This is a genomic window from Thioalkalivibrio halophilus, assembly GCF_001995255.1.
Taxonomy (GTDB): Bacteria; Pseudomonadota; Gammaproteobacteria; order Ectothiorhodospirales; family Ectothiorhodospiraceae; genus Thioalkalivibrio; species Thioalkalivibrio halophilus.
In genome coordinates, this window is sequence record NZ_MUZR01000013.1 from 1 (window position 1) to 55027 (window position 55027).

The 55027-nt window shown below is 67.4% G+C and carries 56 protein-coding genes, 3 tRNA genes and 3 pseudogenes (1 of these 62 cut by a window edge); 22 read left to right on the forward strand and 40 right to left on the reverse strand.

Annotated features, from left to right (window positions below):
* Window positions 1-145: 145 nt before the first annotated feature.
* The 10 genes from iscX to B1A74_RS04655 all read right to left on the reverse strand — a co-directional run bounded on the left by iscX (window position 146) and on the right by B1A74_RS04655 (window position 7536).
* Window positions 146-349, reverse strand: a complete 204-nt coding sequence (iscX, locus tag B1A74_RS04610) for a Fe-S cluster assembly protein IscX (RefSeq protein ID WP_018945660.1) — start codon at window positions 347-349, stop codon at window positions 146-148.
* A gap of 19 nt (window positions 350-368) precedes the next feature.
* Entirely contained in the window at window positions 369-707 is a 339-nt protein-coding gene (fdx, locus tag B1A74_RS04615) for an ISC system 2Fe-2S type ferredoxin (RefSeq protein ID WP_024329468.1), read from the reverse strand.
* A gap of 3 nt (window positions 708-710) precedes the next feature.
* A complete protein-coding gene (gene hscA, locus B1A74_RS04620) occupies window positions 711-2600 on the reverse strand; it encodes a Fe-S protein assembly chaperone HscA (RefSeq protein WP_077243909.1) in 1890 nt (629 codons plus the stop codon).
* Window positions 2601-2655: 55 nt separating this feature from the next.
* A complete protein-coding gene (hscB, locus tag B1A74_RS04625) occupies window positions 2656-3177 on the reverse strand; it encodes a Fe-S protein assembly co-chaperone HscB (protein ID WP_018870402.1) in 522 nt (173 codons plus the stop codon).
* 121 nt (window positions 3178-3298) lie between these two features.
* Window positions 3299-3622, reverse strand: a complete 324-nt coding sequence (gene iscA, locus B1A74_RS04630) for an iron-sulfur cluster assembly protein IscA (protein WP_018870403.1) — start codon at window positions 3620-3622, stop codon at window positions 3299-3301.
* Between the two features lie 7 nt (window positions 3623-3629).
* Complete coding sequence (gene iscU, locus B1A74_RS04635; RefSeq protein ID WP_018945656.1) at window positions 3630-4037, reverse strand: Fe-S cluster assembly scaffold IscU; 408 nt, start codon at window positions 4035-4037, stop codon at window positions 3630-3632.
* 48 nt (window positions 4038-4085) lie between these two features.
* Complete coding sequence (locus tag B1A74_RS04640; RefSeq protein WP_077243910.1) at window positions 4086-5309, reverse strand: IscS subfamily cysteine desulfurase; 1224 nt, start codon at window positions 5307-5309, stop codon at window positions 4086-4088.
* Window positions 5309-5827, reverse strand: coding sequence for an Rrf2 family transcriptional regulator (locus B1A74_RS04645; RefSeq protein ID WP_024329470.1), 519 nt, complete (start codon window positions 5825-5827; stop codon window positions 5309-5311). Before B1A74_RS04645 ends, B1A74_RS04640 begins: the two co-directional genes overlap by 1 nt.
* Before the next feature lie 60 nt (window positions 5828-5887).
* Window positions 5888-6694 carry a serine O-acetyltransferase gene (cysE, locus tag B1A74_RS04650; RefSeq protein ID WP_018945653.1) on the reverse strand — a complete coding sequence of 269 codons (807 nt, stop codon included), beginning with the start codon at window positions 6692-6694 and terminating at the stop codon, window positions 5888-5890.
* Between the two features lie 56 nt (window positions 6695-6750).
* Window positions 6751-7536, reverse strand: coding sequence for an RNA methyltransferase (locus tag B1A74_RS04655; protein ID WP_077243911.1), 786 nt, complete (start codon window positions 7534-7536; stop codon window positions 6751-6753).
* A gap of 160 nt (window positions 7537-7696) precedes the next feature.
* Here B1A74_RS04655 and B1A74_RS04660 point away from each other — a divergent pair, with 160 nt between their 5' ends.
* Window positions 7697-8524 carry an inositol monophosphatase family protein gene (locus B1A74_RS04660; RefSeq protein ID WP_077243912.1) on the forward strand — a complete coding sequence of 276 codons (828 nt, stop codon included), beginning with the start codon at window positions 7697-7699 and terminating at the stop codon, window positions 8522-8524.
* Window positions 8525-8634: 110 nt separating this feature from the next.
* Here the strand turns inward: B1A74_RS04660 and secF are convergent, their stop codons facing one another.
* Genes secF through queA form a run of 5 tightly spaced genes read right to left on the reverse strand, consistent with a single transcriptional unit; the run spans window position 8635 to window position 14049 of the window.
* Window positions 8635-9585: a protein translocase subunit SecF gene (gene secF / locus B1A74_RS04665; protein ID WP_077243913.1), complete on the reverse strand. Its 951-nt coding sequence runs from the start codon at window positions 9583-9585 to the stop codon at window positions 8635-8637.
* Window positions 9586-9601: 16 nt separating this feature from the next.
* Window positions 9602-11467: a protein translocase subunit SecD gene (gene secD, locus B1A74_RS04670; protein WP_077243914.1), complete on the reverse strand. Its 1866-nt coding sequence runs from the start codon at window positions 11465-11467 to the stop codon at window positions 9602-9604.
* Between the two features lie 13 nt (window positions 11468-11480).
* Window positions 11481-11810 carry a preprotein translocase subunit YajC gene (yajC, locus tag B1A74_RS04675; RefSeq protein ID WP_018870412.1) on the reverse strand — a complete coding sequence of 110 codons (330 nt, stop codon included), beginning with the start codon at window positions 11808-11810 and terminating at the stop codon, window positions 11481-11483.
* Window positions 11811-11858: 48 nt separating this feature from the next.
* Complete coding sequence (tgt, locus tag B1A74_RS04680) at window positions 11859-12974, reverse strand: tRNA guanosine(34) transglycosylase Tgt (protein ID WP_018870413.1); 1116 nt, start codon at window positions 12972-12974, stop codon at window positions 11859-11861.
* A complete protein-coding gene (queA, locus tag B1A74_RS04685; RefSeq protein WP_077243915.1) occupies window positions 12964-14049 on the reverse strand; it encodes a tRNA preQ1(34) S-adenosylmethionine ribosyltransferase-isomerase QueA in 1086 nt (361 codons plus the stop codon). The genes tgt and queA overlap by 11 nt, the downstream gene beginning before the upstream one ends.
* A gap of 90 nt (window positions 14050-14139) precedes the next feature.
* Here queA and B1A74_RS04690 point away from each other — a divergent pair.
* The 8 genes from B1A74_RS04690 (at window position 14140) to B1A74_RS04725 (ending at window position 19233) form a co-directional block, all read left to right on the forward strand.
* Window positions 14140-14224 (forward strand) — tRNA-Leu (locus B1A74_RS04690).
* Window position 14225: 1 nt separating this feature from the next.
* A tRNA-Thr gene (locus tag B1A74_RS04695) sits at window positions 14226-14301 on the forward strand.
* 174 nt (window positions 14302-14475) lie between these two features.
* Window positions 14476-15690, forward strand: a complete 1215-nt coding sequence (locus B1A74_RS04700; protein WP_077243916.1) for a tyrosine-type recombinase/integrase — start codon at window positions 14476-14478, stop codon at window positions 15688-15690.
* A gap of 375 nt (window positions 15691-16065) precedes the next feature.
* Window positions 16066-16266 (forward strand): helix-turn-helix transcriptional regulator, encoded by a 201-nt coding sequence (locus B1A74_RS04705; protein ID WP_077243917.1) that lies wholly within the window; start codon window positions 16066-16068, stop codon window positions 16264-16266.
* A gap of 11 nt (window positions 16267-16277) precedes the next feature.
* Window positions 16278-16685: a hypothetical protein gene (locus tag B1A74_RS04710; protein ID WP_077243918.1), complete on the forward strand. Its 408-nt coding sequence runs from the start codon at window positions 16278-16280 to the stop codon at window positions 16683-16685.
* Entirely contained in the window at window positions 16678-18186 is a 1509-nt protein-coding gene (locus B1A74_RS04715) for a YfjI family protein (protein ID WP_244269169.1), read from the forward strand. Before B1A74_RS04710 ends, B1A74_RS04715 begins: the two co-directional genes overlap by 8 nt.
* Window positions 18187-18290: 104 nt before the next feature.
* A complete protein-coding gene (locus B1A74_RS04720) occupies window positions 18291-18776 on the forward strand; it encodes a hypothetical protein (protein ID WP_244269170.1) in 486 nt (161 codons plus the stop codon).
* Window positions 18777-18804: 28 nt separating this feature from the next.
* A complete protein-coding gene (locus B1A74_RS04725; RefSeq protein ID WP_077243920.1) occupies window positions 18805-19233 on the forward strand; it encodes a DNA-packaging protein in 429 nt (142 codons plus the stop codon).
* 132 nt (window positions 19234-19365) lie between these two features.
* On the opposite strand, the gene B1A74_RS04730 is transcribed toward B1A74_RS04725, so the two are convergent.
* The 8 genes from B1A74_RS04730 to B1A74_RS04765 all read right to left on the reverse strand — a co-directional run bounded on the left by B1A74_RS04730 (window position 19366) and on the right by B1A74_RS04765 (window position 25155).
* Complete coding sequence (locus B1A74_RS04730; RefSeq protein ID WP_077243921.1) at window positions 19366-19803, reverse strand: hypothetical protein; 438 nt, start codon at window positions 19801-19803, stop codon at window positions 19366-19368.
* A gap of 338 nt (window positions 19804-20141) precedes the next feature.
* Entirely contained in the window at window positions 20142-20513 is a 372-nt protein-coding gene (locus tag B1A74_RS04735) for a hypothetical protein (protein ID WP_018945646.1), read from the reverse strand.
* Complete coding sequence (gene tadA, locus B1A74_RS04740; protein WP_077243922.1) at window positions 20510-21037, reverse strand: tRNA adenosine(34) deaminase TadA; 528 nt, start codon at window positions 21035-21037, stop codon at window positions 20510-20512. The genes B1A74_RS04735 and tadA overlap by 4 nt, the downstream gene beginning before the upstream one ends.
* Window positions 21034-21549, reverse strand: a complete 516-nt coding sequence (locus B1A74_RS04745; protein WP_077243923.1) for a glutathione peroxidase — start codon at window positions 21547-21549, stop codon at window positions 21034-21036. Before B1A74_RS04745 ends, tadA begins: the two co-directional genes overlap by 4 nt.
* Complete coding sequence (locus B1A74_RS04750; protein WP_077243924.1) at window positions 21549-22181, reverse strand: PqiC family protein; 633 nt, start codon at window positions 22179-22181, stop codon at window positions 21549-21551. The genes B1A74_RS04745 and B1A74_RS04750 overlap by 1 nt, the downstream gene beginning before the upstream one ends.
* Window positions 22181-23212 carry an MlaD family protein gene (locus B1A74_RS04755; RefSeq protein ID WP_024329480.1) on the reverse strand — a complete coding sequence of 344 codons (1032 nt, stop codon included), beginning with the start codon at window positions 23210-23212 and terminating at the stop codon, window positions 22181-22183. The genes B1A74_RS04750 and B1A74_RS04755 overlap by 1 nt, the downstream gene beginning before the upstream one ends.
* Window positions 23209-24000 carry an ABC transporter ATP-binding protein gene (locus B1A74_RS04760; protein ID WP_077243925.1) on the reverse strand — a complete coding sequence of 264 codons (792 nt, stop codon included), beginning with the start codon at window positions 23998-24000 and terminating at the stop codon, window positions 23209-23211. The genes B1A74_RS04755 and B1A74_RS04760 overlap by 4 nt, the downstream gene beginning before the upstream one ends.
* A 3-nt stretch (window positions 24001-24003) precedes the next feature.
* Entirely contained in the window at window positions 24004-25155 is a 1152-nt protein-coding gene (locus tag B1A74_RS04765; RefSeq protein WP_077243926.1) for an ABC transporter permease, read from the reverse strand.
* 126 nt (window positions 25156-25281) lie between these two features.
* Here B1A74_RS04765 and B1A74_RS04770 point away from each other — a divergent pair, with 126 nt between their 5' ends.
* From B1A74_RS04770 to B1A74_RS04780, 3 genes are read left to right on the forward strand one after another with little or no spacing between them, the layout of a single operon-like run.
* Window positions 25282-26196, forward strand: a complete 915-nt coding sequence (locus B1A74_RS04770) for an AAA family ATPase (protein WP_018945639.1) — start codon at window positions 25282-25284, stop codon at window positions 26194-26196.
* Window positions 26178-27203, forward strand: coding sequence for a DUF58 domain-containing protein (locus tag B1A74_RS04775; RefSeq protein WP_018945638.1), 1026 nt, complete (start codon window positions 26178-26180; stop codon window positions 27201-27203). The genes B1A74_RS04770 and B1A74_RS04775 overlap by 19 nt, the downstream gene beginning before the upstream one ends.
* Window positions 27200-29263, forward strand: coding sequence for a transglutaminase TgpA family protein (locus tag B1A74_RS04780; RefSeq protein ID WP_077243927.1), 2064 nt, complete (start codon window positions 27200-27202; stop codon window positions 29261-29263). Before B1A74_RS04775 ends, B1A74_RS04780 begins: the two co-directional genes overlap by 4 nt.
* A gap of 36 nt (window positions 29264-29299) precedes the next feature.
* On the opposite strand, the gene B1A74_RS04785 is transcribed toward B1A74_RS04780, so the two are convergent.
* From B1A74_RS04785 to sdhC, 6 genes are read right to left on the reverse strand one after another with little or no spacing between them, the layout of a single operon-like run.
* Window positions 29300-30265: a NifU family protein gene (locus tag B1A74_RS04785; RefSeq protein ID WP_077243928.1), complete on the reverse strand. Its 966-nt coding sequence runs from the start codon at window positions 30263-30265 to the stop codon at window positions 29300-29302.
* Window positions 30219-30473, reverse strand: coding sequence for an FAD assembly factor SdhE (locus B1A74_RS04790; RefSeq protein WP_024329487.1), 255 nt, complete (start codon window positions 30471-30473; stop codon window positions 30219-30221). Before B1A74_RS04790 ends, B1A74_RS04785 begins: the two co-directional genes overlap by 47 nt.
* Window positions 30473-31174 (reverse strand): succinate dehydrogenase iron-sulfur subunit, encoded by a 702-nt coding sequence (locus tag B1A74_RS04795; protein ID WP_018945634.1) that lies wholly within the window; start codon window positions 31172-31174, stop codon window positions 30473-30475. Before B1A74_RS04795 ends, B1A74_RS04790 begins: the two co-directional genes overlap by 1 nt.
* Complete coding sequence (gene sdhA, locus B1A74_RS04800; RefSeq protein WP_077243929.1) at window positions 31174-32949, reverse strand: succinate dehydrogenase flavoprotein subunit; 1776 nt, start codon at window positions 32947-32949, stop codon at window positions 31174-31176. Before sdhA ends, B1A74_RS04795 begins: the two co-directional genes overlap by 1 nt.
* The gene (gene sdhD / locus B1A74_RS04805) at window positions 32946-33284 is read right to left on the reverse strand and encodes a succinate dehydrogenase, hydrophobic membrane anchor protein (protein WP_018945632.1); all 339 of its coding nucleotides are present in this window, start codon (window positions 33282-33284) and stop codon (window positions 32946-32948) included. The genes sdhA and sdhD overlap by 4 nt, the downstream gene beginning before the upstream one ends.
* Window positions 33281-33664 (reverse strand): succinate dehydrogenase, cytochrome b556 subunit, encoded by a 384-nt coding sequence (gene sdhC / locus B1A74_RS04810; protein WP_077243930.1) that lies wholly within the window; start codon window positions 33662-33664, stop codon window positions 33281-33283. The genes sdhD and sdhC overlap by 4 nt, the downstream gene beginning before the upstream one ends.
* A 111-nt stretch (window positions 33665-33775) precedes the next feature.
* Here sdhC and ygfZ point away from each other — a divergent pair, with 111 nt between their 5' ends.
* The 5 genes and pseudogenes from ygfZ (at window position 33776) to B1A74_RS04835 (ending at window position 37064) form a co-directional block, all read left to right on the forward strand.
* Window positions 33776-34822: a CAF17-like 4Fe-4S cluster assembly/insertion protein YgfZ gene (gene ygfZ / locus B1A74_RS04815; protein ID WP_077243931.1), complete on the forward strand. Its 1047-nt coding sequence runs from the start codon at window positions 33776-33778 to the stop codon at window positions 34820-34822.
* Window positions 34823-34825: 3 nt separating this feature from the next.
* Entirely contained in the window at window positions 34826-34990 is a 165-nt protein-coding gene (locus B1A74_RS14305; RefSeq protein WP_018140916.1) for a hypothetical protein, read from the forward strand.
* A 102-nt stretch (window positions 34991-35092) separates the two neighbouring features.
* Window positions 35093-35260: pseudogene (locus B1A74_RS04820) on the forward strand (transposase); the annotation flags it as partial.
* Between the two features lie 307 nt (window positions 35261-35567).
* Window positions 35568-36020 carry a hypothetical protein gene (locus tag B1A74_RS04825; RefSeq protein ID WP_018945629.1) on the forward strand — a complete coding sequence of 151 codons (453 nt, stop codon included), beginning with the start codon at window positions 35568-35570 and terminating at the stop codon, window positions 36018-36020.
* Window positions 36021-36542: 522 nt separating this feature from the next.
* Complete coding sequence (locus tag B1A74_RS04835; protein WP_077243932.1) at window positions 36543-37064, forward strand: hypothetical protein; 522 nt, start codon at window positions 36543-36545, stop codon at window positions 37062-37064.
* 60 nt (window positions 37065-37124) lie between these two features.
* Here B1A74_RS04835 and B1A74_RS04840 read toward each other — a convergent pair whose 3' ends face one another.
* Window positions 37125-38165, reverse strand: coding sequence for a fatty acid desaturase (locus B1A74_RS04840; protein WP_077243933.1), 1041 nt, complete (start codon window positions 38163-38165; stop codon window positions 37125-37127).
* A 244-nt stretch (window positions 38166-38409) separates the two neighbouring features.
* Here B1A74_RS04840 and B1A74_RS04845 point away from each other — a divergent pair.
* Window positions 38410-38631: pseudogene (locus tag B1A74_RS04845) on the forward strand (PLP-dependent aminotransferase family protein); the annotation flags it as partial.
* A gap of 217 nt (window positions 38632-38848) precedes the next feature.
* Here B1A74_RS04845 and B1A74_RS04850 read toward each other — a convergent pair.
* A tRNA-Ala gene (locus B1A74_RS04850) sits at window positions 38849-38924 on the reverse strand.
* A 181-nt stretch (window positions 38925-39105) separates the two neighbouring features.
* On the opposite strand from B1A74_RS04850, the gene B1A74_RS04855 reads away from it, so the two are divergent.
* Both B1A74_RS04855 and B1A74_RS04860 read left to right on the forward strand, forming a co-directional pair.
* Window positions 39106-39939: an MBL fold metallo-hydrolase gene (locus B1A74_RS04855; RefSeq protein WP_077243934.1), complete on the forward strand. Its 834-nt coding sequence runs from the start codon at window positions 39106-39108 to the stop codon at window positions 39937-39939.
* 64 nt (window positions 39940-40003) lie between these two features.
* The gene (locus tag B1A74_RS04860; protein ID WP_018945620.1) at window positions 40004-40429 is read left to right on the forward strand and encodes a glutathione S-transferase N-terminal domain-containing protein; all 426 of its coding nucleotides are present in this window, start codon (window positions 40004-40006) and stop codon (window positions 40427-40429) included.
* 48 nt (window positions 40430-40477) lie between these two features.
* On the opposite strand, the pseudogene B1A74_RS04865 reads toward B1A74_RS04860, so the two are convergent.
* From B1A74_RS04865 to B1A74_RS04890, 6 genes and pseudogenes are all read right to left on the reverse strand, one after another.
* Window positions 40478-42387 (reverse strand): annotated as a pseudogene (locus tag B1A74_RS04865) (methyl-accepting chemotaxis protein).
* A gap of 194 nt (window positions 42388-42581) precedes the next feature.
* Window positions 42582-44492: a methyl-accepting chemotaxis protein gene (locus B1A74_RS04870; RefSeq protein ID WP_077243935.1), complete on the reverse strand. Its 1911-nt coding sequence runs from the start codon at window positions 44490-44492 to the stop codon at window positions 42582-42584.
* A 126-nt stretch (window positions 44493-44618) separates the two neighbouring features.
* Entirely contained in the window at window positions 44619-46169 is a 1551-nt protein-coding gene (locus B1A74_RS04875) for an SLC13 family permease (RefSeq protein WP_077243936.1), read from the reverse strand.
* 3 nt (window positions 46170-46172) lie between these two features.
* Entirely contained in the window at window positions 46173-47087 is a 915-nt protein-coding gene (gene argF / locus B1A74_RS04880) for an ornithine carbamoyltransferase (RefSeq protein ID WP_024329362.1), read from the reverse strand.
* Window positions 47084-48280 (reverse strand): acetylornithine transaminase, encoded by a 1197-nt coding sequence (locus B1A74_RS04885; protein ID WP_024329361.1) that lies wholly within the window; start codon window positions 48278-48280, stop codon window positions 47084-47086. The genes argF and B1A74_RS04885 overlap by 4 nt, the downstream gene beginning before the upstream one ends.
* A 111-nt stretch (window positions 48281-48391) precedes the next feature.
* Window positions 48392-48973 carry a superoxide dismutase gene (locus B1A74_RS04890; protein ID WP_018945614.1) on the reverse strand — a complete coding sequence of 194 codons (582 nt, stop codon included), beginning with the start codon at window positions 48971-48973 and terminating at the stop codon, window positions 48392-48394.
* Between the two features lie 231 nt (window positions 48974-49204).
* On the opposite strand from B1A74_RS04890, the gene ppk1 reads away from it, so the two are divergent.
* On the forward strand, window positions 49205-51277 hold the full coding sequence (ppk1, locus tag B1A74_RS04895) for a polyphosphate kinase 1 (protein WP_077243966.1): 2073 nt from the start codon (window positions 49205-49207) through the stop codon (window positions 51275-51277).
* A gap of 33 nt (window positions 51278-51310) precedes the next feature.
* Here ppk1 and B1A74_RS04900 read toward each other — a convergent pair whose 3' ends face one another.
* From B1A74_RS04900 to egtD, 3 genes are read right to left on the reverse strand one after another with little or no spacing between them, the layout of a single operon-like run.
* Complete coding sequence (locus tag B1A74_RS04900; protein WP_077243937.1) at window positions 51311-52831, reverse strand: Ppx/GppA phosphatase family protein; 1521 nt, start codon at window positions 52829-52831, stop codon at window positions 51311-51313.
* A 2-nt stretch (window positions 52832-52833) separates the two neighbouring features.
* Window positions 52834-53337, reverse strand: a complete 504-nt coding sequence (locus B1A74_RS04905) for a SixA phosphatase family protein (protein ID WP_018945611.1) — start codon at window positions 53335-53337, stop codon at window positions 52834-52836.
* A 4-nt stretch (window positions 53338-53341) separates the two neighbouring features.
* The gene (gene egtD / locus B1A74_RS04910) at window positions 53342-54370 is read right to left on the reverse strand and encodes an L-histidine N(alpha)-methyltransferase (RefSeq protein ID WP_077243938.1); all 1029 of its coding nucleotides are present in this window, start codon (window positions 54368-54370) and stop codon (window positions 53342-53344) included.
* A gap of 115 nt (window positions 54371-54485) precedes the next feature.
* On the opposite strand from egtD, the gene egtC reads away from it, so the two are divergent.
* A protein-coding gene (gene egtC / locus B1A74_RS04915) for an ergothioneine biosynthesis protein EgtC (RefSeq protein ID WP_077243939.1) crosses the window boundary here: on the forward strand, window positions 54486-55027 show its 5' portion. 241 nt of this gene lie beyond the right edge of the window; 542 of the gene's 783 nt are visible here — the first part of the coding sequence; its start codon is at window positions 54486-54488; its stop codon lies beyond the right edge, outside the window.

Genomic DNA, 55027 nt, shown 5'->3' on the forward strand with positions numbered 1-55027 from the left:
TGCCCCCGGTGGGAGGCCAGCCTCTGGCCGATCCGGCACCTGCCGATCCCCCACAATCGGCCGGAGGGCCGGCCTCCCACCGGGGACAGGGTTCAACCTGTGGGAGGCCAGCCCCCTGGCCGATCCGGCGATTCGGCGCCGCCGCTCAGTCGTCGACGTCCGCCTCGTCCATCCAGGCGAGCTGGATCGCCTCCAGGATGCGCTCGCCGGACCGTTCCGGATCGTCATCGAACTCCGGCAGTTCCACCACCCAGTTCCTCAGGTCAACGAAGTTGACGTTGCGCGGATCCACGTCCGGATGCTCATCCGCAAGCTGCATCGCGATTTCGCTGGTATCAGTCCATTTCATGACCGCACTCTCCCGCTGATCAGTGGTGCTCGGACACCTGGTTGATGGTGTACTTGGGCAGCTCCACCACCAGATCCGCATCGCTCACGACCGCCTGACAGGACAGGCGCGAATCGGGCTCGAGCCCCCAGGCCTTGTCGAGCATGTCCTCTTCATCCTCGCTGGGCTCCTCGAGGCTGTCCATCCCTTCGCGCACATACACGTGGCAGGTCGTGCAGGCGCAGGACTTCTCGCAGGCGTGTTCGATCTCGATCCCGTTCTTCAGGGCGAGATCGCAGATGCTGATGCCCGGCTCGGCCTCGATGGAGGCGCCCTCCGGACAGATTTCCTGGTGCGGCAGAAAGATCACCTGTGGCATGGGTCAGTTCCCTGAGTCGTCGTATTCGGAGACGTTGTGCCCCGCCAGTGCGCGGCGAATGCTGTCGTTCATGCGGCGCGCGACGAAGGCCTCGGATGCCTGCTCGACGCGCTTGCGCGCGGCTTCGATGGCGTCCGGATCCTCGCCCCGGCCGCGTTCTTCGGCCAGGGCGTCGCGGGCACTCTCGATGTTCGCGCGTTCCTCGGCGTCCAGATAGCGGTCGCCGTCGGTTTCCAGGGCGGCGTTCAGCGCCTCCAGCACGCGATCGGCCTCCACCTGCTCCTCGCGCAGGCGGCGGGCCTCCATGTCGTCACGTGCCGCCGAGGCGGAATCACGCAACATCTGTTCGATCTCGGCATCGGTCAGGCCGTAGCTGGGCTTGACCTCCACGTGGGCCTCCACGCCCTGCGTCTGCTCCCGCGCGGTCACGCTCAGCAGGCCGTCGGCGTCCACCTGAAAACTCACGCGGATGCGCGCGGCCCCGGCGACCATCGGCGGGATCCCGGACAGGGTGAAGCGTGCCAGCGAACGGTTGGCGTCCACCACGTCGCGCTCGCCCTGCACCACGTGCACCGACATGGCGGTCTGGCCGTCCTTGAAGGTGGTGAATTCCTGCGCCCGACTGACCGGGATGGTGGTGTTGCGCGGGACAATGAACTCGACCAGCCCGCCCATGGTTTCCAGTCCCAGCGACAGCGGGATCACGTCCAGCAGCACCAGCTCGGTGTCCGGCTTGTTGCCGGCGAGGATGTCGGCCTGTTGCGCCGCGCCGATCGCGACCACGCGATCCGGGTCGATACCGGCGCGCGGTTCGCGGCCATAGAACTCCTGCACGGCCTCGCGCACGGCGGGCATGCGGGTCGACCCCCCCACCAGAATCACCTCGTCGATGGCGTCGCGCTCCAGATCGGCGTCCGCCAGAACCTGCCGGCAGGACTCAAGGGTGCGGTCCAGCAGCGGGCGCGCCAGTTCCAGCAGGCCGGCGCGATCCAGCTGCCCCTGCCATTCACTGCCATCGGCGCGCGTCACCCGCACCCTGGTGGTGTCGGCCTCGGTCAGGGCCTCCTTGGCGCGGCGCGCCTCGAGGGTCACGCGGCGCAGGCGCTGCGGATCATTTTCCCCCTGCATCCCGGCCTGCTGCAGCAGCCACTCGGCCACGCTGCGGTCCACGTCGTCGCCCCCCAGCGCGGAGTCGCCGCCGGTGGCCAGCACCTCGAACACGCCGCGACGCAGCTGCAGGATGGAGATGTCGAAGGTTCCGCCGCCGAGGTCGTACACCGCGATGGTGCTTTCCTCACCCTGGTCCAGCCCGTAGGCGACCGCCGCGGCGGTCGGCTCGGAGATCAGGCGCAGGACATTCAGGCCCGCAAGCTGGGCGGCGTCACGAGTCGCCTGGCGCTGGGCGTCGTCAAAATACGCCGGCACGGTGATCACCACGCCTTCCAGCTCATCACCCAGGCTCTCCTCGGCGCGCGCCCGCAGGCTGCCGAGGATATCCGCGGAGACCTCGACGGCGCTCTTGTCCCCGGCGGCGGTCTCGATGCGCGGCACGCTCGAACCGTCTCCGGTCTTCAGCCGGAACGGCAGCTCGCCCGAGAGCGTCGCCACGTCGGATGCCGCGCGGCCGATCAGGCGCTTGACCGATGCGATGGTGTTGTGCGGATCATCGCCGGCATGCTCCGCCGCCTCGTATCCGACCTGCGCACCGTCCGCCGAATAGTGCACCACCGAGGGCAGGATATGGCGACCCTGTTCGTCCGGCAGGGTATCGGCCTCGCCGCTGCGGACCGTCGCCACCAGCGAGTGAGTGGTGCCCAGGTCGATGCCCGCGGCTAGGTGACGCTGGTGCGGGGCGGAATCAACGCCGGGTTCGGTGATCTGCAATAACGCCATCGCGTTCGGCTCCTGATGAAGCTCTCGGTCGGGGGGAATCTTCCGCCGGCGTCGGTTACGACGCCAGCGACTGTCGGGTTCGCTGGAGCTCCTCCAGCAAACGGTCGAAGAATCGCAGCTCGAGCACCCGATCACGGGCATCGTCCGCCGGTTTCTCCGGGTCGGCCAGGGCCGTGGCCACTTTCTCGCGTGCCTCGGCCCGCGCCCCATTCAGCTCGTCGGCCAGGGTATCCAGCGCCGCGGCATCGCCGGCACGTTCCGCATCTTCCAGGCGTTCCCGCCATTCGATCTGGGCCTCGATGAACCCCATGTCCCGGCTGGTGTCGCGTTCGGGATCGAACTCGAACCCCGCCCGCTCCAGGATGTGCAGGGCGCGCCGATAGTCGTTCGCCAGGATATCGTGGGCCTCGTTCACGTCCGCCGCCATCGCCGCGGCCATGCGCCGCGCCTGATCGCCCTGACGCACGAAGCGGTCGGGATGAAGCTCCGCCTGCAGGCGCCGGAAACGTTCCTCCAGGGCATCGCGATCCACCTCGAAGGCGACCGGAAGATCGAACTGTTCAAACGGATCGTTCATCGGCCGACTGTCATCCCTTGTCCGTAGCGAAAACCGGGCCCGCAGGCCCGGCAAAGAAAAGGGGTGAGCGGGACACCCGTATCCGGACGATCCCGCCGCACCCCGCGCTGGCCCGGTACCTTCAGACGTTGAAGCTTTCACCGCAGCCGCAGCGGGCCTTCTCGTTCGGGTTGTTGAAACGAAAACCCTCGTTCAGGCCTTCCTTGCCGAAGTCGAGCTCGGTGCCGTCGAGGTACACCAGGGACTTGGGACTCACCACAAGCTTCACCCCGTCGACCTCGAACACCGTGTCCGTTTCCTCGACCTCGTCGGCGAACTCCACCACGTAGGCCATGCCGGAGCAGCCGGTGGTCCTCACCCCGAGCCGCACGCCGACACCCTTGCCCCGCTGTTCGAGGAAGTGCCGGATGCGGTCGGCCGCGCTGTCGGTCAGTGTGATTGCCATATCGTCTTCAGGCCGTCTTCTGTTCCGGTTCCTCGGCGCCGTGCTTCTCCTGATAGTCGGAGATCGCTGCCTTGATCGCATCTTCGGCCAGCACCGAGCAGTGGATCTTCACCGGCGGCAGCGCCAGTTCTTCCGCGATCTGCGTGTTCTTGATCTGGCTCGCTTCTTCCAGGCTCTTGCCGCGCACCCATTCGGTGAGCAGCGAGCTGGACGCGATCGCCGAACCGCAGCCGTAGGTCTTGAACTTGGCGTCCTCGATCACGCCATCGTCGTTTACCTTGATCTGCAGCTTCATCACGTCACCGCAGGCCGGCGCACCGACCATGCCGGTGCCTACCGATTCATCGCCCTTCTCGAAGCTGCCGACATTGCGCGGATTTTCATAATGATCCATCACCTTGTCACTGTAAGCCATGATGACTCTCCTGTTCGCGTACCCGTGGGTGGATGTTCCGGAACGGCCTCAGTGGGCCGCCCATTCGATGCTCTTGAGATCGATCCCGTCCTGGTACATCTCCCAGAGCGGCGACAGTTCGCGCAGCTTGCCAACTGCCTTGTGCACGATGTCGATGGTGTGGTCGATCTCTTCGACCGTGGTGTAGCGGCCAATGGAGAAGCGGATCGAGCTGTGCGCCAGCTCGTCGTCGCGACCCAGGGCGCGCAGTACGTAAGAGGGCTCCAGGCTGGCCGAGGTACAGGCCGAACCGGAGGAAACCGCGATGTCGCGCAGCGACATGATCAGGCTCTCGCCCTCCACGAAGTTGAACGACACGTTCAGGTTATGGGCCACGCGGCGTTCCTTGTCGCCGTTGAGGTAGACCTCTTCCATGTCATCCAGGCCTTCCCACAGGCGGTCGCGCAGCATGCGGATACGTTCCAGCTCGCTGCCCATCTCTTCGCCGGCGATGCGGAAGGCCTCGCCCATGCCGACGATCTGGTGCGGCGCCAGCGTGCCGGAGCGCATGCCGCGCTCGTGGCCGCCGCCATGGATCTGCGCTTCGATACGCACGCGGGGCTTGCGCCGGACATACAGAGCGCCCACGCCCTTGGGCCCGTAAGTCTTGTGCGCGGAGAAGCTCATCAGGTCCACCGGCAGCTTCGTCAGGTCGACGGCCACCTTGCCGGTCGACTGCGCCGCGTCCACGTGGAACACGATGCCGCGTTCGCGACAGAGATTGCCGATCGCCTCGATGTCCTGAATGACGCCGATCTCGTTGTTTACGTGCATGACCGACACCACGATGGTGTCGTCACGCATGGCGTCTTGCAGTTCCTGCAGGTCGACCAGACCGTTCTCGTCGACCCCCAGATAGGTCACATCGAAGCCTTCGCGCTCCAGCTGGCGCGCCGGGTCCAGCACCGCCTTGTGTTCGGTCTTGACCGTGATGACGTGCTTGCCCTTGCGCTGATAGAAGTGCGCGGCACCCTTGAGGGCCAGGTTGTCGGCCTCGGTGGCCCCGCTGGTCCAGATGATCTCCTTGGGATCCGCACCCACCAGAGCGGCGACCTGTTCCCGCGCGTTCTCGACCGCCTTCTCGGCATCCCAGCCGAAGCTGTGACTCCGGGAGGCCGGGTTACCGAAAAAACCGTCCCGCGTCAGGAACTTCTTCATTTCTTCGGCGACGCGCTCGTCCACCGGGGTGGTCGAGGAATAGTCGAGATAGATCGGCAGTTTCAGGTCACTCATCACGCATTGCTCCTGTCCGCGGCCGCTACCGTGGCGCCCGCATGATCGTTTTCTTTTCCGTTCGAGCCGTGCACCGTCACCGGATGCTCTCCCTGTTCGCGCGCCTGCACGCTTGCCTCGTGGCGCTCCAGCACTTCCGCCAGCGAACGATTGCTGAGGAAATCATAAAGCTGATCGCTCAGGTCCGCCCACAGATCGTGAGTCAGGCAGCGCGATTCCTTGTTGCAGTTGGCCTTGCCGCCACAGCGGGTCACATCGACCGGTTCATCCACCGCCACGATGATCTCGGCCACACTGATCTCGGCCGCGTCGCGACTCAGCGCGTAACCGCCGCCAGGGCCGCGGCTGGAGACCACCAGCCCCTTCTTGCGCAGCCGCGAGAACAACTGCTCCAGATAGGACAGCGAAAGCTTCTGCCGCCCCGCCACCTCGGCCAGCGAGACCGGGCCCTCGCGGGTATGAGTCGCCACGTCGAGCATGGCGGTTACGGCGTAACGTCCTTTGGTCGTCAGTTTCATGACTCGATGCGCCTTCTTGTTCAGGTTGCTCGAGAGCTTAGCAATTCCTGAGCAAAACGGTCAACTATTACCCTGCTGTTTGCGTGGCGGGATTTCACAATCGTCCGGTTCCAGCCCCTCGAGGTCACAGGGCTCCAGCGGATGGCCGGTATCCTCGCCCATCGCCTCGCCCGGGTCGATCCCCGCGCGCTTTAGCGCCTGACAGGCCTTCTCCATACGGTCATCCAGCTCGTGGACGCGATCCACGATGCGATGCAGCGCATTGGCCACCGGATCGGGCATGTCCCGGGTGACACCGTAGGCGTCGAAACCCATGCGACTGGCGGCCTGCTGAAAGCGTGGGTCCGGCTCCGGGCGCGGCCCCAGCACCCGCGCCGGAATCCCCACCGCCGTCGCGTCCGCGGGCACATCCTTGAGCACCACGGCATTGGAGCCCACCCGCGCATGGTCCCCTATATGGATCGGCCCCAGCAGCTTGGCCCCGGCCCCGATCACGACCTCGTTCCCCAAAGTCGGATGGCGCTTGCCGCCCTCCCAGCTGGTCCCCCCGAGGGTCACCTGGTGGTAGATCGTGCAGTCATCGCCGATCTCGGCCGTCTCGCCGATCACCACGCCCATGCCGTGGTCGATGAAGAACCGGCGTCCGATGGTGGCTCCGGGATGAATCTCGATCCCCGTCAGAAGCCGCGCAATATTGCCCAGGATGCGCCCCAGCCAGCGCATGCGATGATTCCACAGCCAGTGCGACGCGCGATGAAACCACAGCGCATGCAGACCCGGATACGCCGTCAGCACCTCGAAGGCATTGCGGGCAGCGGGATCGCGCGCAAATACGCAGCGGATATCCTCGCGCAGGGTCTTGAACATGATTCCGGTCTCAATCCTGAGTTATTCGGTAGGGTATCACAGCCGGGAATCCGCGCTCACCGGCCCCGCAGGGTGTGCGTCAATATGCCGCGCAGCAGCCGCACCTCCGAGGCCGTCGGTTCCGCGCGCAGGTACAGATGGCGCAACCGGCGCATGGTGTGGCGCGGATTCTCCGGATCGAGCACGTCGATGGCCTCCAGGGTCTTCTCGTAATGTTCGAACAGACCTTCCAGCTCCGCGTGGGTGGCCGCAGGATCCCGCTCCGCCGCCGAGGCCTGGCGCACCACGGCACCCGACTCCCCGACATCGGCCAGTGCCGCCCGGCGCACCGCCCAGGTCATGATCTGGACGCTGCCGGCGAGATTGAGCGAGGAAAAATCGGGGTCGGTCGGGATGCGGACGAATGCGTGGCAATGGTCGAGCTCTTCGTTGGTCAGGCCGCTGTGCTCGCGGCCGAAGACCAATGCCACCGGCCCCTCGCCCGCCCCGCCGAGCACCCGCGACGCGGCACCGTCGGGCTCCAGCACCGGCACCGAATGGGTGCGCGTGCGGGCGCTGGTCCCCACCACCTGATGACAGTCGGCGACCGCCTCGGTCAGCGTGTCGACCACCGTGGCCCCTGCCAGCACGTCGTCGGCACCGGACGCCAGCGCGGTGGCGTCGGCATGCGGGAAGCGCTCCGGCGCCACCAGCGCCAGGTCGCGCATGCCCATCGCCTTCATGGCGCGGGCCGCGGATCCGATATTGCCCGGGTGGGTCGTTCCCACCAGCACGACCCGGACCCGGGCGGCGGCCCCCGGGCCCGGATCGATCGGTCGATGCTCGTCTGTCCTGGATTCCATGGCGCCCCTGCCCGCTCGCATGCGGGCGCGATTGTACACCGCCGCGCCGCGGGAAGCCCGACCACTTCCAAAGCCCCGATGCGTTGTGTATTGTTCGCGACCTTCGGGGGCGTCCGTGCGCCGGCCCCGATTCCTTCCCAAGCGATGTCGGAGAACCCTCATGCACCCCATGCTGAACACGGCGGTATCGGCGGCCCGCGCGGCCGGACGCATCACCACCCGCGCCTGGGGGCGACCGGACCGGGTCAACACTCGCGAGAAGGCCCGCAACGACTGGGTCAGCGATGTCGACGTCAACGCCGAGCAGGCGATCGTCCAGACGCTGAAGAAGGCCTACCCCGACCACGCGATCCTCGCGGAGGAGGGAGGCAACCAGCCCGGGGCCACCGGCGCCGAACACGAGTGGATCATCGACCCGCTGGACGGCACCACCAACTACCTGCGCGAGATCCCTCAGTACGCGGTGTCCATCGCCCTGCGGCAGAAGGGGCGCCTGGAACACGCGGTGGTCTACGACCCGATCAAGGAAGAACTCTTCACCGCCACGCGCGGCGGCGGCGCCTTCCTCAACAACCGGCGTATCCGCGTGGGGCAGCGCAAGGATCTGACAGGTGCGCTGCTGGGCACGGGCATCCCGTTTCGCGAGGGGCAGGACCTGGAACGTTATCTGCGCACCCTGCGCCACATGATCCCGGGCACGGCCGGCATTCGGCGGCCGGGTTCCGCGGCGCTGGATCTGGCGTGGGTCGCCTGCGGCCGTTTTGACGGCTTCTGGGAGATGGGCCTGCAGCCCTGGGACATGGCAGCGGGACTGCTGCTGGTGCAGGAAGCCGGTGGCCTGACCAGTGACTGGCAGGGTGGCAACGAGATCTTTCGCAAGGGCGATGTCGTGGCCGGGAACCCCAAGGTCCTGAAAACGATGCTGCAGCGTCTGCACGCTGCGGAGGTGGAGGGACGCAAGACCGGAAGCCCGCACGGCGAAGGCTGAATCGCCCGGGGCGGTCATCGGCCCCGCTCTGCTCCCGCAGCCACGCCCTCATATCCCTGTGGGGGCGGGCTTCCTTGTCCGTCCCTGCCCTCCCCCGAATCAGGGCGTTCTCAGGGCGTCGCATCCTCCTCGTCCGCCCCTTCCTTCTTCACCGGCAGCAGCACCTGGCGGTCGACCCCCAGCATCAGCGCCGCCGTGGCCGCGATGAAGATCGAGGAGTACGTCCCGACGATGACACCGATGATCAGCGCCACCGAGAAGTTCTGCAGAGCCGCCCCGCCGAGGAAGAACAGCGCGAACAGCACCAGCAGGGTCGTCATACTGGTCACGATGGTTCGTGCGAGGGTCTTGTTGACCGCATTGTTCATCACGAACTCGGTGCCCTGCTTGCGCAGGACCCGGAAGTTCTCGCGTATGCGGTCGTACACCACGATGGTGTCGTTGAGCGAGTAACCGATCACCGCCAGGACCGCCGCCAGCACCCCGAGGTCGAACTCGAGCTGCAGTGCCGAGAAGATCCCCAGCGTGATCACCACGTCATGTACCAGCGCCAGCACGGACCCCGCGGCGAAGCGCCACTCGAACCGCACGGCGACGTAGATCAGGATCCCTGCCAGGGCGTAGATCATCGCCAGACCGCCCTGCTCGCGCAGCTCCTCGCCCACCGACGGTCCGACGAACTCCACCCGCCGCAGTTCGGCACCTTCCGGGCCACCGGCCTCCAGCAGCTGCATGACCTGATTGGACAGCGCCGCCTCGTCCGGCTCGTCCTCGCGCGGAGGCAGGCGGATCAGCACATCCCGCGCGGTACCGAAGGTCTGGACCTGCGCTCCCTGGAATCCGCCCTCGTTGATGGTTTCCCGGATCGGATCGAGCTCCACCGCTTCCGGGTAACCGACCTCCACAAGGGTTCCGCCCGTGAAGTCGATGCCGAAATTGATCCCGCGGGTGGCGAGCATCAGCACCGACAGCAGGATCAGCACCACCGAGATCACCAGGGTGACCCGGCGCTTGCCCAGGAAGTCGAAGTTGGACTCGGCGAAGTTGAGATGCGGCAGCATTCCCCGGCTCCCGGACTTAAATGGACAGACGGGCCAGCCGCGGCTGGCGTCCGTAGGTCAGATTGACGATGGCCCGAGTCACCACGATGGCGGTGAACATCGAGGCGACGATCCCGATCGACAGCGTGATGGCGAAGCCCTTGATCGGGCCGGTCCCGAAGATGAACAGCACCACGGCGGCGATCAGGGTCGTCACGTTGGCATCCGCGATGGTGGTCACGGCGCGGTCGTAGCCCGATGCGATCGCCGCCTGCGGCGACATGCCGTTGCGCAGCTCCTCGCGGATGCGCTCGAAGATCAGCACGTTGGCGTCCACCGCCATGCCGACCGTCAGTACGATCCCGGCGATCCCCGGCAACGTCAGCGTGGCCTGCAGCATCGACAGCACCGACACGATGAACACCAGATTGAGCGCCAGCGCGACGTTGGCGATCACGCCGAACACCCGGTAGTACAGGATCATGAACAGCATCACCAGCACGAAGCCGATGATGACCGACTGGATCCCGCGGTCGATGTTCTCCTGACCCAGGCTCGGGCCGACGGTGCGTTCCTCCACGATCGACATGGGTGCAGCCAGCGCGCCCGCCCGCAGCAGCAGCGCCAGATTGCGCGCTTCGGTGGTGGAATCCAGCCCGGTGATCTGGAAACGCCCGCCCAGCGGCTCGTTGATGCGCGCGACGTTGATCACTTCCTCGCTCTGCGAGCTGCGCATCACGATTTCGCCGTCTTCTTCCTCGGTCTCGATCGTGGTCTCGATGAACACCGTGGCCATCAGCCGGCCGACGTTGTCCGAGGTCACGCGCGAGAAGATGCGGGCGCCCTGGCCGTCGAGATTGATGAAGACCGCCGGCCCGCCCGTGTCGTCAGCGATACCGGACGAGGCGTCCGTAATGAACTCCCCGGTGAGCATGACCTGCCGCTGCAGCAGCACCGGGGTGCCGTCACGCTCTTCGTACAGCCGGGTCCCGGAAGGCACCTCGCCGGTCTCGCGGGCCTCCATGGGGTCCCCGCTTTCGGACACCAGGCGGAATTCCAGAGTCGCGGTCGCACCCAGCACTTCCTTGGCGCGCGCGGTGTCCTGCACGCCCGGCAGCTGCACCACGATGCGATGCTCGCCCTGCTGGGCGATCAGCGGCTCGGCCACGCCCAGCTCATCCACGCGGGTGCGCAGCGTGGAGATGTTCTGTTGCAGCGCCTGGCGGCGCAGTTCAGTCAGGTGCTCCTCCTCGAGAGTGCCGACCAGCAACCAGTCGTCGTCCTCCCGGCGCGGGGCCCACTCGAGCTCGCCGCGGTATTCACTGCTCAGCCAGCTCTCGGCCTCGTCGCGCTCGCCGTCACTGGCAAAGCGAATGCGCAACTCGTCACCGCCATCCTCGAGCGCGGAGAAACTCAGGCGTTCCTCGCGCAAACGGGGGCGCAGCTCGTTGGTGTAGCGTTCGATGGCCGTACCGATCACCGCATTGAGGTCGACTTCCATCAGGAAGTGCACCCCGCCCCGCAGATCGAGCCCGAGCGACATCGGCTGGCCATTGATGGCACGCAGCCAGTCGGGCGTGGCCGGCGCCATGTTGAGCGCGACCGTATGGTTGTCATCCAGCGAATTCCGCAGGATTTCCGCGGCCCGGGACTGCTGGTCCGCGGTTTCGAACCGCAGCAGCAGCTGGCCGTCGCGGCGCTCGGCCCGCATCGGGGTCAGGCCCTGGGCACCGAGCACGGTACCGATCACGCCCTCCATGTTCTCCTCGACTTCCCCCGCCATGGGGTTGTCGATCTGCACGGACGGATCTTCGGGGAACAGGTTGGGGGCGGCATAAAGCAGCCCGATCGTCACGAGCACGACGATCAGGGCGTACACCCACACCGGATAGGAGTTGCGCATCGGCTACGGGCCTTCAGAGGTCTTTCAGGGAACCCTTGGGCATGACGGACTGCACGGACTGCTTCTGCACGACGACGTTCACGCCATCGGCCACATCGACGTGAATGAAGTTTTCGCCGACTTCCGTGATCTTCCCGGCCATGCCGCCATTGGTCACGATCTCGTCACCCTTCGACAGGGACTCGACCATGGAGCGATGTTCCTTGGCCCGCTTGCTCTGCGGACGAATGATCAGGAAGTACATGATCGCAAAGAAGATCACGATCATGATCAGGAATTCGATCAGGCCACCACCGGCGGCCTGGCCTTCCTGCGCGTGGGCGGCGGAAATCAGGAAATCCATGCAGCTTCTCCGTTCAGCAAATCGGTTCGGTCAAACAGGCGGCGCGAATTATGGCACAGCAGGCACGTCCATGCCGCGCCGGCCGTAGAAATCCGCCACGAAGGCGTCCAGTGCCCCTTCGGCAATCGCCCCGCGCATCCCGCGCATCAGGTCCTGGTAGTAATGAAGGTTGTGCGTGGTCGCCAGGCGCGAGCCGAGGATCTCGTTGCACTTGTCGAGGTGCTTGAGATAGGCCCGCGAGTAGTTGCGACACGCGTAACACCCGCACTCGGGGTCGATCGGGCGGGTATCGTCGCGGAACCGGGCATTACGGATCCGCAGAACCCCCTCGCGGGTATACAGAAAACCGTTGCGGGCGTTACGGGTCGGCATCACGCAGTCGAACATGTCCACGCCGCGGCGCACCGCCTCCACGATGTCTTCCGGCCGCCCCACTCCCATCAGATAGCGCGGCTGCTCCACCGGCAGCTCCGGCAGGGTCACGTCCAGTGTGGCAAGCCGCTCGTCCTCCGGCTCGCCCACCGACAGCCCGCCGATCGCGTAGCCGTCGAAGCCAATCGAGCGCAGGCCGGCCGCCGACTCCCGCCGCAGCTCGGGGATCATGCCCCCCTGCACGATGCCGAACAGCGCCGCCGGGTTGTCCCCGTGGGCCTGACGCGAGCGGTCCGCCCAGCGCAGCGAGAGCTCCATTGAGCGGCGCGCTTCGTCATGCGTGGCCGGATACGGAGTGCATTCGTCGAAGATCATGACGATGTCCGAGCCCAGCTCGCGCTGGACCTGCATCGACGACTCGGGCGTCATCAGCACCTTCGAGCCGTCCACCGGCGACTGGAAGCGCACACCTTCCTCGCTGATCTTGCGCATCTCGGCCAGCGAGAAGACCTGGAACCCGCCGGAATCGGTCAGGATCGGCCCCTCCCAGTGCATGAAGTCATGCAGATCGCCGTGCGCCCGGATGATCTCCGTCCCGGGGCGCAGCATCAGATGGAAGGTATTGCCCAGAATGATCTGCGCCCCCAGCCCCGTGAGTTCCTCGGGGGTCATCGCCTTGACCGTGCCGTAGGTTCCCACCGGCATGAACGCCGGCGTCTCCACCTCCCCCCGCGGGAAGGTCAGCCGGCCGCGGCGGGCCGCACCGTCGCTGCCCAGATGTTCAAACTGCATCGGAAGTCTCCGCGCTCGGCGGCTGATCGTCCGGATCGCCGGGTGCCAGCCACATCGCATCCCCGTAACTGAAGAACCGGTAGCGCTGCGACACGGCATGTGCGTAGGCCGCAAACAGCCGCCGATATCCGGCAAACGCCGATACCAGCATCAGCAGCGTGCTCTGCGGCAGATGAAAATTGGTGATCATGCGGTCCACCACGCGGAACGGATATCCCGGCTGGATGAATAGCCGCGTATCGCCCGTGAACGGCTCCAGCTCGCCACCTGCCGCGGCCGACTCCAGCGCACGCACGCAGGTCGTTCCCACGGCCACCACACGGCCGCCGCGCTCGCGGCAGCGTGCCACCGCCGCGCACAGCTCCGGCGAGACCTCCAGCCATTCCGCGTGCATCTCGTGGTCCGTCGTGTCCTCCACCTTGACCGGCTGAAACGTCCCCGCGCCCACGTGCAGCGTCACCGTGGCCGTCTCCACGCCACTGTCGCGCAATCCGCGCAGCAGGGTGTCGTCGAAATGCAGCCCCGCCGTCGGCGCCGCAACCGCCCCTTCTCGTCGCGCGAACACCGTCTGATACCGCGTGGCGTCCTCCTGCTCCGGCGCGCGTTCGATATACGGCGGCAGCGGCACCTGACCATGGGCATGCAGCAGGGCCGGCAGATCCTGCTCGCCCGCCTTTCCTTCGCCACACAGCGACAGGCGGAAGAACGGCCCCTCGCGCCGGGTCACCTCCACCTCGAAGGCCCCGTCCGCCAGCCACAACCGCACTCCGATGCCCGGAGCCCGGCTCGCACGCACCATCGCCAGCGCCTCGCGCCCGCCTTCCAGCACCCGCTCGAACAGGACCTCCACCCGGCCGCCGCTCGCCTTCTGCCCGAACACCCGCGCCGGGATCACCCGCGTGTCATTGAGGACCAGCAGATCGCCCGGACGCAGCCAGCGCCCGATGTCCGCGAACACGGCATCCTCCGGCTCCTCGCCCTCCAGGACCAGCAGCCGGGACCCGGTGCGCTCCGGCAACGGATCCTGCGCGATCAGCTCGGACGGGAGCGCGTAATCAAAATCGGCAACTCGCATGGCGCGCGATCCTACCATGCCCCGGCTCGCGGGATACCGCTCGGCCGTATTGCCACACCCCCTGCGTGCGCTACACTACGGACGCTGCACGCCGGGATGGTGGAATTGGTATACACGGCGCACTCAAAATGCGCTGGCTTCGGCCTTGTGGGTTCGAGTCCCACTCCCGGCACCAGGCCGGTGTAGCTCAGCTGGTAGAGCGTCTGATTTGTAATCAGAGGGTCGCAGGTTCGACTCCTGTCACCGGCTCCATATGACCCTCCAGGGGCATCCCGCCCCGTCCCTCAGTACCCGGAAAATCAGCGAGTTAGAGCCTTTCATGGTCCTAGCTTGTCCGGTGCTGTCTATGGACAGCCTAGCATCGACGGGGGTACTTTTGGGGGTAGATACCCCGATTTGCCCTGTACCCCCTGCCGAGATACCCCCATGCCCAAGCCAACGAACAAGCTGACCGCCGCCGCACTGCGGGCCGCCAAGTACGAAGGCCGGCCCCACAAGATCGCAGACGGTGGCGGCCTCTACCTCCACGTCACGGCATCCGGGAAATACTGGCGGATGAAGTACCGGGCCGATGGCCGCGAAAAGCTGCTGTCGTTTGGCGTGTACCCCCGGGTGTCCCTTGCCGAGGCCCGCCAGGCCCGTGACGAAGCGAAAGCCCGGCTTGCCCGTGGCGAGGACCCGCAGGAGGCGAAGCGCGCCAGCCGGGAGACCCGGGCCGACACCTTCCGGGTGCTGGCGGAAGATTGGATGGAGCGGAAGCGCAGCGAGCTTGCCGAAGACACCCTGCGCCTGACCCGCAGCCGGCTAGAGACGTGGGTATTCCCGGAGATCGGGCAACGCCCTGTGCGGGAGATTGAGCCGCCGGACGTGTTGCGGTTGCTGCGGGTGCCGGAGTCCCGGGGCAAGCATGAGACGGCGCGCCGCCTGCGGCAGCGGATCGGGCAGATCTTCCGGTATGCCATCGCGACCGGGCGCGCGGACCGGGATCCGACCACAGACCTGAAGGGCGCACTCGCGAGTACCCCCACGAAGCACCGCGCGGCAATAACCACCCCCAACGAAGTGGCGGACCTCCCGCGCGCAATCGACCACTACGATGGGCAACCCTCCACCTGGGCGGCCCTGCGAATGCTGGCGTTGACCTTTGTCCGGAGCGGAGAACTGCGGGGCGCCACCTGGGACGAAATCGACCTTGATGAAGGCACGTGGCGGATACCCGACGCCCGAATGAAGATGCGGCAACCGCATATCGTCCCGCTGAGCGAACAAGCCTGCGAATGCCTGCGGTGGCTTCACGCCCTGACCGGCCCCGACGGCCTGGTGTTCAAGGGACTGCGGCCGGGCAAGCCGATCTCCGAAAACACCCTGCTGGCGTCGCTGCGGAATCTGGGGTATGCCTCCAGCGAGATGACGCCGCACGGCTTCCGGGCAACGGCTTCAACGCTGCTACACGAACTGGGATGGCCGCCGGAGGTGATCGAACTCCAGCTTGCGCACGCGCAGCGGAGTCAGGTGGCCGCCGCGTACAACCGGAGTGCGCGCCTGCTGGAACGCCGGGAGATGATGCAAGCATGGGCCGACCACCTGGACACCCTGCGCGAAGGCGACCAGGACAACGTGGTCCCGATCCGGAGCGCGTGATGCCAATGTCAGAAATGTGACCCAGATCACACCCGCTTGATACCGGCCACAAGGCCGCTAACCACAAGGCGCCGAACGCTAAGCGTCAGAAATAACACGTCGGGGGTATGGATTTGCACATTTTTGGCCTCTTCCCGTAGTGGGAAAGCTCCGCGAGCCCCAACATGTTGGGTCTTCGCATGACGCGGGCGGACTATGTACGATGGCGGCGTGTCTGTAGGGACAGGCACAGAAAAGGGAGACCCCCGGCCGGGGGGGCTCCCTTCAAGCAAACTGACCGATGCCAGCCGCCTTTTGTCAGTGTTTACAATAGAGCTCAATGAGCACCATGTAAACCCCCGGCTGCCATCGGTCCTCAAGTCCGAGGAGGACGCGATGTATAACGACACCGATACAGCAACACCCGAACGCCTGCTGCGCCTTCGCGACGTGCTGGACCGCACCAGCATGTCCCGCAGCGCATGGTATGCCCTGATCCAGCGAGGCGAGGCCCCCGCACCGGTCAAGGTGGGCGCGGCTGCCCGCTGGCCGGAGTCCGCCGTGGATGCCTGGATTCGCCGCCAGGTCGAAAGCTGAGGGGGTGAACCATGCAGACGCAGAACACCCCGCGCCGGGGGAAGACCGGCAACGGGGCGGGGCTCGGTGCGCCCGTCTATCGTAACACCGGGCGGCGCTGGCCGCCCTACGCCCGCCAGCACGCGGACGCCCTGCGGAGGCCCGTCTGTACCGTCTGGGTAGCCGTCGGGGCGGATGCCTGGCGGTGGGCGCGCAGCCGTCCAAACCACCATGTTCTGGTCGCGCCGGAGGATACCGACCCGGCTTCGCTCGACTGGCGCTGCTGCCGGGGGCATGACCCCGTGCTTTTGCAGCGTGTCGGTCACGTCGACGGCGAGCGCGTGGAGCGCCTGGTGCGTGCGCTGCTGCGGGACGGGGTGCAACGGGTCCTGACAGACACCGGGGACCGTTATCTAGCGGAGGGGGTGGACCATGGCTGACGTAGTGGTCGCACCCTTGCAGGACCCGGTTCCGGAGTGGCCGCCGGTCACGCCCCTGGACGCGCCGGAGCTGCCGCGCCTGAATGCCGACCTGCTGCCCCGGTTCGCCGGCGATTTCGTGCGAGCGCTGTCCGCCAGCACGGAGACGCCCCCGGAGTTGCCGGCGGCTCTGGTGCTGGCGGTCTGTTCTGCTGCCGCTGCGCGCCGTCTGCGGGTACGGGTCGGGCCGGACTATTTCGAGCCCACGAACCTCTGGTTTGTCGCTGCCCTGAACCCCGGCAATCGCAAGTCTGCAGTACAGTCCGCCGCTACCGCCCCACTGATCGCCTGGGAACGCGACCAGGCCGCAGAGATCGAGCCGGAGATCGAACGGGCGCAGTCGTTGCGGAAGACGCTGGAGACCCGGGCCGCTGAGCTGCGCAAGAAAGCGGCGAAGCTGGATGACCCCAACGCCCGGGAGGATCTGACGCAGCAAGTCGCGCAGATTGAGGCGGACATGCCGGAGGTCCCCGTGGTCCCGCAGCTATGGACCAGCGACGCGACGCCGGAGCGCCTGGGCTCGATCCTGGCGGACCACGGCGAGCGGATGGCCTGGATGTCCAGCGAGGGCGGCGTGTTCGATCTGCTGGCGGGCCGGTACTCCGGTGGGGTGCCGAACCTGGATCTTGTCCTGAAGGCGCACTCCGGCGATTCCGAGCGGGTGGATCGGGGCAACCGCCCGCCGGTGTATCTGCATCATCCGCTGCTGACGGTCGGGCTGAGCCCGCAGCCGTCGGTTCTGCGCGGGCTGGCGACAAAGCCCGGGTTCCGGGGGCGCGGGCTGCTGGGGCGATTCCTTTATCTGCTGCCGCCGGATCCGCTGGGGTTCCGCCAGTTGGAGGATGTAGCGATGCCGGAGGGCACCCGCACCGCCTACGATGCTGGCATCCGCGCGATGCTGGACTGGCCGCCAGCCGAGGGTGAGCGCCCGCACGTGGTGCGCATGACCCCGGAGGCCACGACGGCATGGAAGGAATACCAGCGGGCCATGGAGGCGATGATGCGCCCCGGTGGCGATGCGGAGCACGCGACCGACTGGGCTGCAAAGGCCCCTGGGGCAGCCGCCCGACTGGCCGCTGTACTGCATGCTGTCCAGCACGCACACAGCCGCCCGTGGGAGTCGGCTATCAGCGGCGAGACGATGGAGGCCGCCCTGGAGTTGATGGGCACCCTGACCCAGCACAGTCTCGCCGCGATGGACCTGGTGGGCGCGGATCCGACGATAGACGGAGCCCGCAGGGTCTGGCGCTGGATCGAAGCGGGCCGGCATGAGCGGTTCAAGCTGCGCGATGCGCATTCTGCCCTGAGGGGGCGATTTGACCGGGTGAAGGATCTGCGCGAAGCCGTCGAGGTGCTGGAGGAAAGGGGGTACATCCGGGAGCTGGAGAACGAGCCCGACGGACCCGGCAGGCCGTCGACGTGGCTGGAGGTGAACCCCGCTGTCACGGGTGCGTGGTCATGAGCTGGCGGGAGGTGCTGGGGGTGGCTGAGGCCGCCCCTTCCAAACCGGAGCCCCCTGAACAAAATTCACAGTATCCACAAAAAGGGGGGTCGACCGGGGGTTTTGTGGATTTTGTGGATATTGTTCAGGGAGGTTCGGATTCAATTCCGCCGCCCGTCGACGCCGCCAGCATCATTACCGAGGCCGCCCGGTCGGCTGGCCTGCTGCCGGAGACCCTGCACCAGACCCTGAGCACGGAGGACCTGGCGGACCTTGCCGACGGCACCCTTCCCCCGGAGGCTGTCACGGCTCACGCGCGCAGCGTGGCCGCCCGCTGGGGGGAGGACCGGGTGCTGGACGATGAAACGGAGCTGGCGGCTGCTGAGCGGGTGCGTCACGACCCACTGGTGGATCTGCCCCTGCTGCGCGAAGACCGGATGTTTATCGAGCGCTGCGTGGTCGGGCGTTCGGATCGGCATGACCTGCTGACCGAGTATCGGCGGCAGTGGCTGGCGGCAGCGGATGCCGAGGGGTCAGAGATCCGGCGGGACAACGCGGCGCGACGGGCGGCGAATGCGTGGCTGCGGTCCGCCGCTGCCTGTAGTGGATAGAAGCCCCCTGATATGCTAGATGTAGTGGATGGCTGGACGACCGACCAAGTACACCGAGGACATGCAAGCCCGCGCGGACGCCTATGTAGATGGCGGCTTCGGGGACTGCGGTGATGTAGTGCCGAGCCGGGCCGGCCTGGCGCTGGAACTCGGGGTGAGCCGGTCTACCTTGGCGCAATGGGAAAAGGCATACCCCGAATTTTCGGCCACGTTGGACCGGCTGAAGGCGGCGCAAGAGCGGCTGAGCCTGAACGGGGGCCTGCGGGGTGAACTCAATGCCCCTATCGTCAAGCTGCTGCTGGCCAACCACGGCTATGGGGACAAGGTGACCCAGGCCCACGTGAGCCCCGACGGCTCTATGCCCCCGCCGCCCCGCATTGACGCCAGCAAGCTGACGGATGAACAGCTTGAAGCCTTGACGGAGGCGCTGGAGATCCCCGGGGAGGAAATGCCCTGACCCGGGATTTTCCCGACTAGGCCGCCGCCGGAGTCCGCCGCACGACCGCCCGACCGGCATGCGCTGACGCACCGCATAGGCCGGGAGCCGGTCCACCAGACAGGCCCCATGCCGAGTAGTGGACGCGGGCCGTCATGCCTGACCCGCCCGCTGGAAGGCTTGCCACGCATCCGCAGGCCGGGCGCTGGCGGCGCGGTCGAGCCAATACCGACGCTGCTGGCGGTCGAGACGGTTCCACCAGGCCACGCCCGCCGCGTCATCCTCGCCGCCGTGCCGGCCCGCCAGCGAGTCCGGGATCTGCCGGTTCTGGCGGTACTGCCCGAAGTCTGACCACGCTGCGGGATCGTCGGGGCTGTACCCGTAGTGGCCGCACCAGCGGATGAACTCGCCGCTCCACGTCGGGTGTCCGTGGTGGAGGCCGTGCGAGACCTGGCAATACTCGCCGCTGCGGTTGCGGGGCCAGACGCCCGCCGCGCGCAGGGTGTCCGCCTGCTGGGGTGTCAGGTTGATCGTGCTGCCGTTGGGCGCTTGCCAGGTGATGACCTGGCGGGGTTCGGTGATGGTTTGCATGGCTGCTGTCTCCGGTTGAAGTGACGAAGGCAGCACCGGGGTTGTGGGGGTACTTTTGGGGGTACATTCATCGGAAGGGCGACCCTGAACCCCATCGAATCAACGCCTTGCGATCGGGGTTCGACTCCTGTCACCGGCTCCATAAAATCAAGGGTTTGCGGCACATCACCCGCCGCAACACTCCCCGCCTTCCCCTCCGTGGTGCACATCGTGGCGCACAGAAACGGTAGCCAGTTTTTTTCGCCCTGCCTTTGGCGCTACGCTCCCAGCATCATCTTCCCCCAGATCCTGAATTCAACCAATAAGTGCAACGCTACGTCATGCGGCGCGTGCCGATGTCAATCTTCCGCATCCTCCAGGCGGGCCTGTTCGATCAGGACCGGGTAGACGTAGCCGGCACCGAAATCCCTTTCGAGCACGTAGACCCCTTCCACCCGCACACGGTCACCCGGATCGGCGGTCTGCTGGCTGGTGAGGGTAATGAAGTCGCCGGGCTCGCCCGTGCCGTCCACCAGCCGCAGGAAATTGCGGCCCATGATGTCCTCGTTGACCTGCGCGATGATGCCTTCCAGGCGCACCGTCTCGCCCTCAAGCTCTTCCGGTGCCTGATTCAGGGCTTCCACGCTGTGTATCTCGTTCGCGGCAACGGCCGTGACCAGCAGGCCCGCAGCCAGCGGCAGGGCCAGCAGCATGTGGCGGATTCGGATCATGAAGTTCTCCTTTGCGGATCGGGTTCGGGCGGCGCGCCATCTTCGTCCCCGGCGGCGGGCGTGTTGCGCCGACGGGCGCGGAAGAAGTCGCGCAGCTGGGTCGCGGCACGTTCGGCCAGCACCCCGCCGGTGACCGCCACGCGGTGGTTGTGGGCCGGATGATGGATCAGGTCGATGGCACTGCCGGTGGCCCCGGTGCGTGGATCGGCCGCGGCATACACCAGCCGTGCCACGCGGGCGTGGATGATGGCGCCGGCGCACATGGAACAGGGCTCCAGGGTCACGTATAGCGTGGTGCCGGGGAGGCGGTAGTTGCCAACACGCTCCCCGGCCGCGCGCAGGGCGCGGATCTCGGCGTGCGCGGTGGCGTCACGGCTGGCGATGGGTGCGTTGTGGGTCGCCGCGAGGGCGTTGCCTTCGGCGTCCACCAGCACCGCGCCTACGGGCACCTCACCGGCTACGGCTGCGGCCTCGGCCTGTGCGAGCGCCTGTTCCATCCAGCGCACGTCATCCTGCTCGCTCATGCGGCGCTGGCGGGCGCGAGCTCGTCCAGCGCCCGTTCGATGGCGCTGGCCAGATCCTGCGGGCGCCGCGTGGGGGCGAAGCGCCGGATGACGCGGCCGTCCCGCCCCACCAGAAACTTGGTAAAGTTCCATTTGATCCGCTGCGTGCCCAGGGCACCGGGGCCGGCCGTCTTGAGGTGGCGGAACAGCGGGTCGGCGCCCTCCCCGTTCACCTCGATGCGGGCGAACACCGGGAAGCTCACGCCAAAGCGCAGACCGCAGACCCGGATGGAGTCGGCATCGCCCGGCTCCTGGCGACCGAACTGGTTGCAGGGAAACCCCAGCACCCGAAAGCCGCGTTCGCCGTAGCGGTCCTGCAGCGCCTGCAGCCCTTCGTACTGCGGGGTGAAGCCGCATTGCGAGGCGACGTTGACGATCAGCAGCACCTCGCCGCGGTACTCGTCGAGCCGCTGCCGCCGGCCGTCGGCGCGGGGCACTTCGAAGTCATACACCGTGGCTTGCGGGTCGGCCATTATCCGTCCGCCTCCTGTCGCGCGAAGGATTGGAGTTCCGCCTCGAGGTCCGTAAGGCTGGCCGCCATGCCGCGGGACAGGGCGGCCACCAGGGCCCGGGGCGAGCGTTGTTGCAGGGCTTCGGTGGCCTCGAAATGCGCCAGCTCGGTCCGGTCAGCACCACCCAGCCGGGTCCGCAGCCCCACGCGGGCGGCATCGCGGCCGCTGTTCGTATCCAGGTCACCGTACAGGGCCGTGACCAGCACGTGCAGTTCCACCACCGGTTGCCCGGCCGCCCGCGCGGCGCGGGCGTCGTCCACCAGAACCACGGCGCCGTCGCCACGGGTCCAGCGTTCGCGCAGCAGCTGTTCCACCTGTTCCGCCGGACGCAGGAACCATTCGTTGTAGTAGTCCGCTTCGTACTCGTGCGGCCCCAGGCGGTACACCAGCCCCTTCTCGGCATAGGCGGGGGCCACGCGCACCGAGCCCAGCTCCACTGCCACGGGCACGCCGGCATCCGTTGCGGGCGGCCCGGTGTCTTCCGGCAGTTCCAGCAGGAACCACGCCCGCTCCACCGGTTCGCGTTCGGCCAGCAGGCCGCAGCCCCCCAGCAGGAATGCGGCCAGCACCGCCAGCAGTAGCGCGCGTGTCATCAGCGTTCCTCTCCCCGGTTGTCCCGGTCCATGATACTGCGCGGCGGCGGTGCCCCGAACAGGGTACCCGCCGGATTGCGCCGCACGTCTTCCGAAAGGCTGCGCAGGCTGCGCGTGGTGCTCTGCAGCTCTTCCAGGGTCTCCGCCAGTTTCGCCTCGTTCACTTCCACGCCACGATCCAGGCGTTCCACCATGCCCTCGATCCGGGCCACCAGCTCGCCAATCTCGGCCTGTTCCGCGGTGCGCCTCAGCTGACGCATGGTCTCGCGGGTCTCGCCCGGGAGGGCCTGCGTATCAGGATGGTCGAGGAGGTTCTCGACGGATTCCATGATGCGCTCGGCACTGGTGGCCGTGGTCTCCAGTTCGCCGATCAGGTCGTCCGCCCGTCCGGCGATACCCTCCACGTCGATGCTCGAGACGGTGTCGTCGAGATTGACCAGCAGGCTGTTGAGATTCCCCACCACGCCCTCGATATCGATATCGTCGATGCGTTCCAGCAGCTTCTCGGCATACTCAATGAACTGCATCGTGATGCTGGGCGCCGACGGCAGATAGGCGTACTCGGGATCCCAGGGGTGGTCCAGCGGCGGGTGTTCCGCGGGATCGGCGAAGTCCGCCTCCAGGTAGTTCATGCCGGTGATGCCCTGGGCCGCCATGCGCACCCGCAGCCCGGCCTCGACCAGCTGCTCCAGGACATCGTCCTCGAACAGGGCTTCCTGCGGCGTGGTCGCAAAACGGTCCGGCCACAGGCGCGCGCGCACCAGCACGTAGCGCTTGCGTTCCGCCGGGGGCACATCCTGTTCGTACTCCACCGAGGTGAAGCCCAGCCGGGTGACCTCGCCGATCTGGACACCGCGGAACTTCACCGGGGCGCCGACCTCCAGCCCCTGCACCGACGAATCCATGTAGGTCTCGATCATCATCGACGGTCGGAAGAAATTCCCCGCCGTCGCAATCAACAGGATGATCACCAGCGATGCGAGCCCGCCGAGGATGAACAGGCCCAGCCGGAAATGCTGTCGGGCACTCATGCGGAGGCCTCCTCGCCGTTGGCTGCTTCGTCGTGGTCACCGCCCAGAAAGCGCCGCACCCAGGGGTGTGCCGACTCCTCGCGCAGGCGTCGCGGATCCCCGTCGGCGACGATGCCCCGGGTTTCCTTGTCGAGCATAATCACGCGGTCGGCGATGGCAAAAATGCTCGCGAGCTCGTGGCTGACGATCACGATGGTCATGCCCAGGCTGCGCGCGAGCCGCCGGATCAACCGGTCCAGCTCGCGCGAGGTAATCGGATCCAGCCCGGCCGAGGGTTCATCCAGGAACAGCACCGAGGGGTCCAGCGCCATGGCCCGCGCGATGGCGGCACGTTTCTGCATGCCACCGGAGATCTCCGAGGGCATGAAATCCACGAACGCGCCCAGCCCCACCAGCTGCAGCTTCGCGCGGGCCACAGCGTCCATCGCCGAACGCGGCAGAGCGGTGTGAACCTCCAGCGGCAGGCGCACATTCTCCTGCAGGGTCATGGACCCGAACAGCGCGCCCATCTGATACATCACCCCCATGCCCCGCAGGATGGCCTCGAAACGCTCGCCGTCGGCGTGGGCAATATCCGCGTCGCCGATCCAGATCCTTCCGGCCTGCGGGGTATACAGCCCGATCATGTGCTTGAGCAGCGTGCTCTTGCCGCTCCCGGAGCCGCCCAGGATCACGAAGATCTCGCCACGGCGGACCTCGAAGTTCAGATCCCGCATCAGCACGAAATCGTCGAAGCCCATGGTCAGGCCTTCCACCCGGATCACCGGATCCGTATCGGACTGCGCCATGCCTCACACCCCCAGGTGATAGAACAGGACCGCGAACAGGCCGTCGAACACCACGATCAGGATGATCGCCGTAACCACCGCACTGGTGGTGGAGCTGCCCACGGCCGCCGCGCCGTTGCCGGTCTGCAGGCCGCGCAGGCAGCCAACGCTGGCCACCAGCAGGCCGAATACCCCGGCCTTGAACAATCCGGAGAACAGGTCCGAAAGCGACACCGCGCCGGTCACCTGGTTGAGAAACGCAACCCACGGGATGCCGAAGCCCTGCAGCACCAGGGCCGCACCCAGCAGGCCGATCAGGTTGGCGTACAGCGCCAGCAGCGGCGCGACCAGGGTGCCCGCCAGCACCTTGGGCACCACCAGGAAGCGCACCGGATCCAGGGCCATGGTCTGCAGGGCATTCACCTCCTCGTTCACCTTCATGGTCCCGATCTCGGCGGCGAACGCCGCCCCCGAGCGCCCCGCCAGCAGGATCGCCATCATCAGCGGGCCCAGCTCGCGGAACAGCGACACCGCGACCAGATCGGCCACGAAGATCTCCGCCCCGAACTGACGCATCGCGATCGCCGACTGGAACGCCAGGATCACGCCCATCAGGAAGGCGATCAAAGAGACAATCGGCAGGGCCCGGAACCCGGCAACCTCGGCCACGCGAAAGGTATCGCCCCAGCGCACCTGCCGCGGATGCCGCAGCGCCGCCCCCAGGGCACGGCCCAGTTCGCCGATGAACGCCATCTGCTCCCAGCCTGCGCGTCCCACCTGTCCGACCGCGTCCATCCAGCGGCTGCGCCAGTCACTGCGGCCCTCACCGCGCGCGGGCGTCACCGCATCCAGCTCACGATACGGAGCCAGCTGCTCCTCGACCATGCGCGTGGCGCCGACTAGCTCCAGCGTCACCCCCCCGGCCGCGGCATCCCGTTCCAGCGCGTGCAGCAGGGCGGCCCCGGCTCCGTCACAATAGCTCAGACCGGTGACATCCACGGGCAGAGTCCCGCCCCCCGCCTCGCGCGCCAGCAGGCGCACGCGATCGCGCAGCGGGCCCCAGGACCGTTCCACCGCAGCGGTGTCCAGGCTGCCCGACAGGCGCAGACCGGGGGACGGTCCGTCTGTGGCATCATGTTGGAAGGCTGGCCGCTGGGCCCCTGACGCTGTGTCCATGCCGTTTTCCCGACTCGTGCGCGACCATGGTAGCCGCGCCGGAGCGCGGGGGACACTCTGCAGATACAGGGGAACCATCCGGCCGCTACAAACTCTTCTGCAACTCCCCCATAACGCGAGAATGCCATGTCTTCGGGAACGGACGCCCTGCAGCGGGTGGAACAGGCCCTCAACCAGATCCTTCTCGGCAAGCCCCGCGCCATCCGTCTGGCGCTCACCTGCCTGCTGGCCAACGGCCATCTGCTGATCGAGGACCTGCCCGGCGTGGGCAAGACCACGCTGGCGCACGCACTGGCGCGCGCGATGAACCTGGACTACCGCCGGGTCCAGTTCACCAGCGACCTGCTCCCGGGTGACGTGCTGGGCGTATCGGTGTTCGAACAGGGCAGCGGCGAATTCCGCTTTCATCCCGGGCCGATCTTCACCCAGGTGCTGCTGGCCGACGAGGTCAACCGCGCACCACCGAAGACCCAGAGCGCCCTGCTGGAAGCCATGGAAGAACGCCAGGCCAGCGTGGAAGGCGCGACCCGCGACCTGCCCGAGCCGTTCTTCGTGATCGCCACCCAGAACCCCGAGGAGCAGGTCGGCACGCATCCGCTGCCGGAGTCGCAGCTGGACCGCTTTCTGATGCGCATCGAACTCGGCTACCCCGACCCAAGGGCCGAGCGCGCCCTGCTGGAACGCCGCGGGGACACCGGCCACCCGGCCCCGGACACCATGGCCACGCCGGAACAGCTGGCCGAGTGGCAGGCATCCGTGGATGCCGTGCACGCCGATTCCAAGGTGCTCGACTATCTCCAGGAGCTGGTGGCTGCCAGCCGCGATACCGCCCGCTTTGCCCACGGCCTGTCGCCGCGTGCCGGCGTGGGCCTGCTGCGCGCGGCACGTGCCCATGCGTTCCTGGATACGCGCGACTACATCACCCCCGACGACATCGCCCGGGTCCTGCCGGCGGTGGCCGGCCACCGCGTACGCGCCCGCGAGCCGCAGGATTCCGCCCGCACCGTGGAGGCCCTGCTGGAATGCGTGCCCAGCCGCTGAACCGCCGGCGACGCCTGCGCGGCACCTGGCAGCGCCTGCGCGACGACGCGATCCGCTGGATCAACCGCCGTCACGCGCACGACGGCGAGCATGCGCGGCTGGGCCGCGACCGCATCTACATCCTGCCCACCCGCGCCGGTTACACCCTGCTCGGGATTATCCTGATCATGCTGCTGGGCTCCATCAATTACGCCAACAACATGGCGTTCCTGCTGACCTTCCTGCTGGCCGGGATCGGGCACAACGCCATCTGGTACACCCATCGCAACCTGCTGGGACTGGAGATTCGCCCGCTGCCGATCGACCCGGTGTTCGCCGGGAGCGCGCCCGAAGCGCAACTGCGACTCCATGAAACCGACGGCCGGGGACGCGAAGCCATTAACGTGCGGGTCGGTGCACACGCTTGCGAACCGGTCGCCATCCCCGCGGGTGGCCGGAGCGATGCCCGCATCGTGCTGCCGGCCGTGCCGCGCGGGGTCTACCGCCTGCCGCGCCAGCGCGTGGACACGCGCTTCCCGCTGGGGGTCCTGGAGGCCTGGAGCTGGCTCAATCTGGACGCCGAGATCCTGGTCTATCCGTCGCCCGTGGACCCCGGCCGGGCCCTGGCCGGACACGGCGACGGCGACGAGGACACCGGCGCCCGCGGGCAATCCGAGGAACCGCCCGACCACATCCGGCCCTACCGCCCCGGCGACCCGCCCGGCCGCATCATCTGGAAGGCCTATGCCCGCAGCGGCAAGCTGCATGTGCGCGAAAGCCCCGGCGGGGTACAGGACGACCTCTGGTTCGACTACGACGCCCTGCCCCACGGCGACACCGAGACCCGCCTGTCGATGCTCTGCCATCAGGTGCTGGAGGCCCATGCGCAGGAGCGCGCCTGGGGCCTGCGTCTGCCGGGCCAGCGCATCGACCCCGGCCAGGGCCCGGAACATCGTGACCACTGCCTGCAGGCGCTGGCCCGTTTTCGCGCCGCCCCGGCACCCCTGCCGCTGGAGGACGGAGCATGAGGGAGGGCTGGCTCACCCGCCCGGCCCCGCCGCGCGAGGAACTGCGCGGGCTGGGCATCGCGCTGATCGCCCTGCCCGTGGCCGCGCTGCCGCACGCCTGGTACCAGCCGGCCTGGGTGACCCTGCTGATGGCCCTGGCCGTGCTGCTGCGCGGCTGGGTGCACTGGCGCGGGACCCGCGCGCCCTCGCTGTGGGTGATGAGCCTCCTCGCCCTGGGTGCCGGCGCCATGACCCTGGCACATTACGGCACCCTGTTCGGCCAGGAGGCCGGGAGCGCGCTGCTGCTGGTGATGATCGCGCTCAAGCTGCTGGAGGCGCGCAGCCGACGCGACGTGGTCATTGCGCTGTTTCTGGGTTATTTCGTCATCGTCACCACGTATTTCTTCGACCAGGCTTTCTGGATCGGGCTGTGGTCGCTGCTGGGGGCGCTGCTGCTGACCGCGGCCCTGGTGCAGCTGCACGCCGCCCGCCCGCTGTCGCCGCAGTTTCTCGGCCGGCGCGCCGGGGGCATGCTGGTGCATGCCCTGCCGTTCATGATCATCCTGTTCATCGTGTTCCCGCGCATCGAAGGGCCGCTGTGGGGCGAACGCGAGGATGCCGACGACACCGCGCAGACCGGGCTGTCGGACGAGATGAACCCCGGCGACATCGCCGAACTGCTGCAGGACGAAACCGTCGCCGCCCGGGTCGAATTCCACGGCGAGATCCCGCCGACCCGCGCACAATACTGGCGGAGCATGGTGATGACCGACTTCGACGGCCGCCAATGGCGTGCCGATCGTGGAGATTCGTCGATCGAACCGCCCGCGGTGGAGGGCGATACCGTCGACTACACTGTCACGCTGGAACCCACGCGTTCCCGCTACCTGCCGGTTCTGGAATATCCCGCCCGCTTGCCCGACGATGCCGAGCTGCGCGCGAACCATCAGGTCATCCGCGACCAGCGCATCACCGGGCGCATCCAGTACACCGCCAGCGCCGATCTGACGCGCCCCCCGGGCAGCGACGCCGACGTCCCCACCCTGGACCCCGAGACCCGCGAGCGGGCCCTGGCGCTGCCCCCGGGCGCCGCGCCGCAGGCCCGCGCCCAGGCCGGGCTCTGGACGGCCACGCACGACGACCCGCGCGCCATCATTGAAACCGCCCTGGCGCGTTTCTCCGGCGAACCCTACCGCTACACCCTGCAGCCACCGCAGACGACGGGCGATCACACCGATGCGTTCCTTTTCGATACCCACGCCGGCTACTGCGAACACTACGCCTCGGCGTTCGCGGTGCTGATGCGGGCGGCGGGCATCCCCGCGCGGGTAGTCACCGGCTATCACGGAGGCGAGTGGCGCGAACGCGGTGGCTATCTGCGCCTGCGCAATGCCGACGCCCATGCCTGGAACGAGGTCTGGATCGATGGCGAGGGCTGGCGGCGGGTCGACCCCACCGCGGCGATCGCGCCCGAGCGTATCGAGCAGGGACTGCAGGGCCTGTCACCCTCCGAGGGCGAGCAGACGCCGGACTTCCTGCGCCGCGAGGGCCTCTCCTGGCTGCAGCAGGCGCGCTTCGAGCTGCAGGACTGGCGGGAGTTCATCGGCTTTCGCTGGGAGACCTGGGTGCTGGCGTTCACCCCCGAGCGTCAGCAACGGCTGTTCGAGCGCTTTGGCCTGGACCCGCGCGACTGGCGCAGCGTGCTGATCGCGCTGGGGGTCAGCTTCGGCACCCTGGCTGCCGGGGTCGCGCTGTGGCTGCTGCTGCGCGGACGCGAGCGCCGGGATCCGGCGCAGCGCGCCCTCCACCGGTTGTCCCGGCGCCTGCGCGGTGCGGGCCTGGCGCACCAGCCGCACGAGAGCGTGGATGCCTGGGTGCGGCGCGTGGCCGCGGCCCGGCCGCAGGACCGCGAAGCCCTGGAGGCCTTCGCCCGGCACTACAACGCCCTGCGCTTCGCGCCGCTGGACAGGCAGGGACGGCACGAACAGGGCCAGGCCCTGAAGGCCGCCCTCGCCCGCATCCCGCGACGCCGGCCGACCACGGACACGGACGCGGAAACGCCTGCCGACACCCGGGCCTGAGCGGGGCTCCGGGTCAGGAGCGGGGGGTCAGCGGGATCAGAAGGTATTGGCCACCGAGGCCACGCCCGGCGCCCGCGAGCGCACCAGGCGTTCGACCACGTTCTTGAGATCCAGGGTGGAACGCGGGCAGCCGACGCAGGCCCCCTTCAGGCGCACGCGCACGGTGCGCCCGTCCAGCTCGACGAACTCGATGTCGCCGCCATCCTGCATCATGATGCGCCGCGCCTCCTCGATGGCCTCGCGCACCGCGTCCTCGTCGATGGGGCCGTCGGCCGGCACGTCGGCCTGTTCCCGCGCCGCATGGGTCTGGGCCCGGTCCAGCCGCAGGGCCAGCTCCGGATCGAGCTCCTCGATCGCGTCCAGCTCTTCCTCGCTGTAGACGTGATCCGGGTCGTCCTTCAGCAGGTGCGACACGTCCACCATGACCTGTGCGTTGTCGGGACGCGTTTGATCTCCCGCCATGATCCGGCCTCCGCTAGCTCGCAGTGCGGTCAGTATAGCAACGCCGCGCGCGATCACGTCGCGAGGCCTCACCGGCTCCCCGGATTCCGCCGGACCCGGCGCGGGCCAGCGCAGGCGCATGCGCAACCGGCGCAGGTCGTCCGCATCCACCCGCCCCGGGTACAGCCACAGGGTCCCCGGGCGCCCCCCACCCGCGGGGCGATAGCGCAGCACCACGCGGGTAGAGAACACCCGGGTGTCCGGCAGGATCTCGATATCGTGGATGCGTTCCTGGCGCAGGCCCTCGGCGGTGGCCAGCCACCAGCGCCCGTGCGCGGTGCAGCCCAGCCAGTCGAAGTGCGGCTGGCGGCCACGCCGGGACCAGCCGAACGCGGCCGCCACCAGGACGCCCGCCGCCGGCCATGTCCACCACACGCCGTAGACCAGCGCGTACAGCACGACCGCGGTGCTCAGCAGCACCTGACCGGCGAGAATCCGCCGCGCGAGCCGCGGGTCAGGGTGCAGGCGCAGCCGCAGCGGCGGCGCGGATGAGCGGGGCAAGCCGGGCTATCCCGGCATCCGCGGTGGTCTGGCGGCCCATGACCACCTCGTAGAGCACGTTGTCGGGATAATCCAGCAGCCGTTCAAAGGCATCGCGACCCTCCTGGTCCAGTTGCGCATATCCCTGCGCGAGAAACTCCCCGAGCAGCCAGTCGTTCTCCAGCATGCCCCGGCGGCAGCGCCAGCGAGTGCGGCTGTCGGGTTCCATCACAGTGACCTCTTCAGCATGGTGCGGCGGATGTCGCTGATCGCCTTCGCCGGGTTGAGGCCCTTCGGGCACACCTGCGTGCAGTTCATGATGGTGTGACAGCGGTACAGCTTCCAGGCATCGTCCAGCCGCTCCAGCCGGTGCTCGGTCGCCTCGTCGCGGGTGTCCTTGATGAAGCGCGCGGCCTGCAGCAGCGCGGCGGGGCCGAGGAACTTGTCCGGGTTCCACCAGTACGACGGGCAGGCCGCCGAACAGCAGCCGCACAGGATGCATTCGTACAGCCCGTCCAGCTCGTCGCGGTCGGCCGGATCCTGCTTGCGCTCTACCTCGGGCTCCGGGCTGTCGTTCACCAGCCAGGGCTCGGCGGCCCGGTACTGGTCCCAGAAGTTGGTCATGTCCACGATCAGGTCGCGGATCACCGGCATTCCCGGGAACGGGCGCAGGGTCACCGGGGTGTCGAGCTCCTCCAGCGGGGTCACGCAGGCCAGGCCGTTGGTGCCGTTGATGCTCATGCCGTCGGAGCCGCAGACCCCGTGCTGACAGGAACGCCGGAAACCCAGCGAGTCGTCCTGCTCCTTCAGCAGCAGCAGGGCATCCAGCAGCATCATCCCCGGCTCCACCTGCTCGTCGGGCAGGGTGAAACGCTGCATCTTCGGTAGCGTGTCGGTCTCCGGGTTGAAGCGGTAGATCGAGAATTCCATCAGTAGGTGCGCTCCTTCGGCGGGAACGAGGCCACGGTATTCGGCCGGGTCCGCACCGGCTTGTAGTCGAGGCTGTCGTCCTCCAGCGAATACAGGCTGTGGCGCAGCCAGCGCTGATCGTCGCGCTCGGGGAAATCGATGCGCGAATGCGCGCCCCGGCTCTCCTCGCGCCCCAGCGCGGAGCGGATGGTGGCGATCGCGCAGTCCATCAGGTTCTCCAGCTCCATCGCTTCCACCCGCGCGGTGTTGAACGTGGGGGTGTGGTCATGGATCACCGCGTGGTCCAGGCGTCGGCGCAGCTCGCGCACCTTCTCCACGCCCTCGCGCATCACCTCGTCGGTGCGGAACACCGAACAGTGGTCCTCCATCACCTTGCGCAGTTCGCGCTTGAGCCCGTCCACCGACTCGGTTTCGCCGGTGCCCGAATCCCGCCGATCCCAGCGGGCGAGCCGGGCCATGGCCGCCTCCACCGCGGATTCGTCCAGCGGACGGTGATAGCGGTTCTCCTCGAGGTATTCGAGGATGTGATTGGCCGCCGCGCGGCCGAACACCAGGATGTCCAGCAGCGAGTTACCCCCCAGCCGGTTCGCCCCGTGGACCGAGACACAGGCCGCCTCGCCGGCGGCATACAGCCCCGGCACCGGGTCCTCGGGCGAGTCCTTGACCGGCGCGACCACCTGCCCGTCGCGGTTGGTGGGGATCCCGCCCATGCTGTAGTGACAGGTCGGAAACACCGGGATCGGCGCGTCGATCGGATCCACGTTGAGAAAGGTCTGGCTGGCCTCGCGGATGCCCGGCAGGCGCTGCATGATGGTGTCCGCCCCCAGATGGCGCAGGTCGAGGAACACGTGGTCGGCGTTGCGCCCGCAGCCGCGGCCCTCGCGCACCTCGGTGGCGATCGCGCGCGAGACCACGTCGCGCGAGGCCAGGTCCTTCGCGTTCGGCGCATAGCGCTCCATGAAACGCTCGCCGTCCGAATTGACCAGGTAGCCGCCCTCGCCGCGCGCACCCTCGGTGATCAGCATCCCGCGCCCGGCGATCCCGGTGGGGTGGAACTGTACGAACTCCATGTCCTCCAGCGGGATCCCCGCGCGCAGGGCCATCGCCATGCCGTCGCCGGTGTTGATCAGCGCGTTAGTGGTGGTGCGGAACAGCTGCCCCGCCCCGCCGGTGGCGATCAGCGTGGTCTTGGCCTCGATCACGATCGGCTCGCCACTGAGGATCTCGAACGCCAGCACCCCCAGCACGTGCCCCTCGGCATCGCGCAGCAGGTCCACCGCGAAATATTCGTCGAAGAAATGCGTGCGTGCGCGCAGGTTCTGCTGGTACAGCGAGTGCAGGATCGCGTGGCCGGTGCGGTCGGCGGCGGCACAGGTGCGCGCGGCCTGGTCCTGGCCGAAGTTCTGGCTCTGCCCGCCGAACGCACGCTGGTAGATGTTGCCGTTGTCCAGGCGCGAGAACGGCACGCCGAAGTGGTCCAGCTCGTAGACCACCTTGGAAGCGGCGCGGCACATGTATTCGATCGCGTCCTGGTCGCCCAGGTAGTCGGAACCCTTCACCGTGTCGAACATGTGCCAGTGCCAGGAATCGGGCAGCACGTTGGCCAGCGCGGCGTTCACCCCGCCCTGGGCCGCCACCGTGTGCGAGCGCGTGGGGAACACCTTGGACACCACGGCCACCTTGGCCTCGGCGTTGGACAGCTGCAGGGCCGCCCGCAGGCCGGCCCCGCCGGCCCCGATGATGAGGGCGTCGAACTTGCGCCGGGTCACGTTCATGAGAGCCATGCCTTGAACAGGATTGCGAAGGCCCACAGGCCAAGGACCAGCAGGCCGGTGGCCGACAGGATCAGCACCGTCAGGCGGATGCCGAAGGGATGGACGTAGTCCATGATCACGTCGCGCAGGCCGATCCAGGCGTGCAGCAGCAGGGCCAGCACGCCCAGTGCAGTCAGCAGCCCGACCACCGGATGCCCGACGAAGGCGATCCAGAGGGCATGATCGGCCGGCGGGAAAAAGACGAAATAACCCAGCATCAGCACGGTGAACACGCCCAGGTACACGGCCGTGATCCGCTGCAGCAGCCAGGCCCGCTGTCCGCTCAGGAGTCTCACAGCCACAGTCCTCCCCAGACGATCAGGGTGGCGACGACCCCCGCGATCAGGGCCTGGCGCGCAGTGCGCAGCGAGCCCTCGCGGTCCTCGCCGATCCCGAATTCCATCGCCAGATAGCGGATGCCCGCGAAAAGATGATGCAGCAGCCACCACAGGACACCCAGCAGCACCAGCAAGCCCAGCGGGTGACCGACCCAGCCGGCCACGCGGGCGAAACCCTCGGGCCCGGACAGCGAGAGCTGCAGCAGCCACAACAGCACGGGGATCGCGAGAATCAGCAGCACGCCGGTCACGCGGTGCAGGATGGAAACCACCGCGTTGAGCGGGAAGCGGATCCTGCGCAGATCCAGAAAGACGGGTCGAGCCGGCGGCCGGGCCATGGAACCTCTCGCGCGGATGGGCGACATAAGGGATCCTGACACCCGACACGGCGTTCGTCTACTATCGGGCCGCCAGGGAAATGCCGCCCCCGCGGCCACAGGAGATGCGTGATGCGCGAAGACTGGAAGAAACACCTTGTCGATTCCGGTGCCGAATTCGAGGGCGACGAGCTCGTCCACTACGGCAACCCGGAGCGTGAACGGCAGATGGCCGTCAACGGCGATGTCATCTGCGACCTTTCCCATCGCGGGCTGCTGGAGATCCGCGGTGCCGATGCCACCGAATTCCTCCAGGGCCAGTTCGGCAACGATATCCGGCAGGTGGACGAGCGGCACGCCCAGCTGTCCAGTTACGCCAGCCCCAAGGGCCGCACCTATGCGGTGTTCCGTGTCCTGCGCACTCAGGACGGCTTTCTGCTGGAGATGCCGGCGGATCGCGTGGAGCCGGTCGCCAAACGACTGCAGATGTTCGTCCTGCGCTCCGACGTGATCATCGAGCAGGCCGGCGACAGCCGCATCCGCTTCGGCCTTTCCGGTCCGGATGCCGAGAAGGAGCTGCAGGACGCCCTGGGCGCCTGTCCCGCGGAGATCCACGAGGTCGTGGAAAAGGACGGGGTGACGGCGCTGCGCGTGCAGGGCGTGCACCCGCGTTTCGAACTGTTCGGCGGCTTCGACGCGATGCGCCGGCTGTGGGACGCCCTCAATGTGCGCGGCGCCCCGGTGGGCCCGCACGAATGGCAGCTGCTGGACATCCTCGCCGGGATCCCGAGCGTGGTCGAGGCCACCACCGAGATGTTCGTGCCGCAGATGCTCAACCTGCACGCCCTGGGCGCGATCAGCTTCGACAAGGGCTGCTATCCGGGGCAGGAGGTGGTCGCGCGCATGCACTACCTCGGCAAGCTCAAGCGGCGCATGTTCCGCCTCGCGATCCAGGATGGCGAACCCCCGACACCGGGCATGCCGGTGTTTCGCGCCGATGGCAAACCCGACCAGGCCGATGGCGAACTGGTCGCCGTCGAACTGCACCCCGACGGCCAGTATTCCGCGCTGGCGGTGCTCAAGGTGGACGCGGCCGAGGCCGAACTGCGCTGCGGCGCCCCGGACGGTGCGCCGGTGACGCTGTGCGACCTCCCCTACGACGTTCCCGAAGGGGCCTGACGCATGCGCTTTCTGTTCTTTTTCTTCGTCCTGATCCTGCTGGCGCTGTGGGCGGCGTTCTTCAGCCGCCCCGACAATCCGACCCTGTCCAACTGGCTGTACGCCCTGGCCGGCGTACTCGCAGTGTTGTTCCTGATCGGTTATCTCCGCCTCGACGGGGTGATCTGACCTCTCGGGCCACCGAGCCCCTCGTCCCCCCTGCGCTTTTTGGGGAAATAATTGGGTACACATACAAAAGGCTCCGCCGGTTGCGACCGACGGGGCCTTTTTGCCCTGCTGGCGTTCTACGACTTCCCGGCCGCGCACAGGCAGTCGATCCGGACCACCAACCCGATCGAATCGACCTTCGCCACCGTGCGCCTGCGCACCGCCAAAACCCGAGGTTGCGTGACGCGTAACACCATTTCGAGCCTGACGTTCAAGCTCGACCGGAGTGCCGCCTGATCCAGTCATCGCTCATCCACCAGACTTGACCATAACTCCACCCGCGCAGCCGACCCCTTTGTGCGCCAACGTACAGATATCCAGGACCCCGCATCGTAGGGTGGCGCCACGGAATCGGCCGGAATCATCCCGGCTGTTCCCGTGCCCCCGCAGTACCGGTCGCATCCCGCGCCGGACGGGAAACAACCTGGAGAACGCACCAATGAAAAGACTGATCGCGCTCACACTCTGTCTCGCCGGGACGCTCCCCTTCGCCGTCCAGGCCCAGCAAGCAGGCTCAACGGCGAACTTCGGACCCTCCATGGGCGACCGCGAGTTCTCGCTTTCCGGAAGCGGCAGCAGTAGCCGCAAATTCGACAACACCAACTTTGGCATCTCGGGCGATCTGGGCTGGTACCTGCGCGATCACATGATCGCCGGGGTCCGTCAGAGCATCAACTACGCCGACCTCGAGGGCGAGTCCCTGATCGATGACTACTGGAACGGAGCCACCCGGGGCTACCTCAACTTCCAGACAACGGACGGAAGGCTGCGTCCCTTTGGTGGGGGCAGCCTGGGGTTCATCTACGGCGACGGGATTAAAAACAGCGCGTTCGCCGGTCTGGAAGGCGGCCTGAAGTATTACGTGCTGGAAAACACCTACGTCCTGGGCCGCATGGAATACCAGTGGTTCTTCAGCCGCTCCAGCGATGCAGAGGATGCTTTCCGCGATGGCGCGTTCGCCTACACCGTAGGCCTTGGCTACAACTTCTGAGCCTTCTTGCCCGGGGCAGGGTCAATCCGAAAGAACGCCTGCTGCCCTGCCCCGAGGCACACCACGATCAGGGGAGCAGCAGCCCCCCGCCACTATCCAGTCGGGCCAAAAAGTCGCTTCATAACGGGTCGAAGAGCCGGTTGACAGAAAACTGGGTCCGTCCACGATCCGGCCCCTTTCGTTCACGACCCAATGCACAGCGCCCTTGTCCTGGACGACATGGGGCGACCCCGCGAGAACACGCAAACGCGCTTCAACCAGCATCTCGCTGAAGATCCTTTTGAACACCTCATATGAAGTATCGAAAGAATCTTTAAGCACCTGTTCTCTTGCCTTTTTTCTGTCTCCTGTCACCTGAAACCCAACACGCCCGGTGACGAATGTGCGGCAACGAACAGATGCCCCCTCAGTTGCGACCCCAATCTGCCGTTTCGGATGCAAAGCGGGCCCTCCCGGTCGCAGTCGCACTCCAAAGGCTCTGCGCCAGGCCAACGCGGTGGGTAACGTTTCAGGAGGCACGTAATGATGAAAAAGGTGATCGCAGTCATGCTCTGCCTGGCTGGACCATTCACCCTTTCCGTCCAGGCTCAACAAGGATCGGCCGCCAACTTTGGGCCCTCCATAGGCGACCGCGAATTCTCGCTTTCCGGGAGTGGCAGCAGTGACCGGAGTTTCGACAACACCAACCTCGGCATCACGGGTGATATAGGCTGGTATCTGCGTGGCCACTTGGTCCTCGGCGTCCGCCAGGACATTCACTACGCCGACTTCGAGGGCGACTTCCTGACCAATGACTTCTTTCAAAACACTGCCGGCCGCCTGCGTCCCTTCGCTGGCGGGAGCCTGGGCGCATTCTACGGCGACGGCGTCAACGACAGCGGGTTCGCCGGATTGGATGGGGGCTTGAAGTACTACGTCCTGGACGACACCTACGCCCTGGGTCGCATTGAATACCAGTGGTTCTTCAGCCGCGCGAACGACGCAGAGAATGCGTTCCTCGATGGTGACGTTTCGTACACCGTCGGACTTGGCTACAACTTCTGATTCTCGTCCAGGGCCGGGACCAGACACGCACGCAGGATTTGCCTGTATCGCTCGTCGCTCTCACGGGCGCACCGGAGGCGTCTCCGCGTTCGCATGCTCGAAGGGGACCAGACGCCGACGCTCCTCGTCCCACAGGGCGAGTCGTGCGCAGTGGAGACTTTGCCGCAGCGTGAGACGACTAATCTCGCGAAGCTGCGGGAAATCCTTCAGCACCTCGGGCAACCGGTAGAACGGGATGCGGCTGGCGAGATGATGGACGTGGTGTACCCCGATATTCGCGGTCATCCAGCGCAACGGAGCCGGCAGATCATAGCAGGAGCTCCCATAGAGCGCGGCTTCGCGGAAGGACCACTCCTCGTCGTGCGCCCAGCAAGTATTCTCGAACTGGTGCTGCACATAGAACAGCCAGACGCCGATGGAAGAAGCCAGAATCGCGATCGGCAGGTGCACCAGAAGAAAGGTTCCCACCCCCACCAGCGACATCATCGCAATGACGACCAGCACGATGGCCGCATTCGTACCCATGGTGCTCAGCCACGGCATCCATCCCGCACGCATGAACCCGACGGGTACGCGGTTCCGCAACATGAACAGGTAGACCGGACCCAGGCCGAACAGGATCAGCGGGTGGCGGTACAGCCGGTAACGCAGCCGCTGCGCCCGCGGCAGGGCCTGGTATTCACGTACGCTCAAGGTGTCGATGCCCCCCTCGTCAGCGCGATCCAGATTGCCCGAGTGCGCGTGATGGAGGGCGTGGGTGTGGCGCCAGAGGTCGTAGGGCGTGAGCGTCAATACCCCCAGGGCCCGTCCCACCCAGTCGTTGGCGCGCCGGGACGGAAAAAACGACCCGTGCCCGCAGTCATGCTGGATCATGAACAGCCGCACGAGAAATCCAGCGGCGGGTATCACCAGCAACAGGCCGAGCCAGTAGCCCGCGCTCACGCTTGCCCAGGTCAAAAACCAGAAAAGGCCGAACGGGATCATCGTAACGAGCAGTTCGAAGACGCTGCGGGCGAGGCGCGGCGCACGATAAGCGGACAGTGCCCGCTGTAACGCTCGGGGATCACCGGTTGTTTCCTGGTGCAGTACTTCTGGATCCATGTATGGACTCCGTAATAGGCTCGACCTCCAACCTACGGGTTCGCAACCCATCGCCGGCGTGCCGGTTTCCGATACTGAGCCATCGCCCCGATACCGGTCACAATAGCCATTGCCTTTTAAGACATATTGGACCCATGCGCGTTCACCGACTGTTTGACACCGCACACCGAACCCGCGATGCCGCTACCCCGCGCGGGCAGCCCCGGGGTGGGCTTCAAAAGCGCCAACTACGTTGACCGATAGGGGCGGCTTCGTTCTCTGGCTGGAGCTCCCGGAGGCCGTCGATGCGCTGGCCCTGTATCGCCGGGCCCTGGGCGAGGGGATCAGCATCGCACCCGGCCCGCTCTTCTCGCCGACCGGCAAGTACCGTCATCACCTGCGCCTGAACTGCGCTCAGCCCTGGGGCGCGCGCCTCGAACGTGCACTGGCGCGCCTCGGCGCGATGGCCCGGGAAGCCGCTGCCTGAACCGGAATGCCCCCTCGGGATTCGTCTGGGCGTTCTCCACTTCGACTCGCGCCGGACATCGCGTCGCGGCCCGGCGTCCAATGGGGGCGCATCCGACGGGCGCACAAAAAAGCCCCGCCAGTAATTTACCGGCGGGGCCTACCGTTCCTAAGAATGGCAAACAGGATGGTATATATGGCGTTTTTTGCCCTATAACTTCCTGATTTTCTGGGGTGTTTGGTGGAGCGGAGGAGGATCGAACTCCCGACCTTCGCGTTGCGAACGCGACGCTCTCCCAGCTGAGCTACCGCCCCTCGAGATGCTGCGCATTCTAGCAGGGACCCAAGGCCACGGGAACCCCGGCGGCCATCCGGTTGTTCCCGGGAACGGGTCGCATTTCGGTAACGGGTGCCACAATCCGTGCGCCGTTTCGCGTGCGGCATGACAGGCAGCCGCCTAGAATGAGCTTTCTGATCGAGTCATTTGCCACAGCTCATGAGCGCGCATCCTCACATTGATGACTGGCCCCATACCTCTTCGCCGGAGTCCGGAACGAGTCTCTCCGTGCGTATCCTGGGAGCCAGCGGCGGCATCGGGCCGGGTCGCCGAACGACCTCCATTCTGATCGACCGGGACATCCTGATCGACGCCGGCAGCGGCGTGGGCGACCTGGAACTCCCGGAGCTCCAGGCCATCCGGCACGTCTTCCTGACACACTCGCATCTGGACCACGTGGCGTTCCTGCCTTTCCTGATCGACACCGTGTTCCGGGTGGACGCCCCGCCGGTAACCGTTCACGCGCTGCCCGACACCCTGGAAGCGCTGCAGCGCCACATCTTCAACTGGGTGATCTGGCCGGATTTCACCGCCCTTCCAACCCCGGAGCATCCCGCGCTGCGTTTTCGCGCTCTCGAACCCGGCGAACAGATCGACCTCGACGGACGCTGGATCACCGCCCTCCCCGCGAGACACACCGTTCCGGCGGTGGGCTATTCGGTCAGCCGCCCCGACATCGGGGCCTTCGCCTTCAGCGGGGATACCACCTCGACCCGGCACCTGTGGCGGACCCTCAATGAGCTGCCCCGCCTCGACCTGCTGATGATCGAGACCGGGCTGCCGGACGAGATGGATCACCTCGCCGGCGCCACCCGCCACTACACCCCGTTGCAGCTGGTACGCGACCTCGACCACCTGCGGCATCGGCCAAGAATCGCGATCACACACCTCAAACCCGGCTACGAGCAGACCATTCGCGAACAGCTGGCCACCCGCAACAACGGCGACATGATCGTCCTCTCCGGGAACGAGCGCTTCGAGCTGGTCGGCTGACACAGAACACGGACCGGACAGCGCCGCGATTGGTCGCGCACCGGAGCTGTGGCATCCTTGGCGGATGCGACCCCTGATCCGACTCTTTTTCCGCGGCGTGCGCCTGGTTCTCACGCCCTTCATGCTCGTGGGCGAGAAGGTGACCCGCCCGCGCGGAATCCAGCGTGATCCCGAAGAGCAGGCACGGGTGGACGAACAGACCCGCGCCCTCGCGCTCTACCACTTCCCCGCCTGTCCGTTCTGTATCAAGGCGCGCCGTGCCATGCAGCGCCTGTCGCTGGACATCGAACTGCGCAATGCCCAGCCGGCCGGCGAACACCGCGAGACCCTGCAGACGGAAGGCGGCAAGCTGCAGGTCCCCTGCCTGCGGATCGAGGAAGGAGGCGGCAGCGTGCGCTGGCTGTACGAGTCGGGCGCGATCATCGACTACCTCGAGTCGCGCTTTGATCCGGACCGGGCCGGAGCCGACCGCAATACCGAGGGCTCCTGAACCCGCAAATGACAGGGGGCGGCACGTGGCCACCCCCTCGAGACCGGATCAGACCCGGAAGTGTCCAACCCGCTGCTGCTGTTCGGAAGCCAGTTTCGACAGCTCCTCCGAGGCATTCGCGATCTCGCGCGAGCCACTGGCCGTCTCGTCCAGCACCTGGGTGATGTTGGAGATGTTGCGGTTGATCTCCTCGGCCACCGAGGACTGTTCCTCGGCCGCGCTGGCGATCTGCGTATTCATCTCCGAGATGGTGGTCACCGACTGCGTGATCGACTCCAGCGACTCGCCCGCCTCGTTCACCTTCTCGCGGCTGGAATGCGCCCGGTTCTTGCCTTCTTCCATCGCCTGAACCGCCTCGCGCGTGCCGTTCTGGACGCGTTCGATCATACCCTGGATCTCGTGAGTCGAATCCTGGGTCCGGCTCGCCAGGGTCCGCACCTCGTCGGCCACCACCGCGAAGCCGCGCCCCTGCTCACCGGCCCGGGCCGCCTCGATCGCCGCGTTAAGCGCCAGCAGATTGGTCTGATCGGCGATGTCCCCGATCACCTCCAGCACCTTGTTGATCTGCTCGGCGTCGGTCGACAGCCGCTCGATCACTTCGGCGGTGTTGTCCACCTGCGAGGTCAGATGGTTGATCGACTGCACCGTCTGCTGCACCAGCTCGCGCCCGGCGTTGGCATCCTGGTCGGTGGTCTGGGCCGCCGTGGCCGCGTCGGAGGCGTTGCGCGCGACCTCGGCCACCGTCGCGGTCATCTCGTTCATCGCGGTGGCCACCTGGTCGACCTCGTCCTTCTGCCGCGTGACCTGACCGTTGGTCTGTTCGCTGGTCGCGGACAGCTCGTTGGCCGCGGCCGCCACCTGGTCGCCACCGGCGGCGACTTCCTTGACCAGGTCCTGGATCTTGCCCACGAAGCGGTTGAACGCCGCCGCCAGATCCCCCAGCTCATTGTTGCCGTCGGCCTCCAGCCGGCGCGTCAGGTCACCATCGCCGGACGCGATGTCGTCCAGGCGCGTGACGGTCTGGCGCAGCGGCCGCACGATGCTGCGCGACAGCAGCCAGGCCAGCAGCAGGCCGAGACCAATGGCGACCACGCCCACCGCCACCACGGTGGTGGTGGCATTGCGGGCCATCGCCACGTAATCGCTGCGATCGACCATCAGCTCCAGCACGCCCACCGGCTCGCCGGAGAAATCCTCCACCGCGCGCCCGACCACGGCCATCGGGCGGCCGTCGTGGCGAACGTTGCGGATCATCTCCTCGCCGTCGAGGATGCGCCGCATCTCCTCCCGACTGAAGGTCGACTCGCCATTGATGGTGCCGGCAAAGACCTCGAAACCGCCATCACGATCGAGGTGTACCGCCACGGGTGATCCGGTTTCTTCGGTGAAGGACTCGAAGAATGCGTCATCGAAGGCCATGCCGAATTCCAGCGAGCCGATGTGCTCGTTCTGGTAGGACACCGGCACCATCCCGCGGATCCCGATGCCGAACGGGCCCTCTTCCAGCCCGGTAATCGGCTGCCGATTGCGGTTCACTTCCAGGATCGTCTGGCGCACGTCCGACAGGTCGTCGCCGTAGTTGTCGGGACTGTGGGTACGCAGGAAAGAGGTCGCCGGCGGCGTATGGAAGTGATACTGGCGCACGTCATGCTCGTCGCGCAGCTGGCCATATCCCGGCTGGGTCAGTTCCAGCAGGCGCTCAGATCCCCCTCGGCGAACGCCTGCTGAATCACCGGAATCTCGGCGATGGCCCGCGCCATCGATTCGCCCCGTTCGGCTTCCTGCTCCAGCTGGCGGATCAGCAGCCCGCTCAGGTCGTTCAGTTCCCGTTGCTCCGCGCGGTCCGCCATGTTGCCGAGGCTGTTCATCACCACCACCAGCGTGAGCACCACGACCGCCACCACAACGATGGTGACGCCGCCCATCAAGCGCGTTCCGATACGGATATTCCTGAGCATGGCTTTCCCTCTTTTGGTGTTACGGCATTCTGATCGATGCGCATTCTGCCGGGCCCTGCCCGGCCGGATGGCCAAATCAGCATACCCTCACATACTAACGGCGGCCGTCCGGAAACCTTGATCCGAATCGGCCGCCGTCGCGGAAAGCCACCTTCCGGCACGGGGCACAACACCCCGGCCGGCGGGACCCACGGTCAGACACGGAAGCGCCCGGTGCGCTCCTGCTGCGCCGAGGCCAGCTTCGACAGCTCCTCCGAGGCGTTGGCGATCTGCTGCGATCCGGCCACGGTCTCGTCCAGCACCTGGGTGATGTTGGAGACGTTGCGGTTGATCTCCTCGGCCACCGAGGACTGCTCTTCGGCCGCGCTGGCGATCTGCGTGTTCATGTCCGAGATGCTGCTGATGGACTGCGTGATCGACTGCAGCGACTGCCCCGCATCGTTCACCTGTTCCACGCTGGAATGCGCCTGCCGGCGTCCGTCCTCCATGGCCTTCACCGCGTCGCGCGTGCCGTTCTGCACCCGCTCGATCATCCCCTGGATCTCCTGGGTCGAATCCTGGGTCCGGCTCGCCAGAGTCCGCACTTCGTCGGCCACGACCGCAAAGCCGCGGCCCTGCTCGCCGGCCCGCGCCGCCTCGATGGCCGCGTTCAGCGCCAGCAGGTTGGTCTGATCGGCGATGTCCCCGATCACCTCCAGCACCTTGTTGATCTCCTCGGCATCGGTCGACAGCCGCTCGATCACCTGCGCGGTGTTCTCCACCTGGGTCGACAGGGTGTTGATCGCACTGACGGTCTGTTCCACCAGCTCCCGACCGTGGGTCGCATCCTTGTCCGTGCTCTGTGCGGCTTCCGCCGCCTCGGTGGCGTTGCGGGCGACCTCGGCCACGGTCGCGGTCATCTCGTTCATGGCCGTGGCCACCTGGTCGATCTCGGACTGCTGGCGGCCGACCTGTTCGTTGGTCTGCTCGCTGGTCGCGGACAGCTCGTTGGCTGCGGCCGCCACCTGGTCGCCGCCGGCGGCAACTTCCTTCACCAGCTCGTGGATCTTGCCCACAAAACGGTTGAACGCCGCCGCCAGATCCCCCAGCTCGTTGTTGCCGTCGGCCTCCAGCCGGCGCGTCAGGTCCCCGTCGCCGGACGCGATGTCGTCCAGACGCTCGACCGTATCGCGCAGCGGCCGCACGATACTGCGCGACAGCAGCCAGGCCAGCAGGAGGCCAAGACCGATGGCGACCACGCCCACGCCCACCACGGTGGCCGTGGCATTGCGGGCCATCGCCACGTAATCGCTGCGATCGACCATCAGCTCCAGCACGCCCACCGGCTCGCCGGAGAAATCCTCCACCGGACGCCCGACCACCGCCATCGGGCGGCCGTCGTGCTCGGTCCGGCGCACCAGTTCCTCACCGCCGGCAATCCGCTCCATTTCCTCACGGTTGAAGGTGGAGTCGCCGTTGATGGTGCTGCCGAAGGCCTCGAAGGTCCCGTCGCGCTGCAGGTAGAGGGCCACCGGGGCTTCCGTATCCGCCGTGAAGTCCTCGAAGAAGGCATCGTCGAAGGCCATGCCGAATTCCAGCGACCCGATATGTTCACCCTCGTGGGAGACCGGGACGATGCCGCGGATGCCCAGGCCGGCCACCCCTTCCTCGAGCCCGGAGATCGGCCGGCGGTCGCGGTTGGTATCGACCACGGTCTGGCGGAACCCGGAGAGGTCATCGTCGTAGCGATCCGGACGGTGTGCCCGCAGGAAGGACGTCGCCGGCGGCGTATGGAACTGATACTGACGTACGCCGTATTCCTCGTAGAGATGATCAAAACCCGGGACCGTCATCTCGTGCAGCCGTTCGCGGTCGCGCCGGGCGAAGGCCTGTTGCACGTCCGGAATGGCGGCCACGGCCTGCGCCATCGCGGTCCCGCGATCGGCCTCCTGATCGAGCTGCCGGATCAGCAGTTCGCTCAGGTCGTTGAGTTCCCGTTGCTCCGCGCGGTCCGCCATGTTGCCGAGGCTGTTCATCACCACCACCAGCGTGAGCACCACGACCGCGACCACCACGAGGGTGACGCCGCCCATCAGGCGGGTTCCGATCCGGATATTCCTGAGCATCTCTCTCTCCCTTGAAGCTTTCTTCGCGCCCGGGATTACGGGCGCCATGCTACGAGTCTCTCGCCCCCGCTAGCGGCCGGCCGCGGCCCGACTTGAGCCGCGCGGGTCACACGCCTCCCCACGCACTCAGCCCACGTGCCGCAGCAGCAACGGCTCGGCGAGCGCATACACCGCGAGGCTGACCAGCACGATGGCGACCACCGACAGCAGGGCCCCGCCGCGGATCATGTCCACCACGCGCAGGCGATTGGAGGCAAACACGATGGCGTTGGGCGGCGTGGCCACCGGCAACATGAACGCGACCGACGCGGCGAACGCCACCGGCAGGGTCATCAGTCCCACCGGCACATCCATGCGCAGCGCGAGAGCGGCCACCAGTGGCAGCAGGGTGGCGGCGGTAGCGGTATTGCTGGTCACGTGGCTGAGGGTCATGGTGACCAGCACCACCCCCGCGATCACCAGCAGCAGCGGCCACGCCTGCGCGCCCATCAGCGCCTCGGCGGTCAGTTCCGCCAGGCCCGAGGATTCAATGGCGGAACCGAGACTGAGACCGCCACCCACGAGCAGCAGCACCCCCCAGGGCAGCTCCCGCGTGTTGTCCCAGCACAGCAGCCGCCGCTGACCCGAGGCCCCGGAAGGGATCAGGAACAGCAGCCCCGCCCCGAGGATCGCGATCCCGGCGTCCGTCAGTTCCAGCGGCAGCCACGCCTCCAGCAGGGGACGAAACATCCAGGCCAGCGCCACCACCAGGAACACCGCCGCCACGCGCAACTCCGCATGGCTCCACGGCCCCAGATCGCCTACCTGCTCCTGCAGCATGCGGTCGAGCCCGTTGAGGCGGATGCGATGCACCGGGAACACCCAGCGGGTCAGCAGGAACCAGGCAATGACCAGCAGGGTCAGCGACAACGGCAGGCCCAGCAGCATCCAGTCGATGAAACCGATCCCGAGCTCGTAGCGGTCATTGAGAAACGCGACGGTCAGCGCATTGGGCGGGGAACCGATGATGGTGGCCATGCCACCGATGTTGGCCGCGAAAGCGATGCCCAGCAGCAGCGCCAGGGCCGGACTGCGGCTGTCCGGCGCCATGCCCTGCAGGCCCTGGCCCCCGTCGCGCTCCATCAGCCCCAGCACCGACAGCGCGATCGGCAACATCAGGGCCGCGGTGGCGGTATTGCTGACCCACATCGACAGCCCCGCGGTGGCCAGCATGAAGGCACCCACCAGGGTGTGCAGACCGCGGCCGGAACGCGACAGGATCGCCAGCGCCAGCCGCTGGTGCAGGCCCCAGCGCTGCACCGCCAGGGCGATCGCGAAACCGCCCATGAACAGGAAGATGGTGGGATTGGCGTAGGGTGCGGTAGCCTCGTCCATCGCCACCACGCCGGTCAGTGGCAGCAGGGCGATGGGCAGCAGGGCCGTGACCGGGATGGGCAGCGCCTCGCTGATCCACCACACGGCCATGAACAGGGTCAGGCCCAGGACCCGCCAGGCCTCCGGGGAGAAGGCCTCCGGCGGCGGGACCAGCAGGAAGGCCACGAAGACCAGCGGCCCGAGGAACAGGCCGATGCGCGCCCGCAGAGCGCTTCCGGCGGACGATCCGCCGTGATCGTGTCCGGGACCGCCGCCGGCGCCCTGCGGCGGCGTTCGCTCCCCCTCCCCGGTGGTCTCCTGCATACGTCAGCCCGCCGCGCGCACCAGGAATTCCATCAATGCCTTCTGCGCATGCAGGCGGTTTTCCGCCTCGTCCCACACCACGCTCTGCGGGCCCTCCAGCACGTCGGTGGCCACCTCTTCCTCGCGATGTGCCGGAAGGCAGTGCATGAACAGGGCATTCGGCTGCGCGCGATCCATCAGGGCCTGATCCACGAAGAACCCGGCAAACGCCTGGCGCCGCGCGCTCTTCTCCTGCTCCTGGCCCATGCTCGCCCACACGTCGGTCACGACCAGATCCGCACCCGCGGCCGCCTCGCCGGCATCACGGGTCACGGTCACGTGATCGCGGGTCGCCTCCAGCACGGAGGATTCGGGTTCGTAGTCTTCGGGGCAGGCCGCCATCAGCTCGAAGTCCAGCAGATGCGCGGCATACATGTAGCTGTGGCACATGTTGTTGCCGTCGCCGATCCACGCCACGCGCTTGCCGCGGATGTCGCCACGGTATTCGAAGAAGGTCTGCAGATCCGCCAGCAGCTGCGCCGGATGCTCCAGATCGGTCAGCCCGTTGATCACCGGCACCGAGGAATGCCGCGCGAACAGCTCCACCTTCTCGTGCTCGTAGGTGCGGATCATCACGCAGTCCACCATGCGCGAAAGCACCCGTGCGGTGTCCTCGATCGGCTCGCCCCGCCCGAGCTGGGTATCCCGCGGCGACAGGAACAGCGCGTTGCCGCCGAGCTGCTGCATGCCCACCTCGAAGGACACGCGGGTGCGGGTCGACGACTTCTCGAAGATCATTCCGAGGGTCTTGCCCCGCAGCAGGTCGTCATGGTGTTCGCCCGCCTTCAGCTGGCGTTTCAGCTCGATCGCGCGGTGCAGCACCGCGCGCGTCTCTTCGGCGGACAGATCGAGAAACGAAAGAAAATGGCGCGGATTCATGCAGAAGCCTCCCTGGTGGCCCCGGATGCCAGAAACGCATCCACCCGGTCGGCCACGCCGTTCGCGATCTGCGTGACCTGTTCGTCGTCGATGATCAGCGGCGGCAGCAACCGGATCACCCGCTCCGCCGTCACGTTCAGGATCAGCCCGGCCTCCAGCGCCTGTCCCACCAGCTCGCCGGCCGGCCGATCCAGCTCGATCCCCAGCATCAGGCCGCGGCCGCGGATCTCCACGACCTCCGGCCGGTGGCCCAGGCGCTCCTGCAGCTGCCGGCGCAGTGCCTGCCCCTGGCGTTCGGCCTGCTCGCACAGGGCCTCCTCCTGCATCACGTCCAGCACCGCCAGCGCCGCGCGCGACACCAGCGGACCGCCGCCGAAGGTGGTGCCGTGCATCCCCGGCCGGAACAGGTCGCGGGCCGCCCCCGCCACCAGATTCGCCCCGATGGGAATGCCGTTGCCCAGCCCCTTGGCCAGGCTCACCACGTCCGGGGTGATGCCTTCATGCTGAAACGCGAACCACTGGCCGGTACGACCGATGCCGGCCTGGATCTCGTCCAGCATCAGCAGCCAGCCGCTGGCATCGGCGATCTCCCGCAGGCGGCGCAGATAGCCGTCGGGGGGGATGCGGATGCCGCCCTCGCCGGTCACCGGCTCGACCAGGATGGCCACGATGTCTTCCTGTCCGGCCAGTGCCGCCACCGCGTCCGCATCGCCGTAGGGCACATGTTCGAACCCCTCGACCAGCGGCTCGAACCCGGCCTGGATCTTCGCATTGCCGGTGGCGGACAGGGTCGCCATGGTGCGCCCGTGGAAGCTCCCGTCCATCACGATCACGCGCGGGCGCTCGATCCCCTTCGCCCGTCCGTGCAGCCGCGCCAGCTTGATCGCCGCCTCGTTGGCCTCGGCGCCGGAGTTGCAGAAGAACGCGCGATCCATCCCCGCGAGCGAGCACAGCCGCCGGGCCAGCGTCTCCTGCAGCGGGACCCGGTACAGGTTGGAGGTGTGCACCAGGGTGGAGGCCTGATCACAGACCGCACTGGCCACCCGCGGATGCGCATGCCCCAGGCCGCAGACCGCAATCCCCGACAGCGCATCCAGATAGCGCCGGCCCTCGGTGTCCCACAACCAGGCACCCTCGCCGCGCTCGAAGGCGACCGGCAGGCGATTGTAGGTCTGCTGCAGGAAATCGTTCATGTTCCGTTCTCCAAACGCGAAAGCCGGCGGGTGGCCGCCGGCTTCCGGAATGCGGGTCGGACACCCGGCGCGGAACCCTCTTGCGGGAACCCGCCGGGCTCGTCGCCGATCTTACTGCATCTGCCGGGCGACGAAGTCCCAGTTCACCACGCTCCAGAAGTTCTCGAGGTACTTCGGGCGCGCATTGCGATAATCGATGTAGTAGGCATGCTCCCACACGTCGCAGGTCAGCAGCGGGGTCTGGCCGTCGCGCATCGGGTTCGCGGCGTTCGAGGTATTGACGATCTCCAGCGAGCCGTCGCCGTTCTGCACCAGCCAGGTCCAGCCGGAACCGAAGTTGCCGACCGCCATCTCGTTGAACTTCTCCTTGAAGGCGTCGAACGAACCGAAGGCGCTGTTGATGGCGTCCGCCAGCTTGCCGGAGGGCTCGCCACCCGCATTCGGACCCATGCAGTTGAAGTAGAAGGTGTGGTTCCAGACCTGGGCGCCGTTGTTGAAGATGCCGCCGGCCGGGGCCTTCCTGATGATGTCCTCCAGCGAGGCATTCTCGAACTCGGAGCCCGGCAGCAGGCCGTTGAGCTTGGTCACGTAGGTCGCGTGGTGCTTGTCGTGGTGGTATTCCAGCGTCTCGGCGGAGATGTGGGGCTCCAGGGCGTCCTTCGCGTACGGCAGATCGGGCAGTTCGTAGGTCATGGGACCTCCTTCTTCGCGTTCGTTCGTTATTCGTGGTGATGTCTCGCGGGGACCGCCCCTTCACGGGCGATCCCGAACCCGCTAACGATAGTCACCTTGGGCGGGCGATGCAATTCCCGAGTACACCACTCGACCTTTGCCGGGCCGCCGGTGCGGGCGTCGTGATACCTTTTCTTCGCAACGTAACATCGCCGCTCTGGACTGGACGGATTCCGGATGTACCCGTCCCCGATGCAGGATACCGACTTGGAAGCCAACGACCGTTTTCTCAACCGTGAACTCTCGCTGCTGGAATTCAACCGCCGGGTGCTGGAACTCGCGCGGGAACCCGGCTTTCCTCTGCTGGAACGCCTGCGTTATCTCAGCATCTCCTCGACCAATCTCGACGAGTTCTTCGAGGTCCGCGTCGGTTCGCTGCTGCAGCAGGTCGAACTGAACGTCAGCGCGCCCGGCCCCGACGGCCTGTCCGCGCAGGAACAGCTGCGCCGCATCAGCCCGGCCGCGCACCAGCTGGTGGACGAGCAGTACGCGATCCTCAACGACGAACTGATCCCGGCGCTGGCCGCCGAGGGCATCCACTTCGTGCGCCGCACCCACNNGTGGGTGCGGGACTACTTCCGCGAGCAGCTGCAGCCGGTGCTCACACCCATTGGCCTGGACCCGGCCCATCCGTTCCCGCGGATCCTCAACAAGAGCCTCAACTTCATCGTGACCCTGCAGGGCAAGGACGCCTTCGGCCGCGAATCCGGCCGCGCGGTGGTGCAGGCCCCGCGCTCGCTCCCGCGTCTGGTGCGTCTGCCGCCGGAGGTCGCCTCGGGCGACAACGACTTCGTGCTGCTCTCCTCCATCCTGCACGCCCATGTCGGCGAGCTGTTCCGCGGCATGCAGGCCACCGGCTGCTACCAGTTCCGGCTCACCCGCAACTCCGACCTGTTCGTGCAGGAAGAGGAGATCGACGACCTGCTCAACGCGCTGGAGGGCGAACTGCCGCAGCGCAACTACGGCGCTGCCGTGCGTCTGGAGGTCGCGGACAACTGCCCCGAGGAGGTCGCCCGTTTTCTTCTGCAGCAGTTCAACCTGACGGAAGAGGCCCTCTACCAGGTCACCGGCCTGGTCAACCTCAACCGGCTGATGGCGGTCCACGACCTGGTCGACCGCCCGGATCTCAAGTTCCCGCCGTTCGTGCCCGCGCTGCCGCGCCCGCACGTGGGCGCCGAACAGATCTTCCACTGCGTGCGCGAACACGACCTGCTGCTGCACCACCCCTACGAGTCGTTCATGCCGGTGGTGGAGTTCCTGCGTCAGGCCGCCAGCGACCCGGACGTGCTGGCGATCAAGCAGACCCTGTACCGCACCGGCACCCGCTCGCCACTGGTCGAGACCCTGATCAAGGCCGCGCGCAACGGCAAGGAAGTGACGGTGGTGATCGAGCTGCGGGCGCGCTTCGACGAGGCCGCCAACATCGAGCTGGCCAACCGCATGCAGGACGAAGGCGTGCACGTGACCTATGGCGTGGTCGGCTACAAGACCCACGCCAAGCTGGCGCTGGTGGTGCGCCGTGACGAAAACGGCATCAACCGCTATGCCCACCTGGGCACCGGCAACTACCACTCCGGCACCGCCAAGGCGTACACCGACTACGGCCTGATGACCGCCGATCCGGTGATCACCGAGGACGTCCACCGGGTGTTCCAGCAACTGACCGGGCTGGGCCAGGTCTCGCGCCTGCGGCGCCTGATCCAGGCCCCCTTCCGGCTGCACGACGCGATGCTGGAGAAGATCCGCCGCGAGGCCGAACATGCCCGCGCCGGACGCCCGGCACGCATCGTCGCACGCATGAACTCGCTCAACGAGGCGGCGATCATCGAGGCGCTATACGAGGCCTCGCAGGCCGGCGTGCGCATCGAACTGATCGTGCGCGGGATCTGCGCCCTGCGTCCCGGGGTGGAAGGGCTGTCGGAGAACATCGAGGTGCGCTCGGTGCTGGGGCGGTTCCTCGAGCACTCGCGGGTGTTCTGGTTCGGCAACGACGGCGAACCGGAGCTGTACCTCTCCAGCGCCGACTGGATGCCACGCAACTTCTTCCGCCGCGTCGAGGTCGCGTTCCCGGTGACAGATCCGGCCATGCGCGAGCGGGTGGCGGAGGAGTCGCTGTTCGCCTATCTGCGGGATACCGCCACGGCCTGGCGCCTGCTGCCGGACGGTCGCTACCAGCGCGTGACGCCGGCGGAAGGCGAAGCGCCGTGGTCGGTGCAGCAGTGGCTGCTGGACACCCTCTCGGGGACCCAGACCACCAGCGGGTAACGCCCGGACGCGCAGCCCGGGCCCGGATCCCGGTCAGGCGAACTCCAGGCGAACCCCGACCCGTTTGAGTTCCGCCGCCTCGGCCTCCAGATCGGCGCGGGTCAGCGGGTGCGCGTCCAGCCAGCCGTCGGCGAAGGTCAGTTCCAGGCCCGCCGTGCGCGGGCGCACCGTTTCCAGCGGCAGCGGGTCGTCGGTGCGTGGGCGGTGCAGCAGCACTGCCAGCCGCAGCAGCACCACGAGGTGACGAAACCCTTCGTCGTCCCCGGGACGCGGGTCCTTCAGCAGCGAGGGCTTGAGCTTGCGCCGATGCAGCCGCACCAGGCGCGCCAGTTCCTGTTGTTCCGGCCGCGAGAACCCGGGCAGGTCGGCCCAGTCGAGGATGTATTCCCCGTGCTTGTGGTACTTCGCGTGCGACAGCGCCAGGCCGATCTCGTGCAGCTCCGCCGCCCAGCTCAGGCGATCGCGATCATCCGCCACCAGGCCCAGCTCGTCGGCCACCTGCTCCGCCAGCCAGTCGGCGGTGGCCTGCACGCGCCGCGCCTGTTCCGCGTCCACCGCGAAGCGCTCACGCAGGTGATGGATGGTGCGTCCGCGCACGTCGGCGTGGCGGATGCGACCCAGCAGGTCATGCACCACGCCCTCGCGCAGCGCACCGTCCGAGGGATGCAGACGCTCGATCCCCAGCGCGCGAAACGCCCCGATCAGGACCGCCAGCCCGCCGGCGATCACCGGCCGGCGATCCTCGTTGAGCCCCGGGAGGTCGTCCAGATCCGCGCTGCGTTTCTTGCGGATCATGCGCTCGCGCAGGGCCTCCAGCGAGGCCAGCGTCAGCCCCGGCTCGGGGTCCAGCTCCAGCCCCTCGATCATCCGGCTGAGGGCCAGGATGGTCCCCGACGAACCCAGCGCCTGTTGCCAGCCGAGCCGGCGATAGGCGCCGACCAGCGGCTGCAGCTCGCGCCCGGCCTGCAGTTCCGCGGCCTCGAACGCACGCCGGGTCAGGCGCCCGCGCGGGAAAAACCGGCGGGTGAAGCTGACACAGCCCATCTCCAGGCTCTCGGCCCGCTCGGTCTCGAAACGCGCCCCGATGATGAACTCGGTGCTGCCGCCGCCGATGTCGATCACCAGACGCCGGTCCCCCTCGTCCGCGAGGGTATGGGCGACGCCCAGATAGACCAGGCGGGCCTCCTCGCGCCCGCCGATGATCTCCACCGGGTGCCCCAGCGCCGCCTCGGCGCGCTGCAGAAAGCGATCGGCGTTGCGCAGCTGGCGCAGGGTATTGGTACCCACCGCGCGCACGCTGCCGGGCGGCAGCCCGCGCAGGCGCTGGCCGAAGCGTTCGAGGCAGGCGATGGCGCGTTCGGCCACCGCCGGGTCCAGCCCGCCACGGGCATCCAGCCCGCTGGCGAGCCGCACCATGTCCTTCAGCCGGTCCTGCATCAGGACCTCGCTGCCCTGACGCCGCGCCACGATCATGTGAAAGCTGTTGGAACCCAGGTCCACCGCCGCGACGGTCTCGACCTGCCCGGGCTGGCCGGCCTGTCCCTCGTTCGTCATGGTCAGGCCCCGCCGAGGCGCTCCAGCACCCCGCGCGGCAGGTGCCAGACCAGGTGCAGCGGGCCGGGCAGATGGCCGCCCAGGCCGCAGGCATCGCCCTTGCCCATGGCCACCGGCGCCGCGCCGCCGGACAGCCCCAGAAGGCGGCCGGCGAGGCGCGACAGATCCGGCTCGTGCCCGACCAGCACGATACTGCCGCCGTTCTTCTCCTTCTGCAGCCGCTCCTGCAGCTCGGGGCCCACCAGCTGCCCCGGCCGCAGGCAGTCCACGGTTTCCGCCTCGCAGGCCAGCGCCCGCGCCAGCGGCGCGGCCGTCTGCGCCGCGCGGTGCCAGGGGCTGACCCAGACCCGCGCCGGCTCCGCCAGCAGCGGCACCAGTGCACGGGCCATTGCCGCCGCGCTCGCTTCGCCTTCACGGGTCAGGGGACGATCGCGGTCGGGGCCGTCGAATGCCGACGGATCCTCGGACTGGGCGTGGCGCAGCAATACCAGATCGGGCCGTTTCACGGGATCAGGCCTCCGGGTCCGGGCGCAGCATCAGCAGCGAATACCAGCCATCGCCGGCCAGCCACTCGCGATCCCGCAGCAGACCGCTGCCCGCCAGCAGCCGGTCGATCATCGTCGCGTCGAACTTGCGCGAGATCTCGGTGCGGATCACTTCGCCCGCGGTCAGTTCCAGGGTGGTGTCGAACGTGTCCACCCGCACCTGCTGCGGGGCCTGCGCCACCAGGTGCATCTCGATACGCGAACCCCCGTGATTGAACGGGGCGCGATGTACGAAACCGCGCTCGTCGAAATCGGCCCCCAGCTCGCGGTTGAGCACCGACAGCAGGTTCAGATTGAAGGCGGCGGTGACCCCCGCCGAATCGTCATAGGCCGCCTCCATTACGTCCACCGGCTTGACCCGATCCAGACCCAGCAGCAGGTGGTCATCCGGCCCCATGGTCCGGCGGATCGCCTGCAGCAGCGCGATCGCCTCGGCATCCTCGAAGTTCCCGAGGCTGCTGCCGAGAAAGGTGAACAGCCGGGCCTCGCCGTGACCGCTCTCCGCCTGATCGTCGGTCAGGGCCTCCAGGGCGGCGATGTAATCACCCGCCAGCGCCCGGATGCTCAGCTGCGGGAAGCGCTCCACCAGCCGCGCACCGGCCTCGTCGAGGATCTCCGGACACACGTCGTTGGCGACGTAATGCGCCTGCTCGCCGGCCGCGCGTTCCAGTGGCGCCAGCAGGTACTCGGTCTTGCGCGAGGTGCCGCTGCCCAGCTCCACCAGCGTGGATGCCCCGGCAGCCGTAATGATCGCCTCGGCGTTGCGCTCCAGCAGCGAGGCCTCCAGACGGGTGGGATAGTATTCCGGGGTATCGCAGATGGTGTCGAACAGCGCCGAGCCGCGGGCATCGTAGAAATACTTGGGTGGCAGGCTGCGCGGGGGTTCCAGCATCCCGGCGCGGAAGTCGGCGAGCAGTTCGGCGTGCGCGTCGCGAACCTCGACGGTGCGGCGGGAATAGCGCTCGGGAATGCGCTCGGCGGGAGATGCGGCCATCGGGGGTTCCGTCGTCCTGGGTTTTCCGGCACGCTAGCATGAAAACCGCGACGGCTCCCAGCACCGGAGTGCTTCGCCGGGACTTTCTCCGAACCACCCCGAACCGCCGACTCCCATGTGCCGCCACCTCGCCTATCTCGGTCCTCCCCTGCCCCTGCGGGCCCTGCTGATGGATCCGCCGCATTCGCTGACCGAGCAGGCCATCGGACCGCAGGAACTGGTCTACGCCCGGGTGAACGCCGACGGCTTCGGCTTCGGCTGGTTCGACGAGCGCGGCGAACCGCTGAACTATCGCCGCGCCGACCCCATCTGGCAGGACCCCAACCTGCAGACCCTCGCCGGACACCTGCACCAGCCCCAGTGGGTGGCGGCCATCCGCAGCGCGACGCCCGGCTTCGGCGGCGACACCGCCAATGCCCAGCCGTTCGCGCGCGACGGGCTGCTGTACAGCCATAACGGCCTGATCCGGGGCTTCCTCCCGCGCATCCGCCGCTGCATCCAGCAGCGCCTGGAACCGGCGATCGAGGAGGGCATCCAGGGAACCACGGATTCCGAATACCTGTTCGCCCTGATCCGCCAGCTGCTGGCCGACGACCCGGAAACCACCCTGGAAGGCGCACTGGGCGAGGCCTTCTCGCTGGTGGCCGAATGGCTGGG

Bases quoted from the DNA above. Each gene is read 5' to 3' on its own strand.
- B1A74_RS04825 (WP_018945629.1), top strand. From the start codon at position 35,568: ATGGGCGACCGCGAGTTCTCGCTTTCCGGAAGCGGCAGCAGTAGCCGC.
- B1A74_RS04780 (WP_077243927.1), top strand. From the start codon at position 27,200: ATGAGGGAGGGCTGGCTCACCCGCCCGGCCCCGCCGCGCGAGGAACTG.
- B1A74_RS04790 (WP_024329487.1), bottom strand. From the start codon at position 30,473: ATGGAACCCGACAGCCGCACTCGCTGGCGCTGCCGCCGGGGCATGCTG.
- B1A74_RS04775 (WP_018945638.1), top strand. From the start codon at position 26,178: ATGCGTGCCCAGCCGCTGAACCGCCGGCGACGCCTGCGCGGCACCTGG.
- B1A74_RS04900 (WP_077243937.1), bottom strand. From the start codon at position 52,831: ATGACGAACGAGGGACAGGCCGGCCAGCCCGGGCAGGTCGAGACCGTC.
- ygfZ (WP_077243931.1), top strand. From the start codon at position 33,776: ATGCGCGAAGACTGGAAGAAACACCTTGTCGATTCCGGTGCCGAATTC.
- B1A74_RS04750 (WP_077243924.1), bottom strand. From the start codon at position 22,181: ATGACACGCGCGCTACTGCTGGCGGTGCTGGCCGCATTCCTGCTGGGG.
- B1A74_RS04875 (WP_077243936.1), bottom strand. From the start codon at position 46,169: ATGCAGGAGACCACCGGGGAGGGGGAGCGAACGCCGCCGCAGGGCGCC.
- tgt (WP_018870413.1), bottom strand. From the start codon at position 12,974: ATGCAGTTTGAACATCTGGGCAGCGACGGTGCGGCCCGCCGCGGCCGG.
- hscA (WP_077243909.1), bottom strand. From the start codon at position 2,600: ATGGCGTTATTGCAGATCACCGAACCCGGCGTTGATTCCGCCCCGCAC.
- iscU (WP_018945656.1), bottom strand. From the start codon at position 4,037: ATGGCTTACAGTGACAAGGTGATGGATCATTATGAAAATCCGCGCAAT.
- B1A74_RS04660 (WP_077243912.1), top strand. From the start codon at position 7,697: ATGCACCCCATGCTGAACACGGCGGTATCGGCGGCCCGCGCGGCCGGA.
- B1A74_RS04715 (WP_244269169.1), top strand. From the start codon at position 16,678: ATGGCTGACGTAGTGGTCGCACCCTTGCAGGACCCGGTTCCGGAGTGG.
- B1A74_RS04855 (WP_077243934.1), top strand. From the start codon at position 39,106: ATGAGCGCGCATCCTCACATTGATGACTGGCCCCATACCTCTTCGCCG.
- B1A74_RS04770 (WP_018945639.1), top strand. From the start codon at position 25,282: ATGTCTTCGGGAACGGACGCCCTGCAGCGGGTGGAACAGGCCCTCAAC.
- B1A74_RS04730 (WP_077243921.1), bottom strand. From the start codon at position 19,803: ATGCAAACCATCACCGAACCCCGCCAGGTCATCACCTGGCAAGCGCCC.
- secF (WP_077243913.1), bottom strand. From the start codon at position 9,585: ATGCTGCCGCATCTCAACTTCGCCGAGTCCAACTTCGACTTCCTGGGC.
- B1A74_RS04745 (WP_077243923.1), bottom strand. From the start codon at position 21,549: ATGGCCGACCCGCAAGCCACGGTGTATGACTTCGAAGTGCCCCGCGCC.
- B1A74_RS14305 (WP_018140916.1), top strand. From the start codon at position 34,826: ATGCGCTTTCTGTTCTTTTTCTTCGTCCTGATCCTGCTGGCGCTGTGG.
- B1A74_RS04870 (WP_077243935.1), bottom strand. From the start codon at position 44,492: ATGCTCAGGAATATCCGGATCGGAACCCGCCTGATGGGCGGCGTCACC.
- fdx (WP_024329468.1), bottom strand. From the start codon at position 707: ATGCCACAGGTGATCTTTCTGCCGCACCAGGAAATCTGTCCGGAGGGC.
- B1A74_RS04640 (WP_077243910.1), bottom strand. From the start codon at position 5,309: ATGAGTGACCTGAAACTGCCGATCTATCTCGACTATTCCTCGACCACC.
- B1A74_RS04765 (WP_077243926.1), bottom strand. From the start codon at position 25,155: ATGGACACAGCGTCAGGGGCCCAGCGGCCAGCCTTCCAACATGATGCC.
- cysE (WP_018945653.1), bottom strand. From the start codon at position 6,694: ATGTTCAAGACCCTGCGCGAGGATATCCGCTGCGTATTTGCGCGCGAT.
- iscX (WP_018945660.1), bottom strand. From the start codon at position 349: ATGAAATGGACTGATACCAGCGAAATCGCGATGCAGCTTGCGGATGAG.
- B1A74_RS04795 (WP_018945634.1), bottom strand. From the start codon at position 31,174: ATGGAATTCTCGATCTACCGCTTCAACCCGGAGACCGACACGCTACCG.
- B1A74_RS04835 (WP_077243932.1), top strand. From the start codon at position 36,543: ATGATGAAAAAGGTGATCGCAGTCATGCTCTGCCTGGCTGGACCATTC.
- tadA (WP_077243922.1), bottom strand. From the start codon at position 21,037: ATGAGCGAGCAGGATGACGTGCGCTGGATGGAACAGGCGCTCGCACAG.
- hscB (WP_018870402.1), bottom strand. From the start codon at position 3,177: ATGAACGATCCGTTTGAACAGTTCGATCTTCCGGTCGCCTTCGAGGTG.
- B1A74_RS04655 (WP_077243911.1), bottom strand. From the start codon at position 7,536: ATGGAATCCAGGACAGACGAGCATCGACCGATCGATCCGGGCCCGGGG.
- B1A74_RS04760 (WP_077243925.1), bottom strand. From the start codon at position 24,000: ATGGCGCAGTCCGATACGGATCCGGTGATCCGGGTGGAAGGCCTGACC.
- B1A74_RS04735 (WP_018945646.1), bottom strand. From the start codon at position 20,513: ATGATCCGAATCCGCCACATGCTGCTGGCCCTGCCGCTGGCTGCGGGC.
- queA (WP_077243915.1), bottom strand. From the start codon at position 14,049: ATGCGAGTTGCCGATTTTGATTACGCGCTCCCGTCCGAGCTGATCGCG.
- B1A74_RS04755 (WP_024329480.1), bottom strand. From the start codon at position 23,212: ATGAGTGCCCGACAGCATTTCCGGCTGGGCCTGTTCATCCTCGGCGGG.
- B1A74_RS04840 (WP_077243933.1), bottom strand. From the start codon at position 38,165: ATGGATCCAGAAGTACTGCACCAGGAAACAACCGGTGATCCCCGAGCG.
- B1A74_RS04885 (WP_024329361.1), bottom strand. From the start codon at position 48,280: ATGAACGATTTCCTGCAGCAGACCTACAATCGCCTGCCGGTCGCCTTC.
- B1A74_RS04725 (WP_077243920.1), top strand. From the start codon at position 18,805: ATGGCTGGACGACCGACCAAGTACACCGAGGACATGCAAGCCCGCGCG.
- B1A74_RS04700 (WP_077243916.1), top strand. From the start codon at position 14,476: ATGCCCAAGCCAACGAACAAGCTGACCGCCGCCGCACTGCGGGCCGCC.
- sdhA (WP_077243929.1), bottom strand. From the start codon at position 32,949: ATGAACGTGACCCGGCGCAAGTTCGACGCCCTCATCATCGGGGCCGGC.
- B1A74_RS04890 (WP_018945614.1), bottom strand. From the start codon at position 48,973: ATGACCTACGAACTGCCCGATCTGCCGTACGCGAAGGACGCCCTGGAG.
- sdhC (WP_077243930.1), bottom strand. From the start codon at position 33,664: ATGGCCCGGCCGCCGGCTCGACCCGTCTTTCTGGATCTGCGCAGGATC.
- yajC (WP_018870412.1), bottom strand. From the start codon at position 11,810: ATGGATTTCCTGATTTCCGCCGCCCACGCGCAGGAAGGCCAGGCCGCC.
- B1A74_RS04710 (WP_077243918.1), top strand. From the start codon at position 16,278: ATGCAGACGCAGAACACCCCGCGCCGGGGGAAGACCGGCAACGGGGCG.
- argF (WP_024329362.1), bottom strand. From the start codon at position 47,087: ATGAATCCGCGCCATTTTCTTTCGTTTCTCGATCTGTCCGCCGAAGAG.
- B1A74_RS04645 (WP_024329470.1), bottom strand. From the start codon at position 5,827: ATGAAACTGACGACCAAAGGACGTTACGCCGTAACCGCCATGCTCGAC.
- B1A74_RS04860 (WP_018945620.1), top strand. From the start codon at position 40,004: ATGCGACCCCTGATCCGACTCTTTTTCCGCGGCGTGCGCCTGGTTCTC.
- secD (WP_077243914.1), bottom strand. From the start codon at position 11,467: ATGCGCAACTCCTATCCGGTGTGGGTGTACGCCCTGATCGTCGTGCTC.
- B1A74_RS04705 (WP_077243917.1), top strand. From the start codon at position 16,066: ATGTATAACGACACCGATACAGCAACACCCGAACGCCTGCTGCGCCTT.
- egtD (WP_077243938.1), bottom strand. From the start codon at position 54,370: ATGGCCGCATCTCCCGCCGAGCGCATTCCCGAGCGCTATTCCCGCCGC.
- iscA (WP_018870403.1), bottom strand. From the start codon at position 3,622: ATGGCAATCACACTGACCGACAGCGCGGCCGACCGCATCCGGCACTTC.